At 61.5% G+C, this 56,348-nt stretch carries 57 protein-coding genes and 1 pseudogene (1 of these 58 running past the window's edge); 7 read left to right on the top strand and 51 right to left on the bottom strand.

Translation table 11 applies throughout. The features are described 5' to 3' along the window. Positions 1-81: 81 nt before the first annotated feature. From ACODSJ_RS17650 to ACODSJ_RS17660, 3 genes are all read right to left on the bottom strand, one after another. The gene (locus ACODSJ_RS17650; protein WP_489102953.1) at positions 82-816 is read right to left on the bottom strand and encodes an amidotransferase; all 735 of its coding nucleotides are present in this window, start codon (positions 814-816) and stop codon (positions 82-84) included. 85 nt (positions 817-901) lie between these two features. After that, complete coding sequence (locus ACODSJ_RS17655) at positions 902-2,596, bottom strand: enoyl-CoA hydratase-related protein (protein ID WP_489102954.1); 1,695 nt, start codon at positions 2,594-2,596, stop codon at positions 902-904. Positions 2,597-2,622: 26 nt separating this feature from the next. Further along, complete coding sequence (locus ACODSJ_RS17660) at positions 2,623-3,828, bottom strand: acetyl-CoA C-acetyltransferase (RefSeq protein WP_489102955.1); 1,206 nt, start codon at positions 3,826-3,828, stop codon at positions 2,623-2,625. Positions 3,829-4,421: 593 nt separating this feature from the next. Here ACODSJ_RS17660 and ACODSJ_RS17665 point away from each other — a divergent pair. Further along, positions 4,422-5,234 (top strand): c-type cytochrome, encoded by an 813-nt coding sequence (locus ACODSJ_RS17665; protein WP_489102956.1) that lies wholly within the window; start codon positions 4,422-4,424, stop codon positions 5,232-5,234. A 208-nt stretch (positions 5,235-5,442) separates the two neighbouring features. Here ACODSJ_RS17665 and ACODSJ_RS17670 read toward each other — a convergent pair whose 3' ends face one another. From ACODSJ_RS17670 to ACODSJ_RS17735, 14 genes are all read right to left on the bottom strand, one after another. After that, entirely contained in the window at positions 5,443-6,225 is a 783-nt protein-coding gene (locus tag ACODSJ_RS17670; RefSeq protein WP_489102957.1) for a transglutaminase family protein, read from the bottom strand. Further along, entirely contained in the window at positions 6,222-7,172 is a 951-nt protein-coding gene (locus ACODSJ_RS17675) for an alpha-E domain-containing protein (RefSeq protein WP_489102958.1), read from the bottom strand. The genes ACODSJ_RS17670 and ACODSJ_RS17675 overlap by 4 nt, the downstream gene beginning before the upstream one ends. Positions 7,173-7,184: 12 nt before the next feature. Then, positions 7,185-8,594 carry a circularly permuted type 2 ATP-grasp protein gene (locus ACODSJ_RS17680; RefSeq protein ID WP_489102959.1) on the bottom strand — a complete coding sequence of 470 codons (1,410 nt, stop codon included), beginning with the start codon at positions 8,592-8,594 and terminating at the stop codon, positions 7,185-7,187. A 325-nt stretch (positions 8,595-8,919) separates the two neighbouring features. Beyond that, on the bottom strand, positions 8,920-9,261 hold the full coding sequence (locus ACODSJ_RS17685; RefSeq protein WP_003179463.1) for a ribonuclease E inhibitor RraB: 342 nt from the start codon (positions 9,259-9,261) through the stop codon (positions 8,920-8,922). 203 nt (positions 9,262-9,464) lie between these two features. Further along, positions 9,465-9,701 (bottom strand): hypothetical protein, encoded by a 237-nt coding sequence (locus ACODSJ_RS17690; RefSeq protein ID WP_489102960.1) that lies wholly within the window; start codon positions 9,699-9,701, stop codon positions 9,465-9,467. Between the two features lie 138 nt (positions 9,702-9,839). After that, positions 9,840-10,448, bottom strand: coding sequence for an START domain-containing protein (locus tag ACODSJ_RS17695; RefSeq protein ID WP_489102961.1), 609 nt, complete (start codon positions 10,446-10,448; stop codon positions 9,840-9,842). A gap of 53 nt (positions 10,449-10,501) precedes the next feature. After that, positions 10,502-10,756, bottom strand: coding sequence for a YkgJ family cysteine cluster protein (locus ACODSJ_RS17700; RefSeq protein WP_489102962.1), 255 nt, complete (start codon positions 10,754-10,756; stop codon positions 10,502-10,504). Positions 10,757-10,904: 148 nt separating this feature from the next. Continuing rightward, positions 10,905-11,390, bottom strand: coding sequence for a translation initiation factor 2 (locus ACODSJ_RS17705; RefSeq protein ID WP_489102963.1), 486 nt, complete (start codon positions 11,388-11,390; stop codon positions 10,905-10,907). An 86-nt stretch (positions 11,391-11,476) separates the two neighbouring features. Next, on the bottom strand, positions 11,477-12,919 hold the full coding sequence (locus ACODSJ_RS17710) for an aminotransferase-like domain-containing protein (RefSeq protein ID WP_489102964.1): 1,443 nt from the start codon (positions 12,917-12,919) through the stop codon (positions 11,477-11,479). A gap of 199 nt (positions 12,920-13,118) precedes the next feature. Next, on the bottom strand, positions 13,119-13,928 hold the full coding sequence (locus ACODSJ_RS17715) for an OmpA family protein (protein WP_489102965.1): 810 nt from the start codon (positions 13,926-13,928) through the stop codon (positions 13,119-13,121). After that, on the bottom strand, positions 13,925-14,284 hold the full coding sequence (locus ACODSJ_RS17720) for a DUF4398 domain-containing protein (RefSeq protein ID WP_489102966.1): 360 nt from the start codon (positions 14,282-14,284) through the stop codon (positions 13,925-13,927). Before ACODSJ_RS17720 ends, ACODSJ_RS17715 begins: the two co-directional genes overlap by 4 nt. A 9-nt stretch (positions 14,285-14,293) precedes the next feature. Then, positions 14,294-15,118 carry a substrate-binding periplasmic protein gene (locus ACODSJ_RS17725; RefSeq protein ID WP_489102967.1) on the bottom strand — a complete coding sequence of 275 codons (825 nt, stop codon included), beginning with the start codon at positions 15,116-15,118 and terminating at the stop codon, positions 14,294-14,296. A gap of 105 nt (positions 15,119-15,223) precedes the next feature. Beyond that, positions 15,224-16,153 (bottom strand): electron transfer flavoprotein subunit alpha/FixB family protein, encoded by a 930-nt coding sequence (locus tag ACODSJ_RS17730; RefSeq protein ID WP_489102968.1) that lies wholly within the window; start codon positions 16,151-16,153, stop codon positions 15,224-15,226. 2 nt (positions 16,154-16,155) lie between these two features. Next, complete coding sequence (locus ACODSJ_RS17735; RefSeq protein WP_489102969.1) at positions 16,156-16,905, bottom strand: electron transfer flavoprotein subunit beta/FixA family protein; 750 nt, start codon at positions 16,903-16,905, stop codon at positions 16,156-16,158. A gap of 543 nt (positions 16,906-17,448) precedes the next feature. On the opposite strand from ACODSJ_RS17735, the gene ACODSJ_RS17740 reads away from it, so the two are divergent. Beyond that, entirely contained in the window at positions 17,449-19,113 is a 1,665-nt protein-coding gene (locus ACODSJ_RS17740; protein ID WP_489102970.1) for an electron transfer flavoprotein-ubiquinone oxidoreductase, read from the top strand. Positions 19,114-19,213: 100 nt separating this feature from the next. Here the strand turns inward: ACODSJ_RS17740 and ACODSJ_RS17745 are convergent, their stop codons facing one another. Then, positions 19,214-20,104, bottom strand: coding sequence for an AraC family transcriptional regulator (locus ACODSJ_RS17745; protein ID WP_489102971.1), 891 nt, complete (start codon positions 20,102-20,104; stop codon positions 19,214-19,216). Between the two features lie 180 nt (positions 20,105-20,284). Here ACODSJ_RS17745 and ACODSJ_RS17750 point away from each other — a divergent pair, with 180 nt between their 5' ends. Then, complete coding sequence (locus ACODSJ_RS17750; protein WP_489102972.1) at positions 20,285-21,337, top strand: NAD(P)-dependent alcohol dehydrogenase; 1,053 nt, start codon at positions 20,285-20,287, stop codon at positions 21,335-21,337. A gap of 55 nt (positions 21,338-21,392) precedes the next feature. On the opposite strand, the gene ACODSJ_RS17755 is transcribed toward ACODSJ_RS17750, so the two are convergent. The 5 genes from ACODSJ_RS17755 to ACODSJ_RS17775 all read right to left on the bottom strand — a co-directional run bounded on the left by ACODSJ_RS17755 (position 21,393) and on the right by ACODSJ_RS17775 (position 26,589). Then, positions 21,393-22,196, bottom strand: coding sequence for an IclR family transcriptional regulator (locus tag ACODSJ_RS17755; protein WP_489102973.1), 804 nt, complete (start codon positions 22,194-22,196; stop codon positions 21,393-21,395). Between the two features lie 59 nt (positions 22,197-22,255). Beyond that, positions 22,256-23,566, bottom strand: coding sequence for an MFS transporter (locus ACODSJ_RS17760; RefSeq protein ID WP_489102974.1), 1,311 nt, complete (start codon positions 23,564-23,566; stop codon positions 22,256-22,258). Positions 23,567-23,760: 194 nt separating this feature from the next. Continuing rightward, positions 23,761-24,909, bottom strand: a complete 1,149-nt coding sequence (gene dgoD / locus ACODSJ_RS17765) for a galactonate dehydratase (RefSeq protein ID WP_489102975.1) — start codon at positions 24,907-24,909, stop codon at positions 23,761-23,763. A gap of 58 nt (positions 24,910-24,967) precedes the next feature. Beyond that, positions 24,968-25,588, bottom strand: a complete 621-nt coding sequence (locus ACODSJ_RS17770) for a 2-dehydro-3-deoxy-6-phosphogalactonate aldolase (RefSeq protein WP_256232868.1) — start codon at positions 25,586-25,588, stop codon at positions 24,968-24,970. Between the two features lie 17 nt (positions 25,589-25,605). Then, a complete protein-coding gene (locus ACODSJ_RS17775; protein WP_489102976.1) occupies positions 25,606-26,589 on the bottom strand; it encodes a 2-dehydro-3-deoxygalactonokinase in 984 nt (327 codons plus the stop codon). A gap of 246 nt (positions 26,590-26,835) precedes the next feature. Here ACODSJ_RS17775 and ACODSJ_RS17780 point away from each other — a divergent pair, with 246 nt between their 5' ends. After that, on the top strand, positions 26,836-27,468 hold the full coding sequence (locus tag ACODSJ_RS17780; RefSeq protein WP_489102977.1) for a glutathione S-transferase family protein: 633 nt from the start codon (positions 26,836-26,838) through the stop codon (positions 27,466-27,468). Positions 27,469-27,472: 4 nt separating this feature from the next. Here the strand turns inward: ACODSJ_RS17780 and ACODSJ_RS17785 are convergent, their stop codons facing one another. Then, positions 27,473-27,955 carry a GNAT family N-acetyltransferase gene (locus ACODSJ_RS17785; protein ID WP_489102978.1) on the bottom strand — a complete coding sequence of 161 codons (483 nt, stop codon included), beginning with the start codon at positions 27,953-27,955 and terminating at the stop codon, positions 27,473-27,475. A gap of 164 nt (positions 27,956-28,119) precedes the next feature. Between ACODSJ_RS17785 and ACODSJ_RS17790 the strand changes: the two are divergent. Further along, positions 28,120-28,365, top strand: a pseudogene (locus ACODSJ_RS17790) (Rho termination factor N-terminal domain-containing protein); the annotation flags it as partial. 139 nt (positions 28,366-28,504) lie between these two features. On the opposite strand, the gene araH reads toward ACODSJ_RS17790, so the two are convergent. The 23 genes from araH to ACODSJ_RS17905 all read right to left on the bottom strand — a co-directional run bounded on the left by araH (position 28,505) and on the right by ACODSJ_RS17905 (position 48,748). Next, positions 28,505-29,473, bottom strand: coding sequence for an L-arabinose ABC transporter permease AraH (gene araH, locus ACODSJ_RS17795; RefSeq protein ID WP_260960841.1), 969 nt, complete (start codon positions 29,471-29,473; stop codon positions 28,505-28,507). Between the two features lie 9 nt (positions 29,474-29,482). Beyond that, positions 29,483-31,027 (bottom strand): L-arabinose ABC transporter ATP-binding protein AraG, encoded by a 1,545-nt coding sequence (araG, locus tag ACODSJ_RS17800; RefSeq protein ID WP_489102979.1) that lies wholly within the window; start codon positions 31,025-31,027, stop codon positions 29,483-29,485. 66 nt (positions 31,028-31,093) lie between these two features. Beyond that, positions 31,094-32,098, bottom strand: a complete 1,005-nt coding sequence (locus ACODSJ_RS17805) for a substrate-binding domain-containing protein (RefSeq protein ID WP_489102980.1) — start codon at positions 32,096-32,098, stop codon at positions 31,094-31,096. Positions 32,099-32,274: 176 nt separating this feature from the next. Continuing rightward, on the bottom strand, positions 32,275-33,111 hold the full coding sequence (locus ACODSJ_RS17810; protein WP_489102981.1) for an SDR family oxidoreductase: 837 nt from the start codon (positions 33,109-33,111) through the stop codon (positions 32,275-32,277). 112 nt (positions 33,112-33,223) lie between these two features. Next, positions 33,224-34,099, bottom strand: a complete 876-nt coding sequence (locus ACODSJ_RS17815; RefSeq protein ID WP_489102982.1) for an SMP-30/gluconolactonase/LRE family protein — start codon at positions 34,097-34,099, stop codon at positions 33,224-33,226. Further along, entirely contained in the window at positions 34,096-34,842 is a 747-nt protein-coding gene (locus ACODSJ_RS17820) for a FadR/GntR family transcriptional regulator (protein ID WP_489102983.1), read from the bottom strand. The genes ACODSJ_RS17815 and ACODSJ_RS17820 overlap by 4 nt, the downstream gene beginning before the upstream one ends. Positions 34,843-35,078: 236 nt before the next feature. Further along, entirely contained in the window at positions 35,079-35,639 is a 561-nt protein-coding gene (locus tag ACODSJ_RS17825; protein ID WP_489102984.1) for a DUF1285 domain-containing protein, read from the bottom strand. A 13-nt stretch (positions 35,640-35,652) separates the two neighbouring features. Then, a complete protein-coding gene (locus ACODSJ_RS17830) occupies positions 35,653-36,258 on the bottom strand; it encodes a DUF4823 domain-containing protein (protein ID WP_260960848.1) in 606 nt (201 codons plus the stop codon). Positions 36,259-36,481: 223 nt separating this feature from the next. Continuing rightward, positions 36,482-37,450 (bottom strand): GTP 3',8-cyclase MoaA, encoded by a 969-nt coding sequence (locus ACODSJ_RS17835; protein WP_489102985.1) that lies wholly within the window; start codon positions 37,448-37,450, stop codon positions 36,482-36,484. A 137-nt stretch (positions 37,451-37,587) separates the two neighbouring features. Continuing rightward, on the bottom strand, positions 37,588-38,226 hold the full coding sequence (locus tag ACODSJ_RS17840; protein WP_003204240.1) for a TetR/AcrR family transcriptional regulator: 639 nt from the start codon (positions 38,224-38,226) through the stop codon (positions 37,588-37,590). Between the two features lie 385 nt (positions 38,227-38,611). Beyond that, the gene (locus ACODSJ_RS17845; RefSeq protein ID WP_489102986.1) at positions 38,612-39,406 is read right to left on the bottom strand and encodes a TatD family hydrolase; all 795 of its coding nucleotides are present in this window, start codon (positions 39,404-39,406) and stop codon (positions 38,612-38,614) included. Between the two features lie 11 nt (positions 39,407-39,417). Beyond that, the gene (locus tag ACODSJ_RS17850; protein WP_489102987.1) at positions 39,418-39,774 is read right to left on the bottom strand and encodes a PilZ domain-containing protein; all 357 of its coding nucleotides are present in this window, start codon (positions 39,772-39,774) and stop codon (positions 39,418-39,420) included. Between the two features lie 53 nt (positions 39,775-39,827). Further along, positions 39,828-40,814, bottom strand: coding sequence for a DNA polymerase III subunit delta' (locus ACODSJ_RS17855; protein WP_489102988.1), 987 nt, complete (start codon positions 40,812-40,814; stop codon positions 39,828-39,830). After that, positions 40,807-41,439, bottom strand: a complete 633-nt coding sequence (gene tmk, locus ACODSJ_RS17860) for a dTMP kinase (protein WP_489102989.1) — start codon at positions 41,437-41,439, stop codon at positions 40,807-40,809. Before tmk ends, ACODSJ_RS17855 begins: the two co-directional genes overlap by 8 nt. Positions 41,440-41,458: 19 nt before the next feature. Then, positions 41,459-42,586 (bottom strand): endolytic transglycosylase MltG, encoded by a 1,128-nt coding sequence (gene mltG / locus ACODSJ_RS17865; protein WP_489102990.1) that lies wholly within the window; start codon positions 42,584-42,586, stop codon positions 41,459-41,461. Positions 42,587-42,589: 3 nt separating this feature from the next. Further along, positions 42,590-43,405 carry an aminodeoxychorismate lyase gene (gene pabC, locus ACODSJ_RS17870; protein ID WP_489102991.1) on the bottom strand — a complete coding sequence of 272 codons (816 nt, stop codon included), beginning with the start codon at positions 43,403-43,405 and terminating at the stop codon, positions 42,590-42,592. Continuing rightward, positions 43,405-44,649, bottom strand: a complete 1,245-nt coding sequence (fabF, locus tag ACODSJ_RS17875; protein WP_489102992.1) for a beta-ketoacyl-ACP synthase II — start codon at positions 44,647-44,649, stop codon at positions 43,405-43,407. Before fabF ends, pabC begins: the two co-directional genes overlap by 1 nt. A 109-nt stretch (positions 44,650-44,758) precedes the next feature. Continuing rightward, positions 44,759-44,995: an acyl carrier protein gene (gene acpP, locus ACODSJ_RS17880; RefSeq protein WP_489102993.1), complete on the bottom strand. Its 237-nt coding sequence runs from the start codon at positions 44,993-44,995 to the stop codon at positions 44,759-44,761. A gap of 192 nt (positions 44,996-45,187) precedes the next feature. Further along, entirely contained in the window at positions 45,188-45,931 is a 744-nt protein-coding gene (gene fabG / locus ACODSJ_RS17885; RefSeq protein ID WP_489102994.1) for a 3-oxoacyl-ACP reductase FabG, read from the bottom strand. Between the two features lie 16 nt (positions 45,932-45,947). Then, positions 45,948-46,886, bottom strand: a complete 939-nt coding sequence (gene fabD, locus ACODSJ_RS17890) for an ACP S-malonyltransferase (RefSeq protein WP_489102995.1) — start codon at positions 46,884-46,886, stop codon at positions 45,948-45,950. A gap of 124 nt (positions 46,887-47,010) precedes the next feature. Further along, a complete protein-coding gene (gene plsX / locus ACODSJ_RS17895; RefSeq protein ID WP_489102996.1) occupies positions 47,011-48,021 on the bottom strand; it encodes a phosphate acyltransferase PlsX in 1,011 nt (336 codons plus the stop codon). A gap of 3 nt (positions 48,022-48,024) precedes the next feature. Then, positions 48,025-48,207 carry a 50S ribosomal protein L32 gene (gene rpmF / locus ACODSJ_RS17900; protein WP_003179396.1) on the bottom strand — a complete coding sequence of 61 codons (183 nt, stop codon included), beginning with the start codon at positions 48,205-48,207 and terminating at the stop codon, positions 48,025-48,027. Between the two features lie 13 nt (positions 48,208-48,220). Further along, positions 48,221-48,748 carry a YceD family protein gene (locus ACODSJ_RS17905; protein ID WP_489102997.1) on the bottom strand — a complete coding sequence of 176 codons (528 nt, stop codon included), beginning with the start codon at positions 48,746-48,748 and terminating at the stop codon, positions 48,221-48,223. Positions 48,749-48,853: 105 nt separating this feature from the next. Here ACODSJ_RS17905 and ACODSJ_RS17910 point away from each other — a divergent pair, with 105 nt between their 5' ends. Continuing rightward, positions 48,854-49,432 (top strand): Maf family protein, encoded by a 579-nt coding sequence (locus ACODSJ_RS17910; RefSeq protein ID WP_489102998.1) that lies wholly within the window; start codon positions 48,854-48,856, stop codon positions 49,430-49,432. A gap of 193 nt (positions 49,433-49,625) precedes the next feature. Here ACODSJ_RS17910 and sppA read toward each other — a convergent pair whose 3' ends face one another. The 3 genes from sppA to rluC are packed head-to-tail and all read right to left on the bottom strand — an operon-like array spanning position 49,626 to position 52,244. Continuing rightward, positions 49,626-50,615, bottom strand: a complete 990-nt coding sequence (gene sppA / locus ACODSJ_RS17915; protein ID WP_489102999.1) for a signal peptide peptidase SppA — start codon at positions 50,613-50,615, stop codon at positions 49,626-49,628. Positions 50,616-50,635: 20 nt separating this feature from the next. Further along, positions 50,636-51,298, bottom strand: a complete 663-nt coding sequence (locus ACODSJ_RS17920) for an HAD-IA family hydrolase (protein WP_489103000.1) — start codon at positions 51,296-51,298, stop codon at positions 50,636-50,638. Continuing rightward, entirely contained in the window at positions 51,288-52,244 is a 957-nt protein-coding gene (gene rluC / locus ACODSJ_RS17925) for a 23S rRNA pseudouridine(955/2504/2580) synthase RluC (RefSeq protein WP_489103001.1), read from the bottom strand. The genes ACODSJ_RS17920 and rluC overlap by 11 nt, the downstream gene beginning before the upstream one ends. Before the next feature lie 712 nt (positions 52,245-52,956). On the opposite strand from rluC, the gene rne reads away from it, so the two are divergent. Continuing rightward, positions 52,957-56,151 carry a ribonuclease E gene (gene rne / locus ACODSJ_RS17930; protein ID WP_489103002.1) on the top strand — a complete coding sequence of 1,065 codons (3,195 nt, stop codon included), beginning with the start codon at positions 52,957-52,959 and terminating at the stop codon, positions 56,149-56,151. 176 nt (positions 56,152-56,327) lie between these two features. Here the strand turns inward: rne and ACODSJ_RS17935 are convergent, their stop codons facing one another. Beyond that, a protein-coding gene (locus ACODSJ_RS17935) for a nucleotidyltransferase family protein (RefSeq protein WP_489103003.1) crosses the window boundary here: on the bottom strand, positions 56,328-56,348 show its final stretch. 570 nt of this gene lie beyond the right edge of the window; the window shows 21 of its 591 coding nt (coding positions 571-591); its start codon lies off the right edge, out of view; it ends in the stop codon at positions 56,328-56,330.

Genomic DNA, 56,348 nt, shown 5'->3' on the forward strand with positions numbered 1-56,348 from the left:
GCTTGCTCCCTCGCCACGGGGTTTGTGGTGTCTGGGCTGACGTCATCGCGAGCAGCCTCGTTCCCACATGAGTGGTGATCTTCAGCCTTGGGTCGTTTCCGCCTGCGGCTTGTGAGCGACGAAACGCATCATCCACTCAGCCACCGTCGTGCCATGGTGCTCCTGGTCGAGGCTCGCCATGCCCTGGCTGTAGACCTGCTCACCGAGGTGTTGCTGGCGAATTTCCAGCAGGGCCCGGGAGTAGTCGTGAATGAATTCCGGGTGGCCCTGGAAGCACAGCACCTGATCATTGATGTGGTAGGCAGCGAACGGACAGAAGTCGCTGGAGGCGATCACCGTGGCGTTTTCGGGTAGCTCGGTGACCTGGTCCTGGTGACTGATCAGCAAGGTCAGCTCTTCCTTCACCGGGCTCATCCAGGGCGCCTTGGCAGCCAGTTTGTAACGATGGGTGCCCACGCCCCAGCCTTGGGTGGCGCGCTCGCTCTTGCCGCCGAGCAACAGCGCCAACAATTGATGCCCAAAGCACACCCCCAGCAACTTGTCGCCCCGCTGGTAGCGCTCCAGCAGGTAGGTCTTGAGGGTTTGAATCCACGGATCAGTGCCAAAGGAGTCGGCCTTGCTGCCGGTGACCAGGTAGGCGTCGAACTGCTCGTCATCGCTGGGGTAATGCCCCTGCATCACGTTGTAGACGACAAATTCGGCGGCAATGGGCTGTTGCGAAAACAGGCGCTGGAACATCTGCCCGTAACCCTGATATTGATCGACCAGTTCCGGACGCAGAATATCGGTTTCCAGAATGCAGATGCGTAGGGACATAAAAAATACCTGACACGATGATGGGAATATTGCACACCCCAGAGCCTGCCTCGAAACACGGTCCCAAGGCAAGCCCCTCAGCGCCTCAGAATGGCACCTGCCTGGCGGCTTTTTCCAGCAGTAACGCCGGCGGTGAGAAACGTTCGCCATACTGCTCGGCCAGGTACTGCGCACGGGCCACGAAATCCCGCAGTCCATACTGGTTGATGAACTGCAACGCCCCGCCGGCCCAGGTGGCGAAGCCGATGCCGAAGATCGAGCCGATGTTGGCCTCGGCGGTCGAGGCCAGCACGCCCTCCTCCATGCAACGCACGGTCTCAAGGGCCTGGATGAACAACAGGCGATCACGGATATCCTGCGGCGAGATCTGCCCGTCGGCTTTCTCGAAACGACGCCTGAGCAGTGGCCAAAGGGACTTCTGCCCGTTGGCCGGGTATTCGTAGAAACCGGCACCGGCGGCCTTGCCCGACCGCTGGCACTCATCGAGCAGCCAGTCGACCACGGCGAATGCCGGATGCTCGGTCGGCGTTTTCCCTTCTGCTTGAAGGTCCTTGGCGGTTTGCGCACGGATATGGCGCATCCGGATGAGGGACATTTCGTCAGAGATCGCCAGCGGTCCGACCCGCATCCCGGCCTTGCGCGCTTCGGTCTCGATCATCGGCGCGCTGATGCCTTCGCCGAGCATGGCAATGCCTTCATGGGTATAAGCGCCAAAGAGCCGGGAGATGAAGCCCTCCCGACGGTCGTTGCCCCCCGTCGGCGCCTGGTTTATTTGCAGGTCGAAATCAAAACCCCGCGCCAGGATCGCTTCGCTGTTGTGGACGCCCTCGATGATCTCCCAGGACGCAAGACCGCGTGGAAGCGCACCGCCGGCCTTGATCTCGTTGAGCTGGAACCAGAAGGTGCCGATCAGGTTCTTCGCCACCTGGCCGGTCGCAAGCTCAGTGAAATAGCGGGTTTCGATCAGGTGGGCGGTGTCGAAATCCACTTGGGCGCCCTCCACGGCGGCGCAGAGGATTTTCTCCGGTGCCGGCAAGCAACCCTGAGTCTTGTTGCGCAGGATCGAGGGCGCAATCGCCAGCATGGAGGCGACGCCAGGGTCGGAAGGCGTGCCGCCAGGAATCCGATAGCCCTTCACATCCCATGGCTGGACCGCGTTGGGGTTGGCGAGAATCCAGGCGCGGGCCTTGGCCAGCAATTGCTCGGGATCCTGCGCCAGCTCATCGATCAAACCCGCCTGCTGTGCTTGCCGCGCACCGACCTTCTCGCCTTCGAGCAGATACGGCAAAGCCTTTTCCAAGCCGAGCAGGCGCACCATCCGCACCACCCCGCCGCCGCCCGGGAGCAAGCCGAAGGTGACCTCCGGCAACCCGATCTGCACCGACGGCTCGTCCAGCGCGACGCGGTGATGACAGGCCAGGCAGATTGCCCAACCGCCACCGAGGGCGGCGCCGTTGATAGCCGCCACAATGGGCTTGCCCAGGGTTTCCAAGGCCCGTAGCTGCGCCTTGAATCCCAGGATGGTGTCATAGAAAGCCTTGGCCTCGGGCTTGCCGACTTTGATCAGCTCGTTGAAATCCCCGCCCGCCGAGAAGGTGCCCTTGGCCGAGGTGATGATCACCCCGGCAATCGCATCCTTTTCAGCCTGCAAACGGTCGACGCAGGCGGCCATGGCCTGGCGGTAGAGGGCGTTCAGGGTATTGCTGCTCTGGCCCGGCAGGTCCAGGGTCAGGACGACGATCCGGTCCGGGCCGGTTTCGTAGCGGATGGCATCGGTCATGAAAAAGCGTTCCTTGAAGTCGAGGCTCAGAGGCGTTCGATGACGGTGGCAATGCCCATCCCGCCACCGACACAGAGGGTCGCAAGGCCATAGCGCAGGCGCCGTGCCTCCAATTCGTCGAGCAGCGTGCCCAGGATCGCGCACCCGGTGGCGCCCAGGGGATGCCCCAGGGCGATGGAGCCACCGTTGACGTTGACCTTGGCGGGGTCGATAGCCATGTCCTTGATGAACTTGAGCACCACGCTGGCGAAGGCTTCGTTGACTTCGAACAGGTCGATGTCCTGCACCCGCAACCCGGCCTTGGCCAGGGCCTTGCGGGTGGCTGGCGCCGGGCCGGTGAGCATGATGGTCGGGTCGGTGCTGATGACGGCCGTGGCGACGACTCGTGCCCGAGGCTGCAAGCCCAGGGCTCGCCCCTTGGCCTCGGAGCCGATCAACATCAGGGCGGCGCCGTCGACGATGCCCGAACTGTTGCCCGGCGTGTGCACATGGTCGACCCGTTCGAGCTGGCTATAGACCCGCAGCGCCGTGCCGTCGAAGCCCATCTGGCCCATGGCCGCGAAGCTCGGCTTGAGCTTGCCCAGGCCTTCAAGGGTGGAGTCGACGCGGATGAACTCGTCGTGGTCCAGCAGCACGATGCCGTTCTGGTCCCGCACTGGCACCAGGGATTTATCGAACGAGCCGTCGGCCCGGGCGCGTGCCGCTTTTTGCTGGGAGTGCAGCGCGTAGCGATCGACGTCCTCGCGGCTGAAGCCTTCCAACGTGGCGATCAGGTCGGCGCCGATGCCCTGGGGGATGTAATGCCCGTGCAGGTTGGATTGCGGGTCCAGCGCCCACGCGCCGCGATCGCCGCCCATGGGCACCCGGGACATGGACTCGACGCCACCGGCCACCACCAGGTCTTCGAAACCGGAACGTACTTTCATGGCCGCCAGGTTCACCGCCTCCAGGCCCGAGGCGCAAAAGCGGTTGAGCTGCACGCCCGGCACGCTGACGTCCCAATCGGCCACCAGCGCAGCGGTCTTGGCGATGTCGGCGCCCTGCTCGCCGATTGGCGTCACGCAGCCGAGCACAATGTCGTCAACCTGGCGGGTGTCCAGGTCCATGCGTTGCTGCAAGGCATCGAGCAAGCCAGCCACCAGGGTGACCGGCTTGACACTGTGCAAGGCGCCATCGGCCTTGCCTTTGCCACGGGGGGTGCGTAACGCGTCGAAAATCAAAGCTTCGGTCATGAATTCCTCGCCAAACCGGGGGCATTGCCATGCCTCTAACCATAAGCCCAGTAGCGCACGATTCAATGACCGCAGCGCTCAACGGGGTTGACGACCACGCTCAGACGAACGGTAGCGAGCTATCGGGTTAACCGATTCAGGAAAGCGAGCTGTCTAGCAAAAGGGCCGGCAAGAAGGTGGCAATAGGCCTCATGCCGTTCTGATAGCAAAAAGCATCAAGCTCATACAAATTGGGTCTAAGCCAGAGCCGCCGGGGCCCCTAATGTAATCCTTGTACAAGCGCGTCGTCGGGTTTTGCCGAGACACTTGTCAGACAGGAAGTGCAACGCCAGCCGTGATGGAGAAAAGCAGGCTGGCCTCCAGGAAATAACAAAAAAGGCGGGTCAGCCATGTTCAAGCATTCGAAAGTTCGTCAAGCCGGACTCATTCTCTTCGCCACGACACTGCTGTTGATATTGCCCAATATCCCCAAGATGATCGGTTGAGGTTCGTACGCCAGCGTCTGCGCCCTCAAAAAACCTGATGGTCGCGTTGTTCGAGCCGTGGTGGCTGTGCCAATCTTTGCGCCCCCCTCGACATGGATGGCGATTCAATTGAAAGCTCTCATAGTGTTCGGGGCGTTGCTGCTCAGCACGCCCCTGTATGCCGCGCAACTGGTGATGGAGCTCGGCTCGACGACGCGCACCTGGCAAACCGACGAACTGCTCAAGCATCCGGAAGCCCGGACGGTCGAGATCTCCGAAGACGTTTCCTACAAGAAGCCGATGAGCTATCGCGCCGTGCCGTTGACGGCCTTGTTGACAGGCATCAAGCCGGACGATCACCTGCAAGCCGTCGCCTCGGACGGCTTCGCCGCGGAAATGCCTGCGGCACCGCTGCTCAACCAGCGCGGCGCCCGAGCCTGGCTGGCCATCGAGGACCCAGCCAAGCCATGGCCACCGCTGGGAGAAGGCAAGCACAGCGCCGGGCCGTTCTACCTGGTCTGGACGGATCCCCAAGCCGGCCATATCAGCCCGGAGCAATGGCCGTACGCGGTGGCGAGCATCAAGCGCCTGTCAGCCGTGGCCGAACGTTTCCCGGCCTTGCTGCCGGCGCCCAACCTGGCCAAGAACGATCCGATCAACAAAGGTTTCGAACTGTTCCAGAAAAATTGCCTGGCGTGCCACCGGCTCAATGGTGCCGGTGATGCGCAGTTCGGCCCGGACCTGAACGTTCCCTTCAACCCGACCGAATACTTCTCGGCAGGTTTCCTCAAGCGCTACATCCGCGACCCTCAGGCCCTGCGTCATTGGCCACAAGGCAAGATGCCGGGGTTCTCGGCGGCGGTACTGCCGGACTCGGAGCTGGATTTGCTGGTGGGTTATTTGACGCATATGGCGGGGCGTAAGCAGCCGTTGACACCTTAAGACTGCTTTTCGTGGCGAGGGAGCTTGCTCCCGCTCGAGCGCACTAGAGCGGAGCGCTCACGAATTTTAGGGGCTGCTACGCAGCCAGCGGGAGCAAGCTCCCTCGCCACAACAGCTCGCTCGCCAAAGACCGCGTCGCCGGCATCACGGGCAAGCCTTGCTCCCACAGATTGATCCCCTCCCCTCGCCACATTGAATGCCTCGTCAGCTATTGCTGCGGCGCCTCGACCAGCTTGGCGTGCATCTGTTCGCAACCGCCCCCGCGCCGCAGTCCACGCACCGGGCAGGCGTCCAGGTAATCCAGGCCCACGGCCAGTTTCAGGTGCCGCTCCGGGCGGGCCAGTTGGTGGGTGACGTCGAAGCTGTACCAGGCACCGTCGAGCCAGGCCTCCGCCCAGGCATGGCTTGCCAAGTGGGCGCTCTGCTCGCTGAACAGGTACCCCGACACATACCGTGCAGCAATGCCCAGGCTGCGCGCACAGGCCAGGAACGCGTGGGCATGGTCCTGGCAAACCCCGCTACGACCGGCAAAGGCCTGGGCCGCGCTGGTCTCGACGGTCGTGGTGCCAGGGGCGTAGATCATGTGCTGGTGCAACCCGTGCATCAGGTCGATCAGTGCAGTGCGATCGCGACGCTGCTTGCATTGTTGCGCAGCAAAGGCGCGAAGGGTCTCGTCCGCCTCGGTCAGCCGGGTGAACCGCAGGAACGGCAGCGCTGATTGGCTTTCATGCTCGGCTTCGCGCAATGGATCGATATCCACCTGGCCGCGGGCGCCGATGATGATCGTCTCGTGGGGCTCGTCCAGGCTCAGTACATGCAGGATGTTGCCAAACGGGTCCAACTGCGCCCGCACCGGCCGCGGCAGGTCGAGCTGCCAGCTCAACACCTGTTGGCGCTCACTGTCGTGGGGAGTCAGGCGCAGGTATTGGATACTGGCGCGAACCTGGTCGGCATAGTGGTAGGCCGTTTCGTGACTGATCGTAAGTCTCATATGACCTCCAGGTAGGAATCGTGGATGGCGTTGCCCAGCTCGCGCACCCGTGGGATGAACTCGGTGAGCCAGGCATGCAGGCCCCCCGCGAGGATTTCGATAATGCCGGTGTAGCGCAGGCGTGCGTCCATCTGCGCTGCCAGGCGTTGTGCCCGCCGCCCGTTGCTGCCGGGCAGGCTGGCGAGGATCTGGTCGATTTCTTCGGTGCAGGCGCGCAGCGAACGCGGCACGTCGGCACGCAACAGCAGCAACTCGGCCACATGACGGGCGCCCGGGGCTTCGCGGTAAATCTCGGTGTAGGCCTCGAACGACGACAAGGCCCGCAGCAAGGCGCTCCATTGGTAATACGCGTGGGCCGTGCCGTCGCTGACCGAATCAGCCTGGTCACCGGCCATTTCGTACCGGGCGTCGAGCAGGCGCAAGGTGTTGTCGGCCCTTTCGATGAAGGTGCCCAGGCGAATGAAGCTGAAGGCGTCGTTGCGCATGATGGTGCCGTAGGTTGCGCCGCGAAACAGGTGGGAGCGTTCCTTGATCCACTCGCAAAAACGGCTCATGCCGTAGCGGTTCAAGCCTTGGGCGGCGATGTCGCGAATTTCCAGCCAGGTGGCGTTGATGTTTTCCCACATGTCGGCGGTAATTCGCCCACGCACGGCATGGGCACAAGCCCGTGCAGCGCCCAGGCAGCTATAGATGCTGGCCGGGTTCGCCGCTTCCAGGGCGAAAAAATCCAGCAGCCGCTCGGCGTGCAGCTCGCCGTGTCGTTGCCGGTAATCGTCCAGGGTGCCGGTGATCAACAACGGCATCGCCAGTTCGTGCAAGCCGTCACCGCGCCCGTCCTGGGGCATCAGCGACAACGAATAGCTGACCTCGAGCATCCGCGCGAGGTTCTCGGCACGCTCCAGATAGCGTGACATCCAATACAGGTCCGAGGCAGTTCTACTTAACATTGCATGCGTCCTTCAATCCTCGACCACCCAGGTGTCCTTGGTACCACCGCCCTGGGACGAATTCACCACCAGGGAGCCTTCGCGCAGCGCCACACGAGTCAGCCCGCCGGGCACCACACGGGTTTCGCGACCGGCCAGCACAAAGGGACGCAAATCGATGTGGCGCGGCGCGACGCCGTTCTCGACAAAGGTCGGGCACGTCGAGAGCGACAGCGTCGGCTGGGCGATGTAGGCGTGAGGCTTGGCCTTGATCCGCTCGCGAAAAGCCTCGATCTGCGCCGTCGTCGCCGCCGGCCCCACCAGCATTCCGTAGCCGCCGGAGCCCTGGGTTTCCTTGACCACCAAGTCTGGAAGATTCGCCAGCACGTGGGAAAGTTCAGCGGGCTTGCGGCACTGCCAGGTCGGGACGTTCTTCAGGATGGGCTCTTCGTCCAGGTAGAAACGGATCATGTCGGGGACGAACGGGTACACCGACTTATCGTCCGCCACGCCCGTGCCGATGGCGTTGGCCAGCACCACATTGCCGCTACGGTAGGACGCCAGCAGCCCCGGCACGCCAAGCAGCGAATCGGGGTTGAAGGCCAACGGATCGAGGAAGGCATCATCCAGGCGACGGTAGATCACATCCACTGCTTTCGGCCCGTCCGTGGTACGCATGAAGACCTTGTCGTCCCGCACGAACAGGTCGGCCCCTTCGACCAGTTCCACCCCCATCTCCCGCGCCAGGAAGGCGTGCTCGAAGAACGCACTGTTAAAGCGCCCGGGCGTGAGCACCACGACGCTGGGGTCGTCCAGCGGGCTGGCGCTTTTCAGGGTGTCGAGCAGCAGATTTGGATAATGGTCGATCGGGGCGATGCGCTGGGCGGCGAACAGCTCCGGGAACAGGCGCATCATCATCTTGCGGTCTTCGAGCATGTAGCTCACGCCACTGGGCGTGCGCAGATTGTCTTCGAGTACGTAGTACGTGCCGTCGCCATCACGCACCAGGTCGATGCCGCAAATATGGGCATAGATGTCGCGGTGCAGGTCCAGCCCTTGCATCGCCAGTTGATACTGTTCGTTGGCCAGCACTTGCTCGGCCGGAATGATGCCGGCGCGGATAATCCGCTGCTGGTGATAAAGGTCGGCGAGAAACAGGTTCAGCGCCTTGACCCGCTGGATACAGCCCCGTTCGATGACCCGCCACTCACGGGCCGGGATGCTGCGCGGGATGGTGTCGAAGGGGATCAGGCGCTCGGTTCCCTGCTCGTCCCCGTAGAGGGTGAACGTAATACCGGCGCGATGAAACAGCAGGTCGGCTTCGCGCCTGCGTTGCGCCAGCAGCTCGTCGGGTGTTTCAGCCAACCACCGGGAAAACGCCCGGTAATGTGGGCGGACCTGCCCTTCGGCGTCGTACATTTCATCAAAACCCGTGCGGATCATGCCGTACTCCTTGTCACCCTGGCACACGGCTTCGCAAAGCCCGTGCCATCGGCATAAACACTTGCTGGTCAACGGGTTGGATTATCCATCGACAGGCCTGGCACCCATTCGGTGCAGCCGCTGCCCCCGTCACGCCGCCCTCGCCTCATTGCGCAGCAGCGACGTCTCTGCAGAGCATAGCCATGGAAAAACGATACGACTTGATCTGGATTACCGTCAGGAGGGAAATGATGCGGATGGAGGCGATAGAGGTGTCACTTGCGGGGCCCCTACACGAGAACGGCCGACACAAAGGTCGGCCGTCGCTGCGGTTGCGATGAGGGGATCAGGCTTGCAGGCGCCGGATCTCCTGCTTGACACCCCAGCCCTCGATAACGCCACCCAAGGGCTCGACCACTGCCTCGAAATCCTGCTCGAAATCGCCAATATCATCGTAGGTGGCGTACATCACTCGGCTCAATTCCAATGACCAGGCACCGTCGTCTCGTGCACTGATCTGGGCATTGAGCGACTCGCCCCGAAAATGACCTGCTGCCCTGCGCGCCCGCTCCTCGTCGGGGAAAATGGCGTAGAACTCGATGGGATGAAATCGGGAAAAATCGAAACCGCCTTCTTTCATGCGGCGCAGCACGCTGGTACTGATGTCTTCTTGATAGGCTGTGCTCATGAAACGTCCTCCTGAAAACCAATGGATAGACTTTCCCTCTTCCCGCGCATGCAACCCGCAGGCTGGACGCGATACGGCACAAATCACCGTTGGGACACAAGCATGTAGCTGACAAGACCGGACCTGAGCGATCCTTTCGCTGATCTCAATTGCAGAGTAGCCTCAAGTCATCGCCACTGCCAAGCGGGGCCAGGCACGGAACGTCATGAAATCGGCGTAATGCTGACGATTTCAATGCTGTGCTGGGACTTGAGATTCTTGACGGTCGGGTCTTGGGTGCGACCTTCCAGGTCGTTGAGGTCCAGTTGCGCAGGCACCGGAAGCAGCCTTTCGCGAATCCATTGTGCAGCCTGTTCCATCGTGGGCTCCTGTTCATAGTCGAACTGCTCGGCGAGGGTCTCGCCGTGATCATCAACGAAAGTGATTTCCCACTTTTGCATCGCTGTCTCCTCGATCAATTCAGGACCTGGCTTACTCCTATCTCGACATTCGGGGCGCAATAATCGTTCCGCCGGATCGTTGGGCGGTCCTGTGAAAAAACCGCCTCGGGGGCGGTCTTTTCACACAGTTGTCGTCGATTATTTCTCGGCGCGTTCCCTCAAGGATTTCAAGGTGTTGAACGGCGCATCTACCACAAACTTGTTGGCCAGCCAGGACGGTACGTCACCCCCTGGCTCGGTGTGGACCTGGTAGACCACTTCGACCTGGCCCGCACCCTTGGGGGTGAACTTCCAGAACCCGTCGACCTGGGTCACACGCACAAAACCCTTTTCTTCGGGCAGGTAAGTCGGCACGCCCTTGAGGTGTCGAGTCAGGCTGCCGTCGGCGCCTTCTTCTGTGGTGATCTCCAGCACCGAATCACGGGAGGTGACCGGCCATGGCGTGTTGAATTGGGTGTAGGTCCAGCTCTTGTTGGTCTCATGCTTGAGCAGCTTCTGGCTCTTGCACTCATGAATCCAGGCACAGGCCCCGGAAACGTCCTCTTGCAGGGCCCGCAGCTTTTCCACGGTGGTTTTCATGACGGTCACGCCGCGGTAGGCCTTGTATTTGGAGCCGGCCACTTCACTGAGGGACACCTTGATACCGTCCTGTTCCTTGGTCACTTGCCAGTCTTCAGCCTGGGCGGTTGCCGTGGCCAACAAGGCAGTCAACCCACACAACACAGCCATACGATGCAGCGAACCCATAGTCTTTTCCTTATTGTCCAAGTTCGTTCATTTGAGTGCCGTTCATTGCCCCATTACGCCGCCGTGATTTGCTCCCACCAACCGATCAGCCGAATGGCCTCTTCGCTGCTGTTGCCGCAGACCTCGACGTCGGCCTGGAAGCCCGAGCACACCGCCGGGCGTTCCGGTTGGCCAAAGATCTGGCACAGGTTATCGACCGACAATTGCACGCAACGTTCGCCCGCCGGCTTGCCTTGGGGCATGCCCGGAATGGACGAGCTGATGGAAGGGGCAATGCAGCATGCGCCACAGCCTTCACGGCATTTCATGACGACAACATCCTCACGGCAGGTAATGGTTGGTAACGGCACACAGAGTAGCGGCTAAAACAGTTGTTTTAAATTACCGTCCACGTGTTTTTTCCCCAGCGACCGGATGACCGGACAGTCAGCGACGAACAGCATCCAGAATGCAGGCCTATTGCTTGAATTCGATGTCCAGCGCCGCGCCTTCGACGTCATAGCGCTCCTGGTTACGCAGGGGCAGCTGCATTTCGTTGCTCAGCAAACGGCCATTGAGTTGGAACGGCCCGGGCTTCTCGCCGAACATGGACGGCAACAACGGTTCGCGCTTGGGCAACGACACTTTGCCGGGAGGCTGGAGCTGTTCGACCATGTCGCGGGGCAGGCTCAAATCCAGCTTGGCCGGCGGTAGCGGAGTCTGGGCAATTTCATGGGCAGATTGGCTCTTGGAGGCAATCGGCGCTCGCTTCTTCGCCGTGGCAGCGGCTTTTTTGGCGGGCGCTTTCTTGGCCGGTGTCTTTATAGCCGCCGGTTTTCCAGGTGCTTTTTTCGTGACCTGGGGCGCCGGCTTCTCCGGTGCCGAAGCCGCCACGACACCCCCTGCATGGAAGGCAGTCAACAGGCCGATCAAGACCCACGCGGCAGGAAAAATGGCTTTCATAAAACATCACGACACTGACGACACAGGTGCCCATGCTCGCCTGATATCAGGGCGCTGACAAGTCCGTCAGGTGAAGCCGCTGGCGCCTAAAGGAATCCGTTGGCCGTCTCTTGGCATAATTGCTTCGCCAACAGCCCCAGCGTCATCAACGCCCGCTCTGCTTCACGGTTCCAGGGGATGCCACAGTTCAGGCGAATGCAGTGGTTGAACTGCTCGGTGTTACTGAAAATCAGCCCCGGCGCAATACTGATGCCCTGCTGCAAGGCTTGCACATGCAGCTCCTGGGTGTTGACCCGTCCCGGCAGGCTGACCCACAGGATGAAGCCTCCAGTGGGACGGCTCATCTGCGTGCCTTCGGGGAAGTACTGCTGCACCGCCAACTGAAAGGCGCTGAGGTTCTTGCGATACTCCTGACGGATATAGCGCAGGTGCCGGTCATACCCGCCATTTTCCAGGTACGCCGCGATCCCCATCTGCGTGACGCTGCACGCCGAATGGGTGCTGAAGGTCTGCAACCGCTGGATTTCCTGCTGGAACTTGCCGGCAACCATCCAGCCGATGCGCACCCCCGGCGACAGGGTCTTGGAAAAACTCGAGCAATAAATGACCCGGTCCAGCCGGTCGTAGGCCTTGAGTGCCTTGGTCCGGCCTTGCTCGAACATCAGCTCGCCGTAGATATCGTCCTCGACGATCTGGATGTCAAAGTCCGATGCCAGGCGCAGCAATTGCTTCTGCCGCTCCTCGGGCATGGTGCCGCCGAGGGGGTTGCTCAAGCGCGTGGTCAACACCAGCGCCTTGATCGACCACTGGTTGGCCGCCAGTTGCAAGGCTTCCAGGCTCATGCCGGTCACCGGGTCACTGGGGATCTCGATGACCTTGAGCCCGAGCAGATCCGCCAGCTGCAACAAGCCGTAGTAGGTGGGCGATTCGGCGGCAATCAGGTCGCCAGGCCGGGTCAGCACCCGCAGGGACATTTGCAGCGCGTCGACGCAACCGTGGGTGATCACCACCTCGGAAGGGTCCACCACGACACCGGCGTCGCGCATGCGGATGGCCACCTGGCGACGCAGCGGCTCGAAGCCTGGGCTGAACATGTAGCTGAACGCCCGCGGGCTATGGAAGCGCGTGACTTTGGCCAACTGCTGGTGCAAGGCCCGCACAGGCAGATAATCGACGCTCGGCACCGCCGCCCCCAGCGGAAACACACCCTCGCGACGCGATTCGACCAGCACTTGCTGGATGATGCTGCTGCGTGTCACCAGCCCCGGACGTTCGACCCGGGCGATGTCCGGGGTCGACGCCGTCAAGGCGGGCGTCTGGTGCACGTAATAGCCCGATTGCGGCCGCGCGCGGATCAGCCCCTGGTCTTCAAGATTGGCGTAGGCCTGCAACACCGTGGCATGGCTGACGTTGAGCTGCGAACTCATCTTGCGCACCGACGGCACGCGTTCCCCCGGCTGGTACACGCCGCGCCGGATGTCTTCAGCCAGCTGTTGGGCAATACGTTGATAGAGCAGAAGGTTGGTCATGACGCAGCACTCGATTTCACGGGCATTTTATTCTTGTGGGAAACGATACCGGAACAGTTTAGAAGTGTACTGGGACAGTTGCCAGATTACTCGACAGTACAGTGGGGTGACAGCCCCAACTGTACCCATTGCGTATATCGCAGGCTAAAAAAAACCCGGCGCCTTCTATAAGGGGCCGGGTTTTCCAGTGACGCTGCCCTCAGCGGGCGGCGCCGAGCTGGCCTTTTTCGTCGGAGAACACGATCTCGACGCGACGGTTCTGAGCCCTGCCCCGCTCCGAAGCGTTGACGTCCACCGGGTACTCGTCACCGTAGCCTTCGACCTGGATGCGCTTTTCATCGATCCCCAGGTCCACCAGCACATCGGCTACCGCCTGGGCGCGATCGCGCGACAACTTGAGATTCTCCTGCTTGCCACCGGTGCTGTCGGTATAGCCCTCGATACGCACCACCCGCTTGGGGTTGAGCTGCAGGAACTGGACGATCTTGAGCACGACGCGGTTGGCCGAGTTCTTCAGCTCGGCTTCACCGGTGTCGAACAGCACGTCGCCGAGGGTCATCACCAGGCCGCGATCGGTCTCGGTGGTCGCCATCGCCATGATCTGTTCTTCAAGCCATTTGCCCTGTTGCTGAACGCTCAACAACTTGGATTCGCGCAGGGCCAACTGCAGGCGCTGGAGCTCCAGTTCGAGCTTCGCCGCGCGCTCTTCGTTGAGCAACTTGTTGCTGTGCTCGCGGGCGATCGCACTGTAGCGCTGGCTCAGGTAGGCGTAATGTTGCACGTCCTCGCTGCTGCCCCAGTAGCTGGACAGGCGATCGGCACGGGCCAGGGATTCACCGGCGCGGATGACGTCCTTGGGCGCGGCCCGCAGCACGTTGGCGTCTTCCTTGACCTTCTGGAAATCGGTGCTGGCCTGGTCGAGCGCCGCTTCGCTGCGCTGGCCGGCGCAACCATACAAACTGGCCAGACCCGCCAGCAGCAAGCCGCCGAATACGTGGGAGTGCTTCATTGGGCGTCCTCCCTCAATTGCTTGCGCAAACGCTTGATGCGAGTGTCGAGCACGTTCAATTGCTCCTGGCTCTTGAGGGTCAGCACCTTCGCCTCGGCCAGGCGTGCGTCCAGTTCAGCCTGCTCGGAACGCATGCGGGCCTTCTTGTACGATTCGTCGGCCATGTTGGATTTGGCCCGGGCGAATTTTTCTTCAGCCAGTTTCAACTCCGGCACTTCGTCGGTGGTGGCGCCTACTGCACGGGCTTGCTCAAGCGCCTGTTCGGTCAGGCGGATCTGTTCATTCGGCGCCGGATCGGCTGCGCAGCCCGCCAGAGCCAGAACGGCCAGGGCAGCGAAAAGAGGTCGAATAGTCACTAATGTTCCCTACTGTTTTGGGGCACCGACAGGTGGCTGCAACTGTGTGTTCCAACGCTCTAGATTGCGCTGCAACACAGCCTCTGTCAGGCCGGACGCGGCCAATTCTGTCATCTTTTGCGCCAGCTGTCCGCGCAACCATGGGTCATTGCAGGCAGAGTTGTGGGAAACCGCCACAAACAGTCCCGGTTTATCCACCGGTTGCGGTGCGGCCTGCAGATCGTTCGCCATGCCCAGTGTCTGTGCCATGGCCAGGCCCGAATAGCGCGCCGCCAGTACATATTCCACCTCTCCCAGCAGCAATTTCTGAAAGGCCTGGGTCAGGTTTGGCGTGCGGGTCAGGGACAATTGCTGCTCGGCAAAAATGCCGTATCCCTGGGTCATACGAGACTTTTCCGACAAGGCACCGCGATGACCGTGAAGGTCGGCGGGCTGGTTGAAGATCAGGGTCGAATCCTTGCGGGTCCAGACCAGGTAGTCGTTTTCCAACAACGGTGGATGAACGTAGTCCAGGGTTTCGAGCTCGGCCGTGGTCAAGGGCACGTCGGCGAGCAGGTCCATGCGCCCGCTGCGTACTTCATCCAGCGCCTGGGCACGCTTGCCGGCGTAGAGCAGTTCGATCTTGATCCCCAGCTCCCCCGCCACTTGGGTCAGCAGGTCGGCACTGGCGCCGATCAGGTGCTTGGGGTCCTGCGGGTCTTGCCAAAGGTAGGGCGGCGCATCCGGGCTGCCGGTGGCGATCAGTCGATCGCACTTGCCGGCGGCAGCGCACAGGCCAGGCATGACAACCAACGCCCACAACAACGACCCACCTGCCAAACGGCGCAGATCCATGGCAATACGCTCCCCTGAAAACAAAACGATTTACGCCCAAATAAAAAGCCCGACCAAAGGGCCGGGCTCTTTATAAATGAAGACGTTATAAGTGAAGACGCCGGATTAGACCAGCTTCTCCAGCTCAGGAACGGCTTCGAACAGGTCCGCTACCAGGCCATAGTCGGCCACCTGGAAGATCGGCGCTTCTTCGTCCTTGTTGATCGCCACGATCACCTTGGAGTCTTTCATGCCGGCCAGGTGCTGGATCGCGCCGGAGATACCGACGGCGATGTACAGCTGTGGCGCAACGATCTTGCCGGTCTGGCCGACCTGCATGTCGTTGGGTACGAAACCTGCGTCGACCGCCGCGCGGGAAGCGCCGACGGCAGCACCCAGCTTGTCGGCCAGGGCGTACAGGTGCTTGAAGTTGTCGCCGTTCTGCATGCCGCGGCCGCCGGAAACGACGATCTTGGCAGCGGTCAGCTCGGGACGGTCGGACTTGGCCAGTTCTTCGTTGACGAAGCTGGAGATGCCGGCGTCATGGGCAGCGCCCACGGCTTCGACGGCAGCCGAGCCACCTTCGGCGGCAACCGGGTCGAAACCGGTGGCACGCACGGTGATGACCTTGACCGCAGCGCTCGATTGCACGGTGGCAATGGCGTTACCGGCGTAGATCGGACGGGTGAAGGTGTCGGCGCTCACTACCGAGATGATCTCGGAGATCTGGTCGACATCCAGTGCAGCAGCCACGCGCGGCAGGATGTTCTTGCCGTTGGAGGTAGCGGCAGCCAGGATGTGGCTGTAGCCCTTGCCCAGCTCGATCACGAGCGGAGCGATGTTTTCCGGCAACTGGTGCGCATAGGCGGCGTTGTCGGCGTTCAGGACTTTGCTCACGCCAGCGATTTTCGCGGCAGCTTCAGCCACGGCGCCAGCGCCCTGCCCGGCCACCAGTACGTGGATATCGCCACCGATCTTGGCAGCGGCAGCAACGGTGTTCAGCGTGGCCGGGGCCAGCGCTTTGTTATCGTGTTCGGCGATTACGAGGATAGTCATGATCAGATCACCTTCGCTTCGTTTTTCAGTTTCTCGACCAGTTCAGCCACCGACTTGACCTTGATGCCCGCGCTGCGTGCAGCCGGCGCTTCGACTTTGAGGGTCTTGTTGGTGGAGGCGGTGGAAACGCCCAGAGCGTCAGGAGTCAGCACTTCAAGCGGCTTCTTCTTGGCTTTCATGATGTTTGGCAGGGACGCGTAGCGCGGCTCGTTCAAACGCAGGTCGGTGGTGACGATGGCCGGCAGTTTCAGCGAAACGGTCTGCGCGCCGCCGTCGATCTCACGGGTCACGGCAACGCGGTCACCGCTGACTTCGACCTTGGACGCGAACGTGCCCTGGCCGTAGCCGCTCAATGCCGCGAGCATCTGGCCGGTCTGGTTGTTGTCGCTGTCGATGGCCTGCTTGCCCAGGATCACCAGTTGCGGCTGTTCCTTGTCGACAACGGCCTTGAGCAGCTTGGCCACGGCCAGGGAGGTCAGGTCTTCGGCGGATTCGACGAGGATGGCACGATCGGCACCCAGTGCCAGCGCGGTGCGCAGCTGCTCCTGGGCGGTGGTCGGGCCGATGGAGACGACGACGATCTCAGTCGCCACGCCTTTTTCCTTCAGGCGTACGGCTTCTTCTACGGCGATTTCGCAGAAAGGGTTCATCGACATCTTGACGTTGGCGAGGTCGACGCCGGAGTTGTCCGCCTTGACGCGAACCTTGACGTTATAGTCGACCACTCGTTTGACAGCTACAAGAACCTTCATGGATTCCTCGTTACTCTCCGGTGAAAAGAAAGTCGCCTAGGCGAACCTGGCGGTTGATGCTCGTGGGTGCAAGGGCACCTCCAAAAACGCCGGCATGAACCACACATGACCCTGCTCACGGGAGTGAAGACCATTTGTCACGGGTGACCGATGAGTCATTCATTATCGCGGCGTGTAAACTGCGCTTTCGAACCGCGCAACAGATCACTTCGTGCTGCCTTCGCCCTGCCTTTAGAGGTGCTCCTGAAGCCAACAGCCAGCCTACGGCGAGCGCAAAACCGCCCGTATCTTGACCGGAACACCTATTCCGGTCAATACGGCAAAATGGCCAGTCATAAGCCGTACGTCAGTGATTTATCTGGGCTGCGGCAATTTCAAACAAACGTTTGTATTGGACCCTGAGAGTGGTGTAGATATAATGCGCCGCCAAGAGAGAACGCGGGTCATCCATTGTCGCTTTCGGTGCTTTTCGCGAAGGAAACAACGGATGCAACGCCAACCTCCAATTAGAAGAACCGTGAGCCTTGAGTAGGAGATAGCCCTGTGGAACGCGAATACATGGAATTCGACGTGGTCATCGTCGGTGCCGGCCCCGCTGGCCTGTCTGCCGCCTGCCGCCTGAAACAGAAGGCCGCCGAAGCCGGTAAGGAAATCAGCGTCTGCGTGGTTGAAAAAGGCTCGGAAGTCGGTGCACACATTCTCTCCGGCGCGGTGTTCGAACCGCGTGCCCTGAACGAACTGTTCCCGGACTGGAAAGCACTCGGCGCACCGTTGAACACGCCGGTCGTGCGTGATGACATTTATGTCCTGAGAAACGCCGAGGCCGCGAGCAAAATCCCCGACTTCTTTGTGCCCAAGACCATGCACAACGAAGGCAACTATATTATTTCCCTGGGCAACCTGTGCCGCTGGCTGGCCCAGCAGGCCGAGAACCTGGGCGTGGAGATCTACCCAGGCTTCGCCGCCCAGCAAGCGCTGTTCGACGAAAATGGCGTGGTACGCGGGATCATCACCGGCGACCTGGGCGTCGATCGCGAAGGCAACCCGAAGGAAGGCCTGTACACCCCGGGCATGGAATTGCGTGGCAAGTACACGCTGTTCGCCGAAGGCTGCCGTGGCCACATCGGCAAGCAATTGATCAAGCGCTTCAACCTGGACAGCGACGCCGACGCCCAGCACTACGGCATCGGCCTGAAGGAAATCTGGGAGATCGACCCGGCCAAGCATCAGCCCGGCCTGGTGGTGCATACCGCCGGCTGGCCGCTGGACATCATGGGCACCGAGAACACCGGCGGCTCGTTCCTTTATCACCTGGAGAACAACCAGGTGGTGGTCGGCCTGATCGTCGACCTGTCCTACAGCAACACCTTCCTGTCGCCGTTCGACGAATTCCAGCGCCTCAAGCATCACCCGGTGCTCAAGCAGTATCTGGAAGGTGGCAAGCGCATCAGCTATGGCGCTCGTGCCATCTGCAAGGGCGGCCTGAATTCGTTGCCGAAGATGGTCTTCAAGGGCGGCGCGCTGATCGGTTGCGACCTGGGTACCTTGAACTTCGCCAAGATCAAGGGCAGCCACACCGCCATGAAGTCCGGCATGCTCGCCGCCGAAGCCGTGGCTGATCGCCTGTTCGCCGAGTCCGAAGGGGGTGATGAACTCACCGCCTACGTCGACAGTTTCAAGAACAGCTGGCTGTACGAAGAGCTGTTCGCCAGCCGCAACTTCGGTGCAGCGATCCACAAGTACGGCGCGATCGTCGGTGGCGGTTTCAACTGGTTCGACCAGAATATCTTCGGCGGCAAGCTGCCGTTCACCCTGCACGACAACAAGCCCGACTACGCCTGCCTGAAGCTGGCAGCCGATTGCAAGAAAATCGACTACCCGAAACCGGACGGCAAGATCAGCTTCGACAAACTCAGCTCGGTGTTCATCTCCGGTACCAACCATGAAGAAGAACAACCTTGCCACCTGAAGCTGACCGATCCAAGCATCCCGCTCAGCAAGAACCTGCCGCTGTACGACGAACCCGCCCAGCGCTACTGCCCGGCCGGCGTGTATGAGGTGGTGACCAAGGAAGACGGCGAGAAGCGTTTCCAGATCAACGCCCAGAACTGTGTGCACTGCAAGACCTGCGACATCAAGGACCCTGCGCAAAACATCACCTGGGTGACGCCGGAAGGCGCCGGCGGGCCGACTTACCCGAACATGTAAGCCGATTCGCCAGACATCGAGGCTCCCGCAATGGGGGCCTTTTTGTTGCCTGCCATCCCAGCGACCACACCGCTCCCACAGCAGGGGGATATGCAGTGGCTCAAGCCGCGCGCTCTTCCCCGGGGTTGCGCTCGAAATAACGCTTGTACTCCCGGCTGAACTGCGACGAACTCTGATACCCCACCCGATGCGCCACCTGGGCCACGCCCATGCCCTCGGTGAGCAACAGCCGCTGGGCCTTGAGCAGGCGCAAGCGCTTGAGGTACTGCACCGGCGAGAGCAATGTGCTGCGCTTGAAATGCTCATGGAAGGTCGAAGCGCTCATGTTCGCGCAACTGGCCAGGGTCTCGACGTTCAGCGGCTCGGTGAAGTGCGCATGCAAATGACTCAGGGCCGCGGCAATCCGGGCGAACTGGCCTTGCTGCTCCACCAGCGCCCGCAACACATCCGCCTGGGGCCCGCGCAATGCGACGAACAGCAATTCCCGTAGCCGCACCTGACCCATGACCTGACATTCCAGTGGATCGTGCAGGCAGCGTAACAAACGCTCGACCGCCCCACGCATGGCGTCGTCGAGCACGGCACAGGTCATCGATTCCGGCGTCTGGGGCGGCAGATTCCGACCTGGCATCAGCCCCATGGCCAGCACCAGTTCCCCCAGCATCGCCCGATCGATCGCCACGGAAACCCCAAGCAACGGAGCATTGGGCATGGCGTAGGTCTCGCATTCGAACGGCACCGGCAAGGCCTGGATCAGATAATGCCCGGCGCCATATTCCAGGGTGCGAGGCCCCAGGTACGCCAGTTTGCTGCCCTGGGCGATGATCACCAGGCTCGGCTCGTAGAGCTGCGGGCCACGGGCGACATCCTGGCTGGCCCGCAGCGCCTGCACACCGGGCAGTTGCGTAGGGACGAAACCGTCGCGGGTCGCCAGGGGTTCTATCAATGAAACCAGGGTGGCGTTGGCATCGAGATGGCGGGTTAACAACATGGGCGAAAACTTCACGGAAAAAGGGATGAAACCATCATCGCAGGTCTGGCGTCACATAGGATCAAGTCCTGGCCAAGACCGGAGGATTAGGCATGACAGGCGGAGGAATCACCATCGCCGCCCGCCGCCAGGGCTCCCAGAATGGAACCCCTCACCGTTCAACGCTTAGCGAGGTCCATCATGTACACAGCCATCGGTTATGCCGCGCAATCGCCCACCACTCCACTCGCCCCCATGAAGTTCGAGCGTCGCAGCCCGCAAGCCGACGATGTGGCGATCGACATTCTCTACTGCGGCGTCTGTCACTCCGACATCCACCAGGCCCGCAATGAATGGGGCATCGCCGTTTACCCATTGATGCCCGGCCATGAAATCATCGGAAAAGTCACCGCCGTCGGCGCGAATGTCACCCGCTATAAAGTAGGCGACTTGGTCGGCGTGGGCTGCATGGTCGACTCCTGCCGCGACTGCGAAGCCTGCCGGGCTGACTTGGAGCAATACTGTTTCGAAGGCATGACCCAGACCTACGCCAGCCCGGACCGCGTGAGCGGCGGCCACACCATGGGCGGGTATTCCGACAGCATCGTGGTCAGCGAGCACTTTGTGCTTCGCATCCCCGAAGCACTCGACCCGGCCAGCGCGGCGCCACTGCTCTGTGCGGGCATCACCACCTACTCGCCGCTCAAGCACTATGGCGTGAAGGCGGGCGACAAGGTGGGCGTGCTGGGCATGGGCGGCCTGGGCCACATGGGCATCAAGTTCGCCAAGGCCATGGGCGCAGAGGTGACGGTATTCACCCGCTCGGCGAGCAAGGCTGAAGAGGCTCGTCGCCAGGGGGCCGACCATGTGATCGTGTCCACCGATGCCGAACAGATGGCGGCCGCAGCCGGACGTTTCAACTTCCTGCTGGACACCATTCCGGTGCAGCACGACCTCAACCCCTACCTCGACACGCTGCATTTCGACGGTGTGCACATCATCGTAGGCCTGGTCGAACCCGTCGATCCGCCGGTTCACGCGGCCAAACTGATCATGGGTCGCCGCGTCCTGGCCGGCTCACTGATCGGCGGTATCGCCGAAACCCAGGAGGTGCTGGAGTTCTGCGCCGAACACAACATCAGCTGCGACATTGAAATGCTCGACATCCGCCAGATCAACGAGGCCTACAGCCGCATGATCGCCGGGGATGTGAAATACCGTTTCGTCATCGACATGGCGACGCTCAAGGCCTGATGCAGTGGCCTGTACGGTTAATTCGAGTGCACGAATTAGCCACACAGGGCACCCGTCAAACCTTGGCGCCAAGCTCCGCTGACAACCGGGCTGTGACCCCTTTGACCAGGGGGATCAGCTCGGCCATTTTCTCCAGCGGCATGTACGGCACAGTGCTGGCGATGCTGATACCGGCGACGATGCGCTTGCCGGCATCACGGATCGGCGCCGCCACACAGCGAATCGACGGTTCGTTGTCTTCCAGGTCGAAGGCATAGCCCCCCGCCACGTATTCCACCATCCGTTGCTGGAACTGTTCCCAGGATTGCTCCTGATGCTGGGGCCAGAACTGATTCTTCCCACCGGCAGGCAAGCTGATTTCATACAGCCGCTTCCACTGTTCCTGAGGGTCATCGAGCATCAGCGCCTTGCCGATCCCGGTACGCGCCAAGGGCATGCGGTGCCCGACACGTGAGCGCATTTCCGGGCCGTTGCGTCCCGGATTCTTCAGCAAATACAAGACTTCGTCGCCCTCGCGGATCGCCAGGTGCACGGTATCGCCGGTCAGCGCCGACAACTCGTCCAGATAGGGCCCGGCGAGGCTCACCAACGGCAAGTCTTCCCGCGCCTGGAAACCCAGTTCGATCAACTTGGGCCCCAGCAGGTAACCCACTTGCGGCACCACGCGCAGGTAACGTTCGTCCACCAGGCAACTGGCCAGGCGATGGGTGGTGCTACGGGTGGTGCCGATCAGCCGGGCAATCTCCTTCAAGTCACGGGCGCCGCTGGCGACCGCCTGGACCACGCCCAACCCGCGCAGCAATGTCTGCGTGCCTGTCGGCGCGGCGTCCTTGATGATTTTTGGATCGTCTTGCTGCATATCCGGCCTTCAACAGTGAGCTGGGAACGGGCGGCATTATGGTCGCCCGTCCCGTCGGACTACAACTCGATGCGCTCGACCTTCCCGACCAGCAGGATGTAGGACAGTGCGCCCGCCAAGGCCAGGACCGAGATGTAGGTAATGGCCGGCGCGAACGAATCGCCGCTGGCGAGGAAGCCAATGACGATCGGCGTGGCGATGGCCGCCAGGTTGCCGATGAAATTGAACACCCCGCCGGTCAAGCCCAGCAGCCGTGCCGGTGCCAGTGTGGAGACCAGCGACCAGGTGATCGACGCCAGGCCATTGCCGAAGAACGCCAGGGCCAGGAACGCGATGACCAGCGGTGTCGATTCGACGAAGTTGGCGCCGATGATCGAGGTGGAGATCAGCAACCCACCGATGATCGGCAGCTTGCGGGCGAAGCCCACCGTGGCACCGCGGCGGATCAACCAGTCGGAGAAGAACCCGGAACACAGCACGCCGACAAACGCCGCAAGGAACGGCACCGACGCCAGCAGACCGGACTTGATGAAGTCCATGCCGCGATATTTCACCAGGTAGGTCGGGAACCACGTCAGGAAAAACCACAGCGTGGAATTGAGGCAGAACTGCCCCAGGTAAATGCCCCACAACTTGCGCTGGGTCAGGACGATTCCCAGGTCGGTCCAGCTGAATTTCGCCTTGGCCTTGGCGCTATCGACCTGGATATCGACCAGCCCGCCGCCCTCGCGGATCAGTTCGATTTCCGCCGCGTTGGCGCCCTTGAAGTCCCGTGGCTCGCGATACACCGCGTACCAGATCGCCGCCCAGACAATGCCCACCGCACCCGTGGCGACAAACACCATGTGCCAACCGAACGCGTGTTGCAGCCAGGCCAGTACCGGCGTCAGGAAGGCCAGCCCGACGAACTGCCCCGAGGTGTAGAAACCGATGGCCGTGGCCCGCTCACGCTCGGGAAACCAGGTGGTGACCACGCGGCTGTTGATCGGATAGGCCGGTGCTTCGAGGGCGCCGACCGCCATGCGCAGCACGAACAGCGCGATGAAACTGGCGGCGAAACCGAGCATCACCGTGGCCGCCGACCACAACAGCAGTGCAACGCTGTAGAGAATGCGCGGCGGCACCCGGTCCACCAGCCAGCCACCGGGGATCTGCATGGCGGCGTAGGTCCAGCCGAATGCCGAGAAAATCAGCCCGACGTGAATGGGGTCGATGCCCAGGTCGCTGGTCAGCGCGGGGGCGGCGATCGAGAGGTTGCTGCGGTCCAGATAGTTGATCACCACGGTGATGAACAGCAGGACCATGATGAAAAAACGCTTGCGGCTGGGCGTCACCAGCGACGCCTGCGCGCTCAGGGTGTGCGCTTGCATGTGAGGTGCCTCTTTTTATGGTTATTGAGGGCGAAACTTATGAGCCGTTACACCAGCCACCGTGGCGAGGGAGCTTGCTCCCGCTGGGCTGCATAGCAGCCCCTCGGTCTATGGGTTTAAACAGCCTGCGACTGCTGCGCAGTCGAGCGGGAGCAAGCTCCCTCGCCACATGGGCTTTGTAGATGTCTAGACCCTCACCACTCAGCAAAACTGCCATCGGCATGGCGCCAGATCGGGTTGCGCCAGCGGTGGCCGATGGCCGCGCGTTCGATGACGTATTCCTCGTTGATCTCGATGCCCAGGCCCGGGCCATTGGGGATCTTCACGAAGCCTTGGTCGTAGTCGAACACCTGCGGGTCCTTGACGTAATCGAGCAGGTCGTTGCTCTCGTTGTAGTGGATGCCCAGGCTCTGCTCCTGGATAAACGCGTTGTAGCAAGCCGCGTCCAGTTGCAGGCACGCCGCCAGGGCGATGGGGCCCAGCGGGCAGTGCAGCGCCAGCGCCACGTCGTAGGCCTCGGCCATGTTGGCGATCTTGCGGGTTTCGGTGATGCCACCGGCGTGGGACGCATCCGGTTGGATGATGTCCACGTAACCTTCGCTGAGCACGCGCTTGAAGTCCCAGCGCGAGAACAAGCGCTCGCCCAAGGCAATCGGGGTGCTGGTCAGCGGCGCCAATTCCTTGAGGGCTTCGTAGTTTTCGCTGAGCACCGGCTCTTCGATGAACATCAGCTTGTACGGGTCGAGCTCCTTCATCAGCACCTTGGCCATCGGCTTGTGGACCCGGCCATGGAAGTCCACGCCAATACCGACGTTCGGCCCGACGGCATCGCGCACGGCGGCGACGTTGGCCAGGGCCAGGTCGACTTTTTCGAAGGTGTCGAGGAACTGCAACTCTTCGGTGCCGTTCATTTTCACCGCTGTGAAGCCCCGCCCTACCGCTTCTTTCGCCGCGCGGGCAGTGTCCGCCGGCCGGTCGCCACCGATCCACGAATACACGCGGATCTTGTCACGCACCTGGCCGCCCAGCAGGTCGCTGACCGACACACCCAACGCCTTGCCCTTGATGTCCCACAGCGCCTGGTCGATACCGGCCAGGGCGCTCATGTGCACGGCACCGCCGCGGTAGAAGCCGCCGCGATACAGCACGGTCCAGATGTCCTCGATGTTGCGTGGGTCTTTGCCGATCAGGTAGTCGGACAATTCCTCGACAGCCGCCGCCACGGTGTGGGCGCGGCCTTCGACCACGGGTTCGCCCCAACCGGTCACGCCCTCATCGGTCTCGACCTTGAGGAAGCACCAGCGCGGCGGAACGATAAACGTGGTCAGCTTGGTGATTTTCATCTTGTTGTCTCTCTTGTTCAGATGCAGCGCACGGGGCGCAAGGAAAAGTGAAAAGTCTTCAGTTCAGGGCATTCCATGCGGCCACGTAGGCCTTGGCGCGCACCGCCACTTCATCCGCTGTCAGGCCCGGCTTGAACAACCCGGAACCGAGGCCAAAGCCCTTGACGCCGGCCTCGACGAACACCGCCATGTTGTCCGGCGTGATGCCGCCCACCGGCACCAGCACGGTCCCGGCCGGCAACACCGCGAGCCAGGCCTTGACCACCGCCGGGCCCATTTGCTCGGCAGGAAACATCTTCAATACATGGGCGCCCTCGGCCAGCGCGGCAAAGGCCTCGGTGGGCGTGGCGACGCCGGGCGACAGGTACAAGCCCGCCGCCTTCGCCGCCCGCAGCACCTTCGGGTCGCTGTGGGGCATGACGATCACCTGGCCGCCCGCCGCTTTCACCTGCTCCACCTGTTCCGGCGTCAGCACGGTACCGGCACCGATCAGGCAATCGGCCGGCAACGTACTGCGCAGGATGCGGATGCTTTCGTACGGCTCCGGGGAATTGAGCGGTACTTCGATGACGCGAAATCCGGCGCTGTACAGGACTTCGCCGATGGCCGCCGCCTCGTCGGGACGCAGGCCGCGCAGGATCGCGATCAACCCGTTGTGCGCCAGGGCTTGTGTGAGCATGTCAGACCTCCAGTCGTTTAACGCGATGCGGTGGAATCGAGCAGCCCGGCCGCCACGGCCAGTTGCCACAAACCACGTTCGGTGGCCTGTTCGGCCAAGGTCACCCGGGCGAAACCGCAGGCGTCGAGGGCCCGTTGATAACGGGCACAGAGTTGGGAATTGCCGATCAACACCACCGTCGGCAAGTGGACGCTGTTGCGGCGATGACGCTGCACTGCGGCCAGCGCCGCCAGCTCATGGCCGATCAACAGGCCGGAGAGGTAGTCCGCCTGCGCGCTGGCAGCGAGTTCGCCGGTCAAGCCCAGGCTGCGGGCACTGAACACCGTGGACAACGGACCGATCTGGCCGTCCGCCGACAACGCCACCAGCACGCCACGATCAAAGGCCAGGCCATCGAACGCCACCCCGCGCTGCTGGGTTCGGCCGAGAATGCTGTGGTCACTGAGCACGGCGAAGATCTCGCCGGTCATGAAGGTGTCGAAATGCACGATGCAGCCATCGGCCACTTCCACCCATTTCGAGTGGCTGCCGGGCAGGCCGATCAGCACCGCTTCGTTGGGCAGGCTGGGCAAGGCGCCGAGCACTTGGGTTTCTTCGCCGCGCATGACGTTGGGCAAGCGCGAGCGCTGAATCACGCCCGGCACGATGTGCACATCGACGCCGCGAAGACTGCGAATGGTTTGCAGGGAATGTCCGAGATTGGCGACGTTGGCCGGCGTGTCGCAGTAAGGCGCTTCACGCCAGCCCTGGGCGCTGCCGACCATGCCGCAGGCGATGACGGGCAAGCCTGGTTGCGCGTCGAGCCAGTCGCCGCACGCTTCGTCGAAGGCCAATTCGAAACCGTCGCTGCAGACCTGGCCGGCCACCGTGCGCGGTGCCGATGGCAACTGCATGATCCCCGACGACAGCGAGCGCTGTTCGAGCACCTCGCCTCCGGCGGCGAGTTTATAAGCCCGTAGTGAGGTGGTTCCCCAATCGAGCGCGATCAATTGCGCCTGCATCCGCTTCACCTGTTCTGATTATTGGGCAGTGAGTGAAGCGGACTATAAACCTGGGCGTAGCAAAATCTCAATATATAAATATCACTCCCATATATTGGGATTTAAAAGATAACCCAAAAGTCCATCGCCATCCCCCCTACGACCCTGCTACGTTTCCTGTCCGAACGCCTCAGAGCTCATGCCTCAGAGCTCATGCCTCAGAGCTCATGCCTCAGAACTCATGCCTCAGAACTCAGGGAAATCGTGATGGGACAATTGCTGAAAATCCTCGGTCGTACTTCCTCGATCAATGTCAGAAAAGTGCTGTGGACCTGCCAGGAACTGGAAATCGCCTACGAACGCGAAGACTGGGGCATCGGCTTCCACTCGACCCATGATCCGGCGTTCCTGGCGCTCAATCCCAACGCCCAGGTGCCGGTGATCATTGACGAGAACGGCGTGCTCTGGGAGTCGAACACCATCTGCCGTTATCTGGTGGGCAAACAGGGGCGCAGCGACCTGTTGCCGGTCGAGCCTGCCGCACGGGCGCGGGTTGAACAGTGGATGGACTGGCAGGCAACCGAGCTCAACCCCTCATGGGGCTACGCGTTCCATGCCCTGGTGCGCAAGAATCCAGACTTCCAGGATCCGCAGCGCATCGCGGCCGGGGTAAAAGGCTGGAACGAGAAGATGGGATTGCTGGAGCAGCAATTGAATCGCACCGGCGCCTACGTAGCCGGCGCGGATTTTTCCCTCGCCGATGTGCTCATCGGCTTGTCGGTGCACCGCTGGCGCCAGGCGCCCATGGAGCGTCCGGACTACCCAGCGGTGGCAGCTTACTGTAAACGGCTCGAAAAACGACCAGGGTTTGCCGAGTACGCGTCCGACGCGCACTCCTGAACCCTCAGTTGCCGCTGGCGAAATCCCGCAGCACCTTGCCGTCCATCCGGTAGCGCACCCACTCTTCCTGGGGTTGCGCGCCGAGGGACTTGTAGAATTCGATGGCCGGGGTGTTCCACTCCAGCACGCTCCACTCGAAGCGGCCGCAATCGTTGTCACAGGCAATTTTCGCCAAATGGCGCAGCAGCGTTTTGCCTGCGCCGCCGCCGCGCTGTTCCGGCGTGATGTACAAGTCTTCGAGGTACAGGCAGTTGCTGCCCAGCCAGGTGGAATAGCTGAAGAAAAACACGGCGAAGCCGATCGGCACGCCGTCTCGCAGGCAGATCAGCCCGTGGGCGGTCGCGCCCTCGCTGAACAGGCTGCGCTCGATGTCGGTCACACTGGCGATGACTTCGTGGCGGGCCTTTTCGTAATCGGCCAGTTCGGTGATGAAGGCAAGGATTTGTGGCGCATCGCTGGGTTGCGCAGGACGGATCTTGATCGACATGAACGGGCCTTGTAGCCAATTGAAAGCGCCATACTAAGCCGCTACGGGGCGCTCGTCACATATCAATCCACCCTCCCGCCAACGCGCCATTCGTCGCGCCCCCAGCACCAACCTCCAGGCTGTGCGGCCCAAAATCAGACAAGGGCTCGAAAAATGGAGGCAACACCGGTGGCGGTGAGCGATCCGGCGGTTCGGGCCAGGACAAACCGGCGGCGGCCAAGAAAGCCGACCGCAAGGAATCCGCCCGCCGCGCCGCCAAGACCCGCGAAGGCCATCCGCGCACCAGCAAGGCCTCCCACCAAGTCCAGACCGTGGACAGCCTGATGAAAGAAGCCCGGGCGAAAAACATTCCCGGGCGTTCGAAGATGCGCAAGCAGGCGTTGGTTGAGGCACTGCGCAAGGCAGGATAATCGTTGACGCCTGGGAGGATGTCATCGCGAGCAAGCCCGCTCCCACACAGGTTTGGGTGTCTATAAGATCGGTGGTGTTCACCGCCGATCCCTGTGTGCGAGCCTGCTCGCGATGCGGGCGACTCGGTTATTGCCGGGTTCAGCGCTGCTTCAAGCGGTCAATCACCACCGCCAGCAGCAGGATCGAGCCGCGAATGACGTATTGATAGAAGGTGTCGATGTTCTTCAGGTTCATCGCGTTCTCGATGATCGCCAGAATCAGCACGCCGGCGATCACATGGCGGATCATGCCGATACCGCCGCTCAACGACACCCCGCCCAACACGCAAGCCGAGATCACGGTCAGTTCGAAACCCTGGCCGATCATCGGTTGGCCCGAGGTCATGCGCGACGCCAGGATCACCCCAGCCAAGGCGCCGATCACGCCATGCACGGCAAAGATGATGATCTTGGTGCGATCGACGTTCACCCCCGCCAACAGCGCCGCTTCCTGGTTACCACCGATGGCCATGGTGTTGCGCCCGTAGGTGGTGTAGTTCAGCAGCCAGCCGAAAAACAGGAAGCAGGCAATGGTGATCAGGATCGGCACGGGCACGCCGAACAGCTGACCGTTGCCGTACACGAAGAACGATTCCTGGGACACGCCCACCGCTTTGCCGTTGGCGAAGATGTAGGCCAGGCCACGGACGATCTGCATCGTCGCCAGCGTGGTGATCAACGCGTTGACCCGCAGCTTGGCAATGACGATGCCGTTGATCAGGCCGACGATCAGCCCCATCACCAGCGCCGCGCTGATGCCGAGGAACACGCTGTTGGTGTCGCGCATCACCACTGCCGCGACCACACCGGCGCAGGCAATCACCGAGCCCACGGACAAGTCGAAGTGCCCCGACGCCAGGCAATACAACATGGTGCAGGCGGCGATGCCGGTGGTGGAAATCGCCAGGCCGAGGCCGCGCATGTTCAGGGGCGAGAGGAAGTTGTCGATCATCAGGGTGCAGAGCACGAAGATGCCGATGGCCGCCAGCAGCATGACCCAGTCATCGAGGAAGCGGCGCAGGTCCAGGGGTTTGCGTGCCGTTGGCAGTGCATTGTTTTGAATGGTCATGATTACCTCTCAGTTCGCCGCGTCGGCAACGCGTTGGCGCGGCAGCGCCAGTTGCAGCAGGTTGGATTCATTGGCCTGGTCACGCGGCAACTCGCCACGCATGGCCCCTTCACACAGCACCAGGATCCGGTCGGAAATGCCCATCACTTCCATCAGGTCGCTGGACACCACGATCACTGCGATGCCCTCGGCCGCCAGGTTGTGGATGATCTGGTAGATCTCGGCCTTGGCACCGATGTCGATGCCGCGGGTCGGTTCATCCAGCAACAGGACTTTCATCGGCATCGACAGCCAGCGACCGAGAATCGCCTTCTGCTGATTGCCACCGGACAGGTACATGATTTTCTGGCCCGCCGTCGGGGTCTTCACCTTCAGCGCCTTGATCTGTTTGTCGGCGTTGCCCCGCTCCCAATCGCCACGCAACAGGCAACCAAGAGTGGAATGGCGGGTACGGGCGCTGATATTGATGTTCTCGCCTACGCTGCCCAACGGAATGATGCCCTCTTTCTTGCGGTCTTCCGGGCAGAGCAGCACGCCGGCGCCGATGGCGTCCCGGGGCGAGCGCAGCTTGAGCTCCTCGCCGTGCAGCACCAGGCGCCCGTCCGTCTGGCGCTCCAGGCCACTGAGCAGGCGCAGTAACTCGGTACGACCGGCGCCGACCAGCCCGAACAGCCCCAGGACTTCCCCTTTATGCACCTGGAAACTCACCGGCTCGCGCAGCCCCGGACCCAGCAGCCGTTCGACCTGCAACGCCACTTCGCCACGCTCGCGGACACGGTAGTCGTAGATGTCTTCGATGTCGCGACCGACCATGCAGGTGACCAGTTGGTCGTGGGTCAGCTCACCCATGTTTTCAAACGTGCGGATGTAGCGACCGTCCTTGAACACCGTCACCGCATTGCAGATACGGAACACCTCTTCCATGCGATGGCTGACATACAGCACCACTTTGCCCTCGTCCCGCAGGCGGCTAATGATCGCCATCAAGCGGTCGATTTCCCGGGCCGAGAGGCTGCTGGTGGGTTCGTCGAAAGCAATGACATGGGCGCCACGGGACAAGGCCTTGGCGATTTCCACCAGTTGGCGCTGGCCCAGGGACAGGCGACCGACCTTTTCCAATGGATCGATTTCGTCAGCCAGGCCTTTGAGCAGCGTCAGCGCCTGCTGGCGCAACAGCCCACGGTTGACCAGGCCGAAACGCGCCGGCAAATGGCCGAGGAACAAGTTTTCGGCAACGGTCATTTCCGGCACCAGGTGCAGTTCCTGGTGAATCACCGCCACACCGCTGGCGATGCTGTCGGCGGTGGATTTGAAATCCATCGTCCGCTCGCCGATCTGCAACTCACCGCTGCTCGGGATGTACGCGCCCCCGAGGATCTTCAACAACGTGGACTTGCCCGCGCCGTTCTCGCCCATCAGGGCATGGACCTGCCCCGGATGCGCAACGAAACTGATATTGGCCAGCGCCTGCACGCCGGGAAAGGATTTACCGATCCCGTTGAACCGCAAGCTGCCGCCGATGTTGTGCTGTTGTGTCGCTGTCTGCGCTTGCATAACCACCTCGAACTCACAGAGATCAAGCGGCCCCGTTGCCAGGGCCGCCCTTGAATCAACCGACCGTCAGTTCCACAGGCCGATCTTTTCCAGCTCTTGCTTGAAGTTCTCCCGGGTGATCAGCGTTACTTCGTCCATGGCGGTGTACTTGGGCGGTTCCTTGCCGGTGGTGACCCACTCGAACATCATCTCGGCGGTCTTGTAGCCTTCGATGTGCGGGCTTGGCAGCATCGAACCGAAGAAGCCGCTGTCAGGTTTCTTCAGCTCGCCAATGGCGTCGGTGCCATTGATGCCGATGCCGATCACGTTGGCCGCCTTGAACCCGGCCGCTTCGGTGGCGCGCACGCCGCCCAGCACAGTGTTGTCGTTCATGCCGCCGATGATCAGGTTTTTCGCAGCGCCTGGCAGTTTCACCAGGGCCGAGTTGGTGGCGTCCATGCTGCCGGGTACGTCGAGGGTCTTGAGCGCGGTGTAGAGGATATGGTCATCCGGGAAACCGGCTTTCTTGAGGGCATCGACCGAACCGTCAGTGCGCTTCTTGCCGGTGTCCAATTCGTTGTAGGTGTTGATCACCGCGTAGGTGTCTTTCCAGTCCCAGCCACGCTTTTTCGCTTCCGTGGCCATGGCGGCGCCCTGCTTCTGGCCCACTTCGAACGCGGCCATGCCCAGGTACGGCACGTCTTCCATGAACTTGCCATCGGAACCGACGAAGCGGTCATCGACGGCGATCACTTTCATGTCATTGAGCTTGGCCTTGGCGACGATGGCCGGGCCGAGGGACACGTCCGGCGGGCAGATCACGAAACCCTTGGCACCGTTGGCGGCGAGGCTGTCGATGGCCGAGAGGGTCTTCTCGCCGTCGGGCACGGCGATCTTGATCACCTTGAAGCCTTTGTCCTTGCCCGCTTTCTCGGCGAACGCCCATTCGGTCTGGAACCAGGGTTCCTCGGCCTGCTTGACCAGAAAACCGATCTTCACTTCTTCAGCCGCCAGCACGCTGAAACTGAGGCTGACTGCGGTAACCGCCAGGGCGGCGCGGCACAGGGAACGGATCCCACGACGATGATTCATAGTTGACTCCTTGTTTTTTTTATTGAAAGCCAAAACGACCCGGGCCCTGCTCCACCACCGATGGAAATGCGCAGGATGAGCGTTCAAATCAAGTTGCTACACAGCATAGGCCTAAATAGTCATATCGTATGATGATTGAATTGCAGGCAAAGTTTCACACTGCAGTCAGCGAACATTCAGTCGTGATACATGACCGAGCGTCCTCCATCGAGGGTGATGCAAGAGGCATTGATGAAAGGCGCTTCATCGCTGGCCAGGAACACGGCCGTCATGGCCACTTCGATCGGCTGGCCGATGCGCCGTGGCGGATGCAGATCCAGCGCACGCTGGCGCTCGGCCTGTGGATCGGCAAAACCGTTCCAGTAGTCGATGTTCAGTTGGGTTTCGATATAGCCCGGCGCAATGGCGTTGACGCGTATGCCCTTGGGCGCGTACTCGATGCCCAGTGCACGGGTCAGCCCGAGCAGGCCATGCTTGGCCACCGGGTAAGGGAAACAGCCGGGAATGATGTGGGATGAATGGGTCGAGGCAATGTTGATGATGTTGCCCACGCCCTGCTCGAGCATCTGCGGCAGTACCGCCTTGCAGCCGTACCAGGCACCGTCCAGGTCGATGGCGAAGCAACGGCGCCAATCCTCTTCGGTCATCTCCAGTGGATCACGGAAGACATTGACGCCCGCGCAGTTCACCAACACATCGATGCGACCGTGCAACTCGACGGCGCGACGGGCCATGGCCTGCAAGTCCGACTGCTGCGCCACATCGACTTTCAGCGCCTGCACATCGGCGCCTCGTTCACGCCAGTGGGCGGCGACTTTCTCGACCTTGTCGGCCTGGATATCGCTGATCACCAGCCGCGCCTGCTGGCAGGCGAAAGCGGCGACGATGGCCTCGCCAATGCCTTGGGCGGCACCGGTGAGCAATACCACCTTGTTTTTCAGGCGTTCGCCTTTCGGGGGATCGGGCACTGGCGGCAAGGACAGCGACTGGGCCCCGAGGGAAGATTGCTGCATCACTTCACCTGTCTTGTTTTTTTAGTGTGAGTGCATGTTGCTAATGGAGTCGACTATAAACCCGACCGCCAAATAATCTCAATATATATATTTACATCCCATATTTAGGGATTTAACCCGCAAACCGTGTGCAGGCCACACCCGGGATATCGACTCGCATCGACAGCACCGCACCGTCCAGCGGATGGCCCAACGGGCTCGCCGCACTGGTGATGTACAACGTCTTGAGGTCCTCGCCACCGAACACGCAACTGGTGGGGCGACTCACCGGCAGTTCAATCACCCGATCGACCTGGCCGCCGGGGTTCAATCGCAGCAGACAACTGCCGTCCCAGCGGGCATTCCAGATATAGCCCCGGGCATCCATCGCCGACCCGTCCGGCCCGCCTCGCGGATGAGGACCGAACCAGACCTCGGCAGGCGCCAGGTTGCCTTCCGGGTAGATAAAGTGGCGGTACAGCGTGCCATCGAGGCTGTCGCCGAAATACACCGTGGTGCCGTCGGGGCTCCACAGCAACGTATTGGGGATGCCCAACCCGCGTAACAGCGGCATGACGCGGCCATCCCCGCCGACGCGGAACAGGCCTCCAGACCGTCGCTCGATGGGCAAGTCTTCGCCCGTCTCGCCGATGTTGTTCTGCATGGTGCCGAGCCAAAGCTGGCCCAACGCATCGCAACGGGCTTCGTTGGGCCGATTGCCCGGCTGGGGATCGGCCATGCACAGCAACGTCAGCCGGGGCTCCAGCCCCGGCGAGTCGAGGTCCAGGCGGTAGACCCCGCTGCTCAAGGTGACCAGCGCATCGCCCTGCTGGGTCGGGATAAAGGCGGACACATGTTCGGGCATCTGCCAGATCTGCACATTGGCGCCGATCAGTCGCAGCGCCTGTTTGCCGGCGATGTCGACCCAATACAGCGCCTGGGTCGGCGCGTCCCAGAACGGTCCTTCGCCCAATTTGGCCCGGTGTTCCGTCACAGCAGTCCACTTCATTGCATTCTCCCGTTCCCGGTCTGGCTGGCGGCGTCTGTCCGGCTGGCCATGACATCGGGGTAAAAGCGTTTTATGACCAGGTCGGCATTGTCGATCAAGGTCATGCAGGCCCACACGCCCCGCGCCGCGTCACGGGCGGCGATGGCGTCGGCAATGTCCTTGTGGATGGGCAAGGTGCGGCGCAGTTCATCCGGGTCGGTGGCCGACACCTCGAACGACACCGCCAGCAGCGCCCCCAGCGCCGGGACCATTTGCTCGATGAATTGATTATGGCTGGCGGCAAGGATGCACTCGTGGAAAAACTGGTCGGCGCGGTTGTAATCGGCGCCGCTGTCCACGGCCCGTTCCAGCGCATGGTAAGCCAGGCGGATCGCCTGCACTTGCTCAGCCGTGGCCCGCTCACAGGCCCAGCGCACCGCCATCGGCTCGATGGTCCGACGCAAGTCCAACAGGTCGTCGACAAAGTTTTCCGGGAGGCCGCTGCGAGACAACCAGCCGACCACTTGGGGATCGAACAGGTTCCAGCGCCGCACCGGCAACACCCGCGTACCGACTTTCGGCCCGACCTCCAGCATGCCCTTGGCCACCAGGGTCTTGATCGCCTCGCGAATCACCGTGCGACTGACGCCCAATTGCTGGCCCAGGTCCGCCTCGACCTTGATGGTCTGCCCAGGCTTGACCTGGCCAGCGGCGATCCAGCCACCCAGCCAATCGACAGTCGATGCATGAAAACTGCTGGACATGAACACCCCGTGAGCCCGTCTCGATAGAGGCTCACGCTAATCATCATATGATTGGGTGTCAATTTGAATTTTCGCTAACCTCAGCTGATACCGATGCTGGATGTTCCGCCGCAATCGCGAGCAGGCTCGCTCCCACAATTGATTCGAGGCGTTCACAAGATTTGCGCTCACCACATCTCTCATGTGGGAGCGAGCCTGCTCGCGATTGCAGCACCTCGGTGCTCAGGACTTAGGATTCAGGGCTCAAGGCCGATAGGGAAGAATTCGCCGCCGCTCCACACTCCCAACCAACGCTGGCCGTCGATCTCACGGCTGACCGCCAACTCCACCAGTTGATAGAACACATTGCGGTGGATGAGGGCTTCAAGATTGCTGCGCACATGGACATAGGGCGCAGGCTCCTGGGTCTGGGGATCGATCTCCACCCGCAGCGGATGTTCGGTACCGGCTTCGGTGATTTCCTCGACGTTGGTGGTGAAGCGCAACAACTGCTCTTCCCCCTGCCCTTCGACGTCCAGGGTAACGGCCACGAACGGCGCATCGTCGACCTTGATGCCGACTTTTTCCACAGGGGTGATCAGGAAATAATCATCGCCGTCGCGGCGGATGATGGTGGAGAACAGCTTGACCATCGGCTTGCGCCCGATGGGCGTGCCCAGGTAGTACCAGGTGCCGTCACGGGCGATGCGCATGTCGATGTCGCCGCAGAAGTCGGGATTCCACAAGTGGACCGGTGGCAGGCCTTTGGTCTTGGGGATCTGCCCCAGCAAGTCATTGGCTTTTTGCGCTCCACTCATGGTGACTCCTTATCTATTCGTCGCTCATCCCCAGCAGGCTGCGGGCGTACTCACGCAGCGGTGTGGCGATGAGGTCTTGCGGCTGTTTGTCGTGCAGCGTCAACAGGCCGCCACGACTCTTGATCCGCGCAGTATCAATCAAATACTGGGTGCTGGTCTCGATCAACATGATCTGAATGACGCTGGTGTCGACACCCAGGCGATCCAAGGCCTCTTCGTCCTGCCATTCATCGGTGTTGCCAATGCGGTTATCGGCCTTGGCGAAGCGGGTGTACAGCAGGTAGTGGGCACCGGCGGCGCGGGCTTCACCCATGGCCTGGTCGAGGCCTTCGGGCACACGGGCGCGGCGGACCATGGGGAAATATTCGATAAAGCCGTTGAAAGCTTCTTCGGCCACGACGTTGGGACGCGGATAAGCACCGCCGGGTGGAGCGAAGGCCCCTTGAGCGATGTAGATGAACGAATCCGGCTGGATACGCAGATTATTCACACGACGGCTGTCGCTATGGTCCAGCAGGCCGGCGTCGCTCATGTGATAGCGAACACCCTCACCCATATCGCTGACGTTCATGCAGCCACCGAGCGCCAAAACGGCCAGCAGCAAAACCAGGCTACGCATCCTACCCTCCAGAGGCCGGTGTCGGAAAACCGGCGAATGGCCTCGGGATGCAGCTTTTGCGCCAGCTCGCAGAATGGAGGGGGGGTTCAGCCTTGGAATACCTCTGTGGCGAGGGAGCTTGCTCCCGCTCGGCTGCGAAGCAGTCGTAAGTTTTTAATACTTCAGGGGGCAGCTTCGCGGCCAGCGGGAGCAAGCTCCCTCGCCACAGGGGACCTAGGTCCGGTCAGCCGCCAATGATTTTCATGATCGTCGCGCCGCCGGAGAACGCCACTTCCTGCTTGTCCCCCAATGCCTTGACCAGCAAGCGCTGCAGCGCAGGCAATGCCTGGTGGCGGGGCTTGTCCAACAGATCGCCGACAAAGTGACGGTTACTCGACGACAGGCAACCATGCAACCAGCCCGTGGACGACAAGCGCAACCGCGAGCACGTGCGGCAGAACGGTACGCTTTCGTTGGCGATCACGCCGAAATGCCCCTGTCCCGGGATTTCGTAGCGCACGGCCGTGGCATCCACCGGTGCGTCGGCCTGCAAGTACTCATACTGCTCACCAATCAGGCCAAGCAATTGCTGGAGGCTGACAAATTGCTGCAGGAATGCATTCGAATCGCGGGCCAGGTGGCCCATGCGCATCAATTCGATGAAGCGCAGCTCATAGCCACGCTCCAGGCAGTACTCGAGCAGCGGCATCACCTGGTCCAGGTTCTGCCCGCGCAGCGGCACCATGTTGACCTTGATTTTCATGCCCGCCGCCCGGGCCTGCTCCATGCCGGCCAGCACGGTCGCCAGGTCACCCCCGCGCGCAATGCTGCGAAACGCAGCGGGGTCCAGCGTGTCGAGGGAAACGTTGATGCGCCGCAGGCCGGCATCCACCAACAGCGGCAGTTTCTTCGCCAGCAACTGACCGTTGGTGGTCAGGCTGATGTCTTCCAGGCCCATCTGCCCCACGGCGGTCATGAAAGGTTCGAGCTTTGGACTGACCAACGGCTCGCCGCCGGTGATGCGTAGGCGCTCGATGCCGGCGGCCTCGATCAGATACGCCACGCCCCGTGCCATGGCCTCCGCCGACAGCTCATCCTGTGCAGCCACCAGCCGCTTGCCGTCGGGCACGCAGTAGGTACAGGCATAGTTGCAAGCTGAAGTCAGGCTGATCCGCAGATTTCGGAAACGCCTGCCTTGACGGTCAACGATCATGGAACACTCCGGCGAAGAAGATTCGGCCTCGCGAAACTTGACTTAGAATTCAAGTTTTCGCAAGACCCAAGCCTGAGTATATTCCTCGGGCACTACGCCATGTAAGCGGACATGACGCAATCAGGCAGGTGAATGCCTCAACTGCTCGGAACGTCGGTATCGCGCTTGCGCTTGTTGCCCATGCGCACACCGATGTCCATCAGGAATTGGAAGAAACCTTCCTGGTCTTCCAGGACATTGCTCCAGAAGGGCGAGTGATACAGCGCCACCGCGCCGTGTACCAGGGCCCAGGCTGCGCAGTAGTGGAAATACGGTGGCACGTCTTCAAGCTTGCCTTCGCTGATGCGGCCCTTGATCAGCAGGGTCAGGCGCTCGAAGTTCGAGGCGCGGATCTTGTGCAGCTCCTCGACCATCTCCGGCACCTGGTTGCCCTTGACCACCTTCTCTTCCAGGCGGTCGAACAAGCGGTAACGCTGCGGGTCGCGCATGCGGAACTCGAAGTAGGCCCGCGACAGGGCCTCCTTGTCCTTGTCCACATCGGCCGAATGCAGCAGCTCGTTCAAGTCGCGCTCGTAGTCGAGCATCAGGCGCAGGTAGATTTCTGCCTTGGATTTGAAATGTTTGTAGATCGTGCCTTTGCCGATACCCACGGCATCCGCAATCATCTCGACGGTGACACTGTCTTCACCCTGGTCGAGGAACAGCTTGAGCGCGGTGTCGAGAATTTCCTGCTCGCGGCGACGAAACTCACGGACCTTACGAGGTTCTTTGTGCATAAGAAAAAGGTCTGAAGGGTCAAAATTCGAAGCCGGGTATTATGCCTAACTTACGCAAAAATGCACGGATCATCCGTCCATGGCGGTCGTTCTTCACAATATCCAGCGTACCTGGTTTTTTGTTTTTTCCTGCCGGGGCAGCCTGGGGCCGACGTTGCCGGCAGTGAGAACCTATCCGAAGCGAGCGTATTCCAAATTTGTTTAAAAACCACCCCCACCCAGACTGGACGCGTTCGCATACTGATCAATACTTCAAATGTCGGCGCGACATCTCCCCCAAGTGACGCGCTGATAAAGGTACCAATGGACCGCGTGCCTTTGTTTTACTCCTAATGGTCTTAACCCGGATTCACCCCCCAGAACCCGGGTTTTTTTTGCACGAAATTCAGGCCTTTTCCATACGGACATGGGCCAGCGGAAACAATTGCTTAAAATTTTTCGTGGTCTGTTCGGCAAACCGCTCGTAGGACTCGCCCCGCAACATCGCCAGGAACTCCGCCACTTCCCTGACATATTGCGGAAGGTTCGACTTGCCGCGATAGGGAACAGGCGCCAGGTACGGCGAATCGGTTTCCACCAACAGCCGATCGGCCGGCACTTTGCTGGCTACGTCGCGCAAGGCATCGGCGTTGCGGAAGGTGACGATCCCGGACAAGGAAATGTAATACCCCATGTCCAGCGCCGCCTTGGCCATGTCCCAGTCCTCGGTAAAACAGTGCAGCACGCCGGCCTGGGGCAGCGCCGCGTCACGCAGCAATGCCAGGGTGTCGGCGCGAGCGCCCCGGGTGTGAACGATCACCGGCTTGCCGGTCTGCCGCGCCGCCTCCAGGTGCAGCCGAAACGACGCCTGCTGCACGTCGGCGGCCTCCGGTTCGTAGTGATAGTCCAGGCCGGTTTCACCAATGGCGACCACCCGTGGATGGTCAAGCTCATGCAGCAACCAGTCCAGAGCCGGCGTGGCATCAGGCTGGACGTCCAGCGGATGGACACCGACCGAACAGTCGACGTCCTCATAGCGCTCGGCCAGCGCCTTGACGTCGGCAGCGTTGTCGGCGCTGACGCCGATGCACAGGAAGTGTCCGACGCCCCGCTGGCGTGCCGCGTCCAATGCGGCATCGAGGGAGCCGCCATGGGCAGCCAGGTCAAGACGATCAAGGTGGCAATGGGAATCTACAAGCATAAAGGGCCAGGCTACATCGTATGGGTGGGACGGTCGGACTTCAGGGATCCGGCCAAGTGGGTTTCGATTTGATTGCGGGCGCTATTGTCGCCGTCGTTGAATTGCACTCCGACCCCGGCAGCCCGGTTGCCCTGGGCCCCTTTGGGGGTCAACCAGATCACCTTGCCGGCGACCGGGATTTTCTCCGGCTCATCCATCAGGCTCAACAGCATGAACACTTCATCGCCCAGGCGATAATTCTTGTTGGTGGGAATGAACAGGCCACCGTTCTTGATGAAAGGCATGTAGGCCGCGTAAAGCACCGATTTATCCTTGATGGCCAGGGACAGGATGCCGTTGCGTGGACCGGGGCTGACGGGTTCGTTCATACAGACCTCCGCTGCAATTGAACTGCGATTGCGCTGAGTTTAGGCAGTGTCTGTCAGTTTCGACCAGGCAAACTCGCCCATTGCACCAACAGCGCCTCAAGCAGCAACACGCGGTTGAGGTTCGCCTTGCTCAGCACCTTCTGGCGTTGGGCAAGAATCCAGTCCTGAATGTTCAAGATTTTGTCGCGGCTGCTCTTTTGCGCCAGGTACTGGATCACCTTGCGCATGTCGGCCAGGCCAAGCCCCCCCTCATCCTCGGTGAGCTGGTAACGCAGGATCAGGTTCGACCAATCGCAGAACCAGTCGAACAGCAACAGCAAAGGGATGGCGTTCCAGGCTTCGGCCAACTGCGTGGGGGATAGCTGCTGCTTGAGCAGTTTCTTGACCCCATCCACCACCAAGGCCCGCTGTTCGCGCACACCCTGGACCTGCAGACTGACGGCCGCCAGGGGCGAGCCGGCGGCGAGGGTCAACAATTCGGCGCGCTCTTCGTCGGTGCTGTCGGGCAAGGCCTGGGCCAGCCACTCCAGGCTCATCGCCTCGCTCGGCAACGGGCAGGCCTGTTGCACGCAACGGCTCTTGATGGTCGGCAACAATCGGCTCGGCTGGTGGCTGACCAGCAACAGCACCGTGTCGCCGGAAGGCTCTTCGAGGCTCTTGAGCAAGGCGTTGGCGGCGTTGATGTTCATCGCCTCGACCGGCTCGATCAATACCACTTTGCGCCCGCCCATCTGCGCGGTCTGGACCACGAAACTGACCAGGTCGCGGACCTGGTCGACCTTGATCGCCTTGTCCGCCTCCTCGGGCTCCAACACATAATTGTCGGGATGACTGCCCGCCTTGAGCAGCAGGCAGGACTTGCACTCACCGCAGGCGTTCAAGCTCCCTGGGTTGTGGCACAGCAAGCTGGCCATCAACCGCTCGGCCAGCGCTCGCTTGCCGATACCCGCCGGGCCATGCAGAAGATAGGCATGGGCGTGCCGTGGACGACCGGCCATTTGCTGCCAGAGACCGTCCTGCCAGGGATAGGCTTCAGCCACGGGCACGCTCCAGCAACCGCGGCACCAGGCTGTCCAGGGACTGCTGGACCTGGGCCAACGGCTGAGCGGCGTCAATCAGCAGGTAACGCGCCGGATCGGCCTTGGCTCGCGCCAGGAAGGCGTTGCGCACCGCATTGAAGAAGTCCTGGCCTTCCAGCTCGAAACGATCCAGCCGGCCCCGCGCACTGGCGCGGGCCAGGCCGACGTCCACCGGCAGATCGAACACCAGGGTCAGGTCGGGCCGCAGGTCGCCCTGGACGAAGCTCTCCAGCGCGGCGATGCGCTCCAGGGACAAGCCCCGTCCGCCACCTTGATAGGCATAGGTCGAATCGGTGAACCGATCGCAGAGCACCACGGCACCACGGGCCAGCGCCGGACGGATCACCTCGGCCAGGTGCTGTGCCCGGGCGGCGAACACCAGCAGCAGCTCGGTGTCAGGGTTCATGGTTTCTTCGATGGGCGCCAGCAACACCTCGCGAATCCGCTCGGCCAATGGCGTACCGCCCGGCTCGCGGGTCAGCACCACTTCCAGGCCAGTGGCGCGCAGGCGTTCGGCCAGGTATTCGCGGTTGGTGCTCTTGCCGGCGCCTTCAGGGCCTTCCAGCGTTATAAACAAGCCAGTCACAGGCGATCCTTAATCAAAGTCATTGCGGGCTCGGCGGCTCGCCGGCATCCGGCTCCTGTGGCGGCGCTTCCTGTGGCACCGATTCGGGGGCCGTATCGGGCGACGCCGCAGGAATCGGAGCCGGGCTGGAGCGATAATCGGCGCGGCGCTTGAGCTGGTACTCACGCACCGCGCTGTTGTGCGAATCCAGGTCGTCGGAGAACACGTGGCTGCCATCACCACGGGCAACGAAGTAGAGGCTGTCGCCCGGCGCCGGGTTCAACGCGGCATGAATGGACTCGCGGCCCACCATGGCGATGGGGGTCGGCGGCAAACCCGGGACCATATAGGTGTTGTACGGGTTTTCTTCCTTCAGGTGCGCACGGGTGAGTTTGCCGGTGTAGCGCTCACCCAGGCCGTAGATCACCGTGGGATCGGTCTGCAGCAGCATGCCCAGGCGCAGGCGCCGCACGAACACGCCAGCGATCTGCCCGCGCTCCTGCGGCACGCCGGTTTCCTTCTCCACCAGCGATGCCATGATCAGCGCCTGATAGGGCTGGGTGTAGGGTACATCGGCGGCCCGCTGCTCCCACTCCTTGGCCAGCACGCCTTCGAGTCGTTCATAGGCTTTTTTCAGCACTTCGACATCCGAAGTACCGCGCACGAAGCGATAGGTGTCCGGAAAGAACCGGCCCTCGGGAAAGACCCCGGAATGCCCGAGCCGATCCATTGCCTGGCTGTCGCTCAGGCCGGAGAGGGTCTGCTGGAGTTTTTCATCCTTGGCCAGCGCGGCACGTACCTGGCGGAAATTCCAACCTTCCACCAGCGTAACGCTGTACTGCACCACTTCTCCACGCTTCCAGAGACCGATCAGGCCCTCCATCGTCATGCCGGGCATCATCCGATACTCACCGGACTGCAAGGGTTGATCGGCGAGGTTGAAGCGCCAATAGATCCGCAGCCAGAAAGCATCCCTGATCAGGCCATCGGTTTCGAGACGCCTCAAGGTTCCGGTCGGAGTGGTTCCATTGGGTACATCCAGCATTTCTTCCTGGGTAATGTTCAGCGGCTGTTGCAGCGCCGAATGAATCTTCCAGGCCGAAGCGCCCATCAACAGCCCTGCCAGAACCAGTCCGGTTTCCAGCAGCAGCAAGAATTTACGTCTCACGTATCAAACATCCAATAGCACGCGGGCAAGGGTCTGCAGTTTACGGGTGAGCGGCCCAACCGACCAGCGCGCCGAACCACATGCGTGCACTGGCCACACGCCATAAACGCTGTTGCAGACAAAGACTTCGTCAGCCTGGTGCAGCTGTTCGAGGCCAATGTCCGTGATTTGCGTGGCGATACCTTGAGACTCGGCTTGAAACAATAATTCCGCACGCATCACCCCCGCCACGCCACAACGGCTCAGGTCCGCCGTGAACAGGACGCCATTGCGCACCAGGAACAGGTTGCTGAACACACCTTCGATCACCCGCCCGGAGGTATCCAGCATCAAGCCCTCGGCGTGCTCCCCATCGCGCCACTCGGCACGGGCCAGGACTTGTTCCAGACGATTGAGGTGTTTGAGGCCAGCGAGCAAGGGCTGCTCGGACAAACGCGTCGTACAGGGAAACAGGCGCACACCGTGCTCGGCATGGGCATCAGGATAAACGGCCGACGGGCTCCCTTGCAGGATGCGCCGGACCGGGGCGTTGGGATCGGCGGCATAGCCGCGCAGGCTGTCGCCGCGGGTCACGATCAGTTTCAGCACGCCATCGCCCAGGCATCGGGCATAGGCCTCCAGCTCAGCGCTCAGTTCGATCCGATCGAGCTTGAGCGCCAACCGCTGGCAACCCAGTTCCAGGCGCTGCAAGTGGCGCTCCAGCAGAACCGGAATGCCATTGCGCACGGCGATGGTTTCAAACAACCCATCGCCATAAGCCAGGCCGCGGTCCTTCAGCGACAGAACATCAGCCGGCTGACCGTCGACCCAGCTCTCCATCAACCGGCGAACCGACGGAACACCAGCGAGCCGTTGGTCCCGCCGAAGCCGAAGGAGTTGGACAACACCACGTCGATGTCCATGCCACGAGGTGTGTGCGGCACGAAATCCAGGTCGCAGCCTTCGTCCGGCTCGTCGAGGTTGATGGTGGGTGGTGCAACCTGGCTGTTGATCGACAGCACACTGAAGATCGCCTCCACCGCACCCGCAGCACCCAACAGGTGCCCGGTCATCGACTTGGTCGAGCTGATCGCCAGCTTGTAGGCGTGCTCGCCGAACACCGTCTTGATCGCCTGGGCTTCGGCCAGGTCACCGGCCGGGGTCGACGTGCCATGGGCGTTGATGTATTGCACCTGCTCGCCGTTGATTTTCGCGTCACGCAAGGCGTTGGCGATGCAACGGGCAGCACCGGCACCGTCGGCCGGTGGCGACGTCATGTGATAAGCGTCGCCACTGGTGCCAAAGCCGATCAGCTCGGCGTAGATGGTCGCACCCCGGGCCTTGGCGTGCTCCAGCTCCTCGAGTACCAGCGCACCGGCACCGTCGGACAATACGAAGCCATCCCGGCCCTTGTCCCATGGTCGGCTGGCGCGTGTCGGCTCGTCGTTGCGGGTGGACAGCGCACGAGACGCGCCGAAGCCGCCCATGCCCAGGCCGCAAGCGGCCATTTCGGCGCCACCGGCAATCATCACGTCGGCTTCGTCGTACATGATGTTGCGGGCCGCCATGCCGATACAGTGGGTACCGGTGGTGCAAGCCGTGGCGATGGCGTAGTTAGGTCCCTGCGCACCCAGGTGAATGGACAGGAAACCGGAAATCATATTGATGATCGAGCCCGGCACAAAGAACGGAGAAATCCGTCGCGGCCCCGACTCGTGCAACGTGCGGCTGGTTTCTTCGATATTGGTCAGTCCGCCAATACCCGAACCCATGGCCACGCCGATGCGCTCACGGTTGGCATCGGTGACCTCCAGCCCGGCATTGCGCACGGCCTGGAATCCGGCTGCCAAGCCGTATTGGATGAACAGGTCAAGCTTGCGGGCTTCCTTGACCGACAAGTATTCCTCGACATTGAAACCCTTTACCGAGCCGCCAAAACGGGTGGAATAGGCGGAAAGGTCGGTGTGCTCGATCAGACCAATGCCACTACGGCCGGCCAGAATGCCCTGCCAACTGCTTGGCACATCGGTGCCCAGTGGCGACAACATACCCATACCGGTGACTACGACGCGTCTACGCGACACAGCACTCTCCTTTTTTCAAATGACGACTTTGCATCAGGCCTAAAGAAAAAACCGCACGCCATGATGGCAGTGCGGTTTTTCCATGACAGCTAGCGACGACTAAAAATGATTAGCCTTGCTGGCTATTTACGTAGTCGATAGCGAGCTGAACAGTAGTGATTTTTTCAGCTTCTTCGTCAGGAATCTCGGTTTCGAATTCCTCTTCCAGAGCCATCACCAGCTCAACGGTGTCAAGGGAGTCGGCACCCAGGTCTTCAACGAAGGAAGACTCGTTCTTCACTTCTTCCTCTTTGACGCCCAGTTGCTCGGCAACGATTTTCTTGACGCGCTCTTCGATGGTGCTCATACCTTGTTTTCACTCCTAATGGACAAATTCAGGCAGCTGGCCGGTGGGTAAGTGTATAGAAGAACTTTTCGGTTTTTCAACCGAAAGCTTCACTCCTCAAACCCAGCGGCCCGCCGCCTATAAATTGATTGCAGCTTTATAACGGATTTTAGACAGCTCGTATGACATTTTTTTTGAAGCAATCCGTCACATTTAACTCATGTACATCCCGCCGTTCACCGGGATTGTAGCCCCGGTCACGTATGCCGCACCGTCCGATGCAAGGAAAGCAACCACGGAGGCAATTTCTTGAGCTTGCCCCAGACGACCCAGCGGAATTTGCGTTTGCAAGGCTTCGCGCTGTGCTTCCGGCAGTTCGCGAGTCATGTCGGTGTCGATGAAACCCGGGGCTACCGAGTTTACCGTAATCGAGCGCGAACCCACTTCACGTGCCAGTGCACGGCTGAAACCTTCCAGACCGGCCTTTGCCGCAGCATAGTTTACTTGGCCTGCGTTGCCCATGGCACCCACAACCGAGCCGATACTGATAATTCGACCCCAACGAGCCTTGGTCATGCCACGCAAAACGCCCTTGGACAGCCGGAACAGACTGTTCAGGTTGGTATCGACCACGTCGAACCATTCGTCATCTTTCATGCGCATCATCAGGTTATCGCGGGTGATACCGGCATTATTGACCAGGATCGCCGGCGCACCGAACTGCTCCTGGATGCTTGCCAACACCGCTGCAACAGATTCGTCGCTGGTGACGTTCAGCTCCAGGCCAGTGCCTTGGATGCCGTTTTCCTTCAGGGTCGCGGCGATACGCTCAGCGCCCGAAGCGGAGGTGGCGGTACCGACGACAATGGCGCCTTGACGACCCAATTCCAGGGCAATGGCCTGGCCGATGCCGCGGCTTGCACCGGTCACCAGTGCAACTTTACCTTGCAGACTCATGCAAGCTTCTCCTGTTTCAGGCCTGCGCTGCACGGGCGGCAGCGAAAGCATCTGGGGTATTGAGGTTGGAAGTCGACACGCCTTCGGCGCAGCGTTTGTTCAGACCGGCCAGCACCTTGCCAGGACCGCATTCGACCAGCTCGGTCGCGCCCTTGGCCGCCAGGGTCTGTACCGATTCGACCCAGCGAACCGGCTTGTAGAGTTGTTCCAGCAGATCGCGCTTGAGGGTCTGCAGATCCGGCGCCACGTCGGCGCTGACGTTCTGCACCACAGGGATCTGCGGCGCCTGCCAGTCGATGGCGGCGATGGACTCGGCAAAGCGCTCGGCCGCCGGACGCATCAGTTCGCAGTGCGACGGCACGCTGACCGGCAGCGGCATCGCGCGCTTGGCGCCCCGCGCCTTGCAACCTTCGATCGCACGCTCGACCGCAGCCTTTGCACCGGCAATTACCACTTGGCCCGGGGAGTTGAAGTTCACGGCGCTGACCACTTCGCCTTGCGCCGCTTCGGCACACGCAGCCAGTACATCGGCATCTTCCAGGCCGAGGATCGCGGCCATGGCGCCCTGCCCGGCCGGAACGGCCTCCTGCATCAACTGGCCACGACGCTCCACCAGCTTCACCGCATCGCCCAGGCTCAGGCTGCCAGCGGCCACGAGGGCGCTGTATTCACCCAGACTATGCCCGGCAACGAACGCCGGGCGCGCACCACCTTCAGCCAGCCACAGGCGCCACAGCGCGATCGAGGCGGTCAGGATGGCCGGCTGGGTCTTGTCGGTTTGATTGAGTTGCTCTTCCGGCCCCTGCTGGGTCAGCGCCCACAGGTCATAGCCGAGTGCAGCGGAAGCTTCTTTGAATGTTTCGAGGACCAGCGGGTATTGCGCGCCCAGCTCGGCCAGCATGCCGAGGGACTGCGAGCCCTGTCCTGGAAAGACGAATGCGAGGGAAGCAGACATGAAAACAAAGCCCCTAATGATCTTGTCGTCAAAAATTGACGCCCCTGAGGGGCGCTAGAAAACTGACAGTTGGATGGCGGCTTGAACCGACCGGTCACATTTAAGCATTGTCAGGCGAAAACGCCTAAGTTAACAAATCTTCGAGGCGACCATGAAGGCGCTGGGGCAGGTTTTCCTGGATTTCGATCACCGCACGGTTGATCGCACTCTGGAAGCCCTGTACGCCGGCCGAACCATGACTCTTGATGACAATGCCTTGCAAGCCCAGGAAACTCGCGCCGTTGTGCCGCGCCGGCGCCAGGTCCGCCTGCAACCTGCGCATCAATGGCAGCGCCAGGGCACCGACCGCACGCGAAGCCAGGCTGCGCTTGAACAGCGCCTCGATTCGCCCACTGATCATGGTTGCCAGGCCTTCGCTGGACTTGAGCAGGATATTGCCGACAAAACCGTCGCACACCACCACATCCGCCTCTCCCCGATAAAGGCCATCGCCCTCGACGAAGCCGATGTAGTTGATCCCTCGCGCGCCCTGCAACAAGGTAGCCGCCAGCTTGACCTGCTGGTTACCCTTGATGTCTTCGGTGCCGATGTTCAGCAACGCCACACGAGGGCGCGAAATACCCAGGGTTTCCGCCGCCACCGAGCCCATCACGGCAAATTGCAGCAAGTGCTCGGCACTGCAATCGACATTGGCCCCGAGATCGAGCAACTGGCAAAAGCCACGCTGGGTGGGGATCGCCGCCACCATGGCCGGCCGATCGATACCCGGCAGGGTCTTGAGCACATGGCGCGACAAGGCCATCAGCGCACCGGTATTGCCCGCACTGACACACGCCTGGACCTTGCCGTCGCGCAGCAGCTCAAGAGCCACACGCATCGAGGCATCCGGCTTGCCACGCAGGGCCTGGGCCGGCTTTTCGTCCATGGCAATGACTTCGGACGCAGGGGTAATGGACAGGCGCGCGCGATCCACAGCCGATTGGCCGCTGAGCATTTCTTCCAGGAGGGAGGGTTGACCGACAAGGGTCAGGTGCAGCGAGGGCGTAGCATTCAGACAAGCAAGGCTGGCCTGAACAATGCTGCGGGGACCGAAGTCCCCGCCCATTGCGTCAATCGCGATGACTTGAGCGGACAAGGATTACTCGTCAGCGCCCTTGTCGATCACTTTACGACCACGGTATACGCCTTCTGGCGATACGTGGTGACGCAGGTGAACTTCACCGGTGGTCTTTTCTACGGACAGGGTGCTAGCCTCGAGAGCGTCGTGCGAACGGCGCATGTCACGGGCAGAGCGGGATTTTTTGTTCTGCTGAACAGCCATAATTGATTAACTCCTAAACGTTTGGGTCACGCTTTAACTGCGCCAATACACTGAACGGGTTGGACCGCGTTACCTCGTCCTCGCTCGGTTCGGGTTCATCTGCTCCCGCCGGCTGCTGGCATTCTTCCGGATGATGAGCAGGCACAATGGGCAAGGCGAGCAGAAGCTCTTCCTCGATCAGTGACTGCAGATCCAATGGATCCTCGCCCAGTTCCAGCACGTCATAACCTTTCGGCAACGACTGGGTATTCGCACCCTCCTTCACCACGGCGTAACTGCATTCGCTGTGGATCGGCAGGGTGACCAGCTCAAGACAGCGCTGGCAAACCATTTTGACTTCAGTGTCGATAAAGCTGTGGATCACCACAGATTTACGTTCATCTCGTTCAAAAACGAATTTGGCCTGGACCGTACCGACGTCGTCGGAAAGCGGGTCGCAAAGTCTCTTCAAATCGGCCAGCAGCAGTTCACCTTGGATGGTGGCGCCACGGTCAGCCAATTTGCGCGGGTCAACGTGAGGTGGAATCGGGTCATTCAACATAGGCGCAGCATTATAGGGATGCCCCCGGCCATGTCAAAGGAAATTCAGCCCTGTCCGTCACTTGCACGCCTCGATAGAATCCCCTCCTGCCTGTTGGAGATGTCTATGCTGCCTTTATTACTCGCTTCAAGCTCAGCCTATCGACGGGAATTGCTCTCCCGCCTGGGATTACCGTTCGTCTGCAGCTCGCCCGACATCGACGAAAGCCGGCACCCTGACGAGCCCGCCCTGGCGCTGGTAAAACGCCTTGCCCAGGAGAAAGCCCAGGCGCTGGCCGACAGCCATCCGGCACACCTGATCATCGGCTCGGACCAGGTCGCCGTGCTCGGCGAACGCATCCTGGGCAAGCCTCACACCTTCGAGAACGCCCGCGAACAACTGCTGGCGGCCAGCGGCGCCAAAGTCACGTTCCTGACAGGCCTGGCGCTGCTCAACAGCCAGACCGGCGCCTGCCAGGTCGACTGCGTTCCGTTCACGGTCAATATGCGCACACTGGATCCCGAGCGCGTCGAGCGCTACCTTCGGGCAGAACAGCCCTATGATTGCGCCGGCAGCTTCAAGGCCGAAGGATTGGGTGTGAGCCTGTTCCAGAGCACCGAGGGCCCGGACGCCACCAGCCTGATTGGCCTGCCGCTGATTCGCCTTGTGGATATGTTGCAGGCCGAAGGCGTGCAAATCCCCTGAAGGCCGTACCCGAGCACGGCTGCCCAGCTTATGGCGAGGGAATTAATGTGTGGGAGCAAGGCTTGCCCGCGATGCAGGCACCGCGATAGCGCAGGTTAGCCGCATTATCGTTTATCGCGAGCAAGCTTTGCTCCCACAGGCTTGCCCCTCACCTGCGAATCCCCTCGCCACAAAAAATCGCGAAACCAATGAGCTAGCGCAACGCCGGCCCCTGGAACCCCATCCACATCGCCAAATGCTCGGCAACACTGGCGCCCAGCTTTTTCGAGAAGCGATCAAACGGCGACTCTTCCACCGTGAAATCCACCAGGTCCTTCTGACCAATCACATCGCGCGCCACCGAACTGGCACTGCCCAGCCCGTCGATCAGGCCCAGCGACAATGCCTGCTCGCCCGACCAGACCAGCCCGGAGAACAATTCCGGATGATCCTTATCCTTCAACCGCTCTCCACGCCCCTTCTTGACGCTGGCAATGAACTGCTGGTGAGTCGTGTCGAGCACGCCCTGCCAAAATGCGGTCTCTTCAGGTTTCTGTGGCTGGAACGGATCCAGGAACGACTTATGCTCACCCGAGGTGTACACCCGACGCTCCACACCCAGCTTATCCATTGTCCCGACAAAACCATAACCGGTCGCCGTTACACCAATGGAACCCACCAAACTGGCCTTGTCGGCATAGATCTGGTCCGCCGCGCTGGCAATGTAGTAGGCGCCGGAGGCCCCGAGGTCGGAAATGACCGCGTAGACCTTGATCTCCGGGTTCAACCCACGCAACCGGACGATTTCGTCGTAAACGTACCCCGACTGCACCGGACTACCGCCAGGGCTGTTGATGCGCAGCACCACGCCCTTGACCTTCGGGTCTTCGAAAGCGGCCCGCAAGCTGGTCACGATGTTGTCGGCGCTGGCCGGTTCCTTGTCGGCAATCATGCCGTCGATAGTGATCAATGCGGTGTAGGCCGCCCCGCTCACGGCACGCTTTTCTACGCTCATCAGCGGCGTGAACAGCACCAGGGCAATAAAAAGATAAACAAACGTCAGCGACTTGAAGAAGATGCCCCAACGGCGAGAGCGACGCTGCTCCTGCACACCGGCCAGCAAGGTCTTTTCCAACAGCTTCCAGCTCTTGTCATCACCGCTTTGCGCGCTCGCCTTGGCCGGCGCCTTCCATTCATCGGTCATGCCTGCATCTCCAGTAAAACTTAATCGGTACGCCCGCTCAGCCAGGCGTGCAACTCAGGAAAATGATCAATAGCCAGCTGCGGCTCGAATGCTCGCAGCATCTCGATCGACTGCGCGCCGTAGCTGACAGCCACCGACCCCATGCCCGCATTGCGCGCCATCTGCAGGTCGAACGAGGAATCGCCGACCATCAAGGCCTGCTCCGGCCGCATGTCGCAGTACGCAAGAATCTGCTCCAGCATCAACGGATGCGGCTTGCTGGCGGTTTCGTCCGCGGCGCGGGTGATATCGAAGTAGTCGGCCCAACCATGGGACTTGAGCACGCGATCCAGCCCGCGCCGAGCCTTGCCGGTGGCAACTGCCAGGCGATACCCCTCGGCACGCAGGGCTTGCAGGGTACCGGCCACTCCCTCGAACAACGGAGAGGGCTCGGCGTCCAGTGCAATGTAGCGATCAGCGTAGTGCTGACGAAACTCCACCAGTGCCCCATCGTCGATTTCCGGATAGAGGCTGCGGATGGCTTCCGGCAGCCCAAGACCGATGATGCCCTTCACTGCAAGATCGTCGCACCGGGCGAACCCCATGCGGTCCGAAGCGACATGCATCGCCTCCACGATCCGACCCACGGAATTCGCCAGGGTCCCATCCCAATCGAAGATCAGCAGCTTGTAGTCAGGATGCACTCAACCGCTCCACGGTCTTGGACCACATGTCATCCACAGGGGCCTGCAATTTCAGCTCGCCACCATCGGGCAGCGGCACGGTGAGCATGTAGGCGTGGAGAAACAGGCGCTTGCCGCCCAGCTCGCGGATTTCCTTGGTGAAATCGTCATCGCCGTACTTGCTGTCACCGGCAATGCAATGCCCGGCGTGCAGGGTGTGGACACGGATCTGGTGGGTACGCCCCGTCACCGGCTTGGCCTCCACCAGGGTGGCGAAGTCGCCGAAGCGGCGCAGCACCTTGAAGATTGTCAGCGCCTCCTTGCCCTCCTCGTTGACCTCGACCATGCGTTCGCCGGAACGCAGGTTGCTCTTGAGCAGCGGCGCACGGACCTGCTTGACGGAGGTTTCCCAACGACCGCGCACCAACGCCATGTAGCGCTTGTCGACGCCATCGCCACGCAATTGCTCGTGCAGATGACGCAACATGCTGCGCTTCTTGGCAATCATCAGCAGGCCCGAGGTGTCGCGATCGAGGCGATGGACCAGTTCCAGCTCCTTGGCATCCGGACGCAACTGACGAAAGGCTTCGATCACGCCAAAATTCAGACCGCTGCCACCGTGAACCGCAATGCCCGCGGGCTTGTTGATCACGATCAGGGCTTTGTCTTCATAGACAATCGACGCTTCGAGGCGCTGCAGCAGGCCTTGGGCGACAGGCACCGGCTCATCACGCTCAGGCACGCGAACCGGCGGTACGCGCACGACATCACCGGCCTGGAGCTTGTATTCGGGCTTTATCCGACCTTTGTTCACCCGCACTTCGCCTTTACGCAAAATGCGGTAAATCAAGGTCTTGGGCACGCCTTTGAGCCGGGCCAGCAGGAAATTATCGATTCGTTGGCCGGCATATTCCGGCGAGACCTCGAGCAGTTGAACGCCAGGGGTCGAAGGGGCAGTAGTTGTCATGGCGGCGATCATAACAATTTTTTATGGAATTGAAGCACTTAATCATTGCTGCTATAGTCGCGAACGCCGCCAAAAGTGGCTGGACAGCGGACCAACGGTGAAAAACCGGCCCTGGCCAACGCAATTCACGAGGACGAGAGGCCGTCCTACGGGGCTTTTGCTACGTAACGGCAGAGTTTGCAGGTGTAACGAGCGCAGGTGACATGAGGCCTGAAATACGCCGCAAAGCAGAGTTCTGACTCGCCTTGCGCGCCACATTCACGGCCAGTTCACAAAGTGCAGTCAGTTGCAGACGACCCCGAGCGAGAGCTTCGGAAACAACGCCCGAATTAGCCATGATGCGTGACCTCCCCCTTCGGAGCTCACGGTAAATGCCAACCCGCTGCGGATTCTGCGCGCGGCAGCACCCGAATTATCAGGGATACGTGTAGGGTGGAGATGTACAACCGTCGGACTGTGTAGCACCAGGGTATAACGCCTAGGCTTGTATTTAGACGCTTCATATCGTCCACAGCGTCGGTTGATTCCTCCTCCTGACTGAGTGCTTGAGTACCAGCAAGCAGGACGCGTCCGTCGCGACTTCGCCATCCTTGGATCGAACTCGCTGGACACTGGAATGGCCCAGCCACTTCCATGACGCACCTGACACCGACCGTGAGAAGTCGTGTGTGCCGAACGCCGTTTCCGGCAGCCCGGAAACCGACGGTACTACATGAAAAGAATGCTGATTAACGCAACTCAACCCGAAGAGTTGCGTGTTGCACTGGTAGACGGCCAGCGCCTCTACGACCTGGATATCGAATCCGGTGCACGCGAGCAGAAGAAGGCCAACATCTATAAAGGCCGGATTACTCGTATCGAACCAAGCCTCGAGGCTGCCTTTGTCGATTTCGGCTCCGAGCGCCATGGCTTCCTGCCCCTCAAGGAAATCTCCCGCGAGTACTTCAAGAAAGCTCCCGAAGGCCGCGTCAACATCAAGGAAGTCCTGAGCGAAGGCCAGGAAGTCATCGTTCAGGTCGAAAAAGAAGAACGTGGCAACAAGGGCGCAGCCCTGACCACCTTCATCAGCCTGGCCGGTCGTTACCTGGTCCTGATGCCGAACAACCCGCGTGCCGGTGGTATCTCCCGCCGCATCGAAGGCGAAGAGCGCAACGAGTTGCGCGAAGCCCTCAATGGCCTGGTCGCACCTGCCGACATGGGCCTGATCGTGCGCACCGCCGGCCTTGGTCGCAGCAGCGAAGAAATGCAGTGGGACCTCGACTACCTGCTGCAGCTGTGGACCGCCATCAAAGAAGCCTCGCTGGATCGCTCCGCGCCGTTCCTGATCTATCAGGAAAGCAACGTGATCATCCGCGCCATCCGCGACTACCTGCGCCAGGACATCGGCGAAGTGCTGATCGACAGCGTCGAAGCCCAGGATGAAGCCCTGACCTTCATTCGCCAGGTGATGCCGCAGTACGCCAGCAAGATCAAGCTCTACGAAGACAGCGTCCCGCTGTTCAACCGCTTCCAGATCGAAAGCCAGATCGAAACCGCCTTCCAGCGCGTCGTCGAACTGCCGTCGGGCGGCTCCATCGTCATCGATCCGACCGAAGCCCTGGTGTCCATCGACATCAACTCGGCCCGCGCCACCAAAGGCAGCGACATCGAAGAAACCGCCCTGCAGACCAACCTTGAAGCAGCCGAGGAAATCGCCCGTCAGTTGCGCCTGCGCGACATCGGCGGCCTGATCGTCATCGACTTCATCGACATGACCCCGGCCAAGAACCAGCGCGCCGTGGAAGAAAAGGTCCGTGAGTGCCTGGAAGCCGACCGCGCCCGCGTACAAGTCGGCCGTATCTCGCGCTTCGGCCTGCTGGAAATGTCCCGTCAACGCCTGCGCCCATCCCTGGGTGAAAGCAGCGGCATCGTCTGCCCACGTTGCAACGGCACCGGCATCATCCGTGACGTCGAGTCGCTGTCCCTGGCGATCCTGCGCCTGATCGAAGAAGAAGCCCTGAAAGACCGCACCGCCGAAGTCCGTGCCCAAGTGCCGATCCCGGTGGCCGCGTTCCTGCTCAACGAAAAACGCAACTCGATCACCAAGATCGAACTGCGCACCCGCGCCCGTATCGTGATCCTGCCGAACGATCACCTGGAGACGCCGCACTTCGAAGTGCAGCGCCTGCGCGACGACAGCCCGGAAGCCCACAACAACCAGTCCAGCTACGAAATCGCTGCTGCCGCTGCCGAAGTGGAAGAAGTCCAGCCAGCGGCCGCGACCCGCACTCTGGTTCGCCAGGAAGCCGCGGTCAAGACCGCCCCGGCCCGTGCCAACGCTCCGGTTCCGACCGAAGTCGTCGCACCGGCACCTGCACCGGTCGCCGCGCCTGAGCCGAGCCTGTTCAAAGGCCTGGTGAAGTCCCTGGTCAGCCTGTTCGCTACCAAGGAAGAGCCTGTCGCTCCGGTCGTCGTCGCCAAGCCTGCCGCTACCGAGCGCCCGGCCCGCAACGAAGAACGCCGCAACGGTCGCCAGCAGACCCGCAACCGCAACGGTCGTCGCGACGAAGAGCGCAAGCCTCGCGAGGAACGCGCACCGCGTGAAGAACGTGCGCCACGTGAGCCGCGTGAAGAACGCCAGCCTCGTGAAGCCCGCGAGGAAGCGCCAGCCGTAGCCCGCGAAGAACGTGCACCGCGTCCGCCGCGTGAAGAACGCCAGCCTCGTGCACCGCGTGAAGATCGCAAGCCTCGCGGCGAGCGTGAAGAGCGTGTTCGCGAACTGCGCGAACCACTGGATGCCGCCCCGACCGTTGCTGCGGTTGCTGCCGTTGCCGCCACCGCTGAAGAGCGTCCGGCTCGCCCGCCTCGTGAAGAGCGTGCACCGCGTCCGCCACGTGAAGAGCGTCAACCACGCGCCGAACAGGCTCCTGCCGCTGCCAGCGAAGAAGAAGTGCTCAATGCCGAGGAGCAACTGCCGGAAGACGGCCAGGAGAACGCCGAAGGCGATCGTCCACGCCGCCGCTCCCGTGGTCAGCGTCGTCGCAGCAACCGTCGTGAGCGCCAACGCGACGCCAACGGCAACGTGATCGAAGGTTCGGAAGAGTCCGAATCCACCGAGAACGGTGAAGCGCCAACCGCTGGGGACCTGGCCGCTGGCCTGGCCGTGACTGAAGCCGTTGCCAGCAGCGTGATCAGCGCCCCGGCCGAAGCCCAGGCTCACGAGCAAGCCGAACGCGCCACCGCTGCGGTGGAAAACGCCCCGGTTGAAGCACCTGTTGTCGAAGCCACCGCCCCGGTAGAAGCCACCGCGTCGCCAGAAGTGGAACTGGCACCGGTCCGCGAAACCCAGCCAGAAGCCGCCGCCGAGCCTGCACCGGTCGTCGAGGCAGCCGTGGTTGCCGCCGAACCGGTCGTCGAAGCACCGGCCGAGGACAAGGCAGCAGCGCCAACCCGTGAAGAGCAGACGGCGTTCAACTGGACTGCGGAGCCCGCTGCACCGGCCCCGGTTGTCGAGCCGGAGCCGGCTCCAGAGCCCGTGAAAGCGGCCGAGCCCGAAGTGGTCGTAGCGGCTCCAGCGGTCGAAGCAGCCGTGGTTGCCGAAGCACCTGCGCAAGAGCCTGCACCTGCCAGCACCCTGACCTCGAACGGCCGTGCGCCGAACGATCCGCGTGAAGTGCGTCGTCGCAAGCGTGAAGCCGAGCGTCTGCAGAAGGAAGCCGAACAAACGGCGGCCGCTGCTGCTCAAGCGCCTGCTGCCGAGCCAGCTCCGGTCGTGGAAGAAGTCGCCGAGGCAGCCCCTGCCCCGGTCGCTGAAGCCCCGAGCGAATCGGCTCCGGTGATCGAAGAACCTCAGCAAGCTGCTGAAGAAATCGCACCGCGCCACACTGAAGTCTTGGAAAAAGAGCACGAGCCTAAACCTCACGCCTGATTCCATCGCTCAATGAAAAGCCCCGCTTGGTGATGCCAGGCGGGGCTTTTTTATGCCTCCAAGTTATCCACTGCACTGTCGGAACGACCACAGCATTACAGCCAAGCACCCATCAACCTGTGGGATGGGTGGTAACCACAGAACTGCCGGCATTCAAAGGAACTGTGCAGCCGCTGTTATTTGAACGTCAGCGCCTC

It is taken from the genome of Pseudomonas sp. FG6 (assembly GCF_057809015.1).

Excerpts from the sequence above, each read along its gene's own strand:
- ACODSJ_RS17650 (WP_489102953.1), bottom strand. The coding sequence starts at position 816 with ATGTCCCTACGCATCTGCATTCTGGAAACCGATATTCTGCGTCCGGAA.
- ACODSJ_RS17655 (WP_489102954.1), bottom strand. The coding sequence starts at position 2,596 with ATGACCGATGCCATCCGCTACGAAACCGGCCCGGACCGGATCGTCGTC.
- ACODSJ_RS17660 (WP_489102955.1), bottom strand. The coding sequence starts at position 3,828 with ATGACCGAAGCTTTGATTTTCGACGCGTTACGCACCCCCCGTGGCAAA.
- ACODSJ_RS17670 (WP_489102957.1), bottom strand. The coding sequence starts at position 6,225 with ATGAGACTTACGATCAGTCACGAAACGGCCTACCACTATGCCGACCAG.
- ACODSJ_RS17675 (WP_489102958.1), bottom strand. The coding sequence starts at position 7,172 with ATGTTAAGTAGAACTGCCTCGGACCTGTATTGGATGTCACGCTATCTG.
- ACODSJ_RS17680 (WP_489102959.1), bottom strand. The coding sequence starts at position 8,594 with ATGATCCGCACGGGTTTTGATGAAATGTACGACGCCGAAGGGCAGGTC.
- ACODSJ_RS17685 (WP_003179463.1), bottom strand. The coding sequence starts at position 9,261 with ATGAGCACAGCCTATCAAGAAGACATCAGTACCAGCGTGCTGCGCCGC.
- ACODSJ_RS17690 (WP_489102960.1), bottom strand. The coding sequence starts at position 9,701 with ATGCAAAAGTGGGAAATCACTTTCGTTGATGATCACGGCGAGACCCTC.
- ACODSJ_RS17695 (WP_489102961.1), bottom strand. The coding sequence starts at position 10,448 with ATGGGTTCGCTGCATCGTATGGCTGTGTTGTGTGGGTTGACTGCCTTG.
- ACODSJ_RS17700 (WP_489102962.1), bottom strand. The coding sequence starts at position 10,756 with ATGAAATGCCGTGAAGGCTGTGGCGCATGCTGCATTGCCCCTTCCATC.
- ACODSJ_RS17705 (WP_489102963.1), bottom strand. The coding sequence starts at position 11,390 with ATGAAAGCCATTTTTCCTGCCGCGTGGGTCTTGATCGGCCTGTTGACT.
- ACODSJ_RS17710 (WP_489102964.1), bottom strand. The coding sequence starts at position 12,919 with ATGACCAACCTTCTGCTCTATCAACGTATTGCCCAACAGCTGGCTGAA.
- ACODSJ_RS17715 (WP_489102965.1), bottom strand. The coding sequence starts at position 13,928 with ATGAAGCACTCCCACGTATTCGGCGGCTTGCTGCTGGCGGGTCTGGCC.
- ACODSJ_RS17725 (WP_489102967.1), bottom strand. The coding sequence starts at position 15,118 with ATGGATCTGCGCCGTTTGGCAGGTGGGTCGTTGTTGTGGGCGTTGGTT.
- ACODSJ_RS17730 (WP_489102968.1), bottom strand. The coding sequence starts at position 16,153 with ATGACTATCCTCGTAATCGCCGAACACGATAACAAAGCGCTGGCCCCG.
- ACODSJ_RS17735 (WP_489102969.1), bottom strand. The coding sequence starts at position 16,905 with ATGAAGGTTCTTGTAGCTGTCAAACGAGTGGTCGACTATAACGTCAAG.
- ACODSJ_RS17745 (WP_489102971.1), bottom strand. The coding sequence starts at position 20,104 with ATGTTGTTAACCCGCCATCTCGATGCCAACGCCACCCTGGTTTCATTG.
- ACODSJ_RS17750 (WP_489102972.1), top strand. The coding sequence starts at position 20,285 with ATGTACACAGCCATCGGTTATGCCGCGCAATCGCCCACCACTCCACTC.
- ACODSJ_RS17755 (WP_489102973.1), bottom strand. The coding sequence starts at position 22,196 with ATGCAGCAAGACGATCCAAAAATCATCAAGGACGCCGCGCCGACAGGC.
- ACODSJ_RS17760 (WP_489102974.1), bottom strand. The coding sequence starts at position 23,566 with ATGCAAGCGCACACCCTGAGCGCGCAGGCGTCGCTGGTGACGCCCAGC.
- dgoD (WP_489102975.1), bottom strand. The coding sequence starts at position 24,909 with ATGAAAATCACCAAGCTGACCACGTTTATCGTTCCGCCGCGCTGGTGC.
- ACODSJ_RS17770 (WP_256232868.1), bottom strand. The coding sequence starts at position 25,588 with ATGCTCACACAAGCCCTGGCGCACAACGGGTTGATCGCGATCCTGCGC.
- ACODSJ_RS17775 (WP_489102976.1), bottom strand. The coding sequence starts at position 26,589 with ATGCAGGCGCAATTGATCGCGCTCGATTGGGGAACCACCTCACTACGG.
- ACODSJ_RS17780 (WP_489102977.1), top strand. The coding sequence starts at position 26,836 with ATGGGACAATTGCTGAAAATCCTCGGTCGTACTTCCTCGATCAATGTC.
- ACODSJ_RS17785 (WP_489102978.1), bottom strand. The coding sequence starts at position 27,955 with ATGTCGATCAAGATCCGTCCTGCGCAACCCAGCGATGCGCCACAAATC.
- araH (WP_260960841.1), bottom strand. The coding sequence starts at position 29,473 with ATGACCATTCAAAACAATGCACTGCCAACGGCACGCAAACCCCTGGAC.
- araG (WP_489102979.1), bottom strand. The coding sequence starts at position 31,027 with ATGCAAGCGCAGACAGCGACACAACAGCACAACATCGGCGGCAGCTTG.
- ACODSJ_RS17805 (WP_489102980.1), bottom strand. The coding sequence starts at position 32,098 with ATGAATCATCGTCGTGGGATCCGTTCCCTGTGCCGCGCCGCCCTGGCG.
- ACODSJ_RS17810 (WP_489102981.1), bottom strand. The coding sequence starts at position 33,111 with ATGCAGCAATCTTCCCTCGGGGCCCAGTCGCTGTCCTTGCCGCCAGTG.
- ACODSJ_RS17815 (WP_489102982.1), bottom strand. The coding sequence starts at position 34,099 with ATGAAGTGGACTGCTGTGACGGAACACCGGGCCAAATTGGGCGAAGGA.
- ACODSJ_RS17820 (WP_489102983.1), bottom strand. The coding sequence starts at position 34,842 with ATGTCCAGCAGTTTTCATGCATCGACTGTCGATTGGCTGGGTGGCTGG.
- ACODSJ_RS17825 (WP_489102984.1), bottom strand. The coding sequence starts at position 35,639 with ATGAGTGGAGCGCAAAAAGCCAATGACTTGCTGGGGCAGATCCCCAAG.
- ACODSJ_RS17830 (WP_260960848.1), bottom strand. The coding sequence starts at position 36,258 with ATGCGTAGCCTGGTTTTGCTGCTGGCCGTTTTGGCGCTCGGTGGCTGC.
- ACODSJ_RS17835 (WP_489102985.1), bottom strand. The coding sequence starts at position 37,450 with ATGATCGTTGACCGTCAAGGCAGGCGTTTCCGAAATCTGCGGATCAGC.
- ACODSJ_RS17840 (WP_003204240.1), bottom strand. The coding sequence starts at position 38,226 with ATGCACAAAGAACCTCGTAAGGTCCGTGAGTTTCGTCGCCGCGAGCAG.
- ACODSJ_RS17845 (WP_489102986.1), bottom strand. The coding sequence starts at position 39,406 with ATGCTTGTAGATTCCCATTGCCACCTTGATCGTCTTGACCTGGCTGCC.
- ACODSJ_RS17850 (WP_489102987.1), bottom strand. The coding sequence starts at position 39,774 with ATGAACGAACCCGTCAGCCCCGGTCCACGCAACGGCATCCTGTCCCTG.
- pabC (WP_489102991.1), bottom strand. The coding sequence starts at position 43,405 with ATGGAGAGCTGGGTCGACGGTCAGCCGGCTGATGTTCTGTCGCTGAAG.
- acpP (WP_489102993.1), bottom strand. The coding sequence starts at position 44,995 with ATGAGCACCATCGAAGAGCGCGTCAAGAAAATCGTTGCCGAGCAACTG.
- fabG (WP_489102994.1), bottom strand. The coding sequence starts at position 45,931 with ATGAGTCTGCAAGGTAAAGTTGCACTGGTGACCGGTGCAAGCCGCGGC.
- fabD (WP_489102995.1), bottom strand. The coding sequence starts at position 46,886 with ATGTCTGCTTCCCTCGCATTCGTCTTTCCAGGACAGGGCTCGCAGTCC.
- rpmF (WP_003179396.1), bottom strand. The coding sequence starts at position 48,207 with ATGGCTGTTCAGCAGAACAAAAAATCCCGCTCTGCCCGTGACATGCGC.
- ACODSJ_RS17905 (WP_489102997.1), bottom strand. The coding sequence starts at position 48,748 with ATGTTGAATGACCCGATTCCACCTCACGTTGACCCGCGCAAATTGGCT.
- ACODSJ_RS17910 (WP_489102998.1), top strand. The coding sequence starts at position 48,854 with ATGCTGCCTTTATTACTCGCTTCAAGCTCAGCCTATCGACGGGAATTG.
- sppA (WP_489102999.1), bottom strand. The coding sequence starts at position 50,615 with ATGACCGATGAATGGAAGGCGCCGGCCAAGGCGAGCGCGCAAAGCGGT.
- rluC (WP_489103001.1), bottom strand. The coding sequence starts at position 52,244 with ATGACAACTACTGCCCCTTCGACCCCTGGCGTTCAACTGCTCGAGGTC.
- rne (WP_489103002.1), top strand. The coding sequence starts at position 52,957 with ATGAAAAGAATGCTGATTAACGCAACTCAACCCGAAGAGTTGCGTGTT.